This window comes from Xanthomonas hortorum (genome assembly GCF_024339125.1).
GTDB lineage: Bacteria > Pseudomonadota > Gammaproteobacteria > Xanthomonadales > Xanthomonadaceae > Xanthomonas > Xanthomonas hortorum.
Genome location: NZ_CP101417.1, coordinates 1,666,159 through 1,723,829, shown reverse-complemented (window position 1 = coordinate 1,723,829; position 57,671 = coordinate 1,666,159). Strand labels below are relative to the sequence as shown.

The 57,671-nt window shown below is 64.7% G+C and carries 41 protein-coding genes and 1 riboswitch (2 of these 42 only partly in view); of the genes, 19 read left to right on the top strand and 22 right to left on the bottom strand.

The features are described from left to right. Positions 1–116, bottom strand: the beginning of a protein-coding gene (locus NMB96_RS07195) for a phosphodiester glycosidase family protein (protein WP_255086576.1). It extends 1,141 nt beyond the left edge of the window; the window shows 116 of its 1,257 coding nt (coding positions 1–116); the start codon lies at positions 114–116; the stop codon falls past the left edge of the window. Beyond that, positions 106–2,736 (bottom strand): TonB-dependent receptor, encoded by a 2,631-nt coding sequence (locus tag NMB96_RS07190; RefSeq protein ID WP_255086575.1) that lies wholly within the window; start codon positions 2,734–2,736, stop codon positions 106–108. Before NMB96_RS07190 ends, NMB96_RS07195 begins: the two co-directional genes overlap by 11 nt. 157 nt (positions 2,737–2,893) lie before the next feature. Between NMB96_RS07190 and NMB96_RS07185 the strand changes: the two genes are divergently transcribed. Beyond that, positions 2,894–4,039 (top strand): ROK family transcriptional regulator, encoded by a 1,146-nt coding sequence (locus NMB96_RS07185; protein WP_023905650.1) that lies wholly within the window; start codon positions 2,894–2,896, stop codon positions 4,037–4,039. Between the two features lie 84 nt (positions 4,040–4,123). Here the strand turns inward: NMB96_RS07185 and NMB96_RS07180 are convergent, their stop codons facing one another. The 6 genes from NMB96_RS07180 to NMB96_RS07155 all read right to left on the bottom strand — a co-directional run bounded on the left by NMB96_RS07180 (position 4,124) and on the right by NMB96_RS07155 (position 10,922). Then, complete coding sequence (locus NMB96_RS07180; RefSeq protein WP_192824374.1) at positions 4,124–4,705, bottom strand: hypothetical protein; 582 nt, start codon at positions 4,703–4,705, stop codon at positions 4,124–4,126. Between the two features lie 209 nt (positions 4,706–4,914). Then, on the bottom strand, positions 4,915–5,787 hold the full coding sequence (locus tag NMB96_RS07175) for a peptidylprolyl isomerase (protein WP_255086574.1): 873 nt from the start codon (positions 5,785–5,787) through the stop codon (positions 4,915–4,917). 85 nt (positions 5,788–5,872) lie between these two features. Continuing rightward, the gene (locus NMB96_RS07170) at positions 5,873–6,982 is read right to left on the bottom strand and encodes a glycerophosphodiester phosphodiesterase family protein (RefSeq protein WP_425520910.1); all 1,110 of its coding nucleotides are present in this window, start codon (positions 6,980–6,982) and stop codon (positions 5,873–5,875) included. Between the two features lie 446 nt (positions 6,983–7,428). Next, positions 7,429–9,156 (bottom strand): cation acetate symporter, encoded by a 1,728-nt coding sequence (locus tag NMB96_RS07165; RefSeq protein ID WP_255086573.1) that lies wholly within the window; start codon positions 9,154–9,156, stop codon positions 7,429–7,431. Next, a complete protein-coding gene (locus NMB96_RS07160) occupies positions 9,153–9,470 on the bottom strand; it encodes a DUF485 domain-containing protein (protein ID WP_006451668.1) in 318 nt (105 codons plus the stop codon). The genes NMB96_RS07165 and NMB96_RS07160 overlap by 4 nt, the downstream gene beginning before the upstream one ends. 69 nt (positions 9,471–9,539) lie before the next feature. Further along, positions 9,540–10,922, bottom strand: a complete 1,383-nt coding sequence (locus NMB96_RS07155) for a DcaP family trimeric outer membrane transporter (protein WP_255086572.1) — start codon at positions 10,920–10,922, stop codon at positions 9,540–9,542. Positions 10,923–11,217: 295 nt separating this feature from the next. On the opposite strand from NMB96_RS07155, the gene acs reads away from it, so the two are divergent. Continuing rightward, complete coding sequence (gene acs / locus NMB96_RS07150; RefSeq protein ID WP_255086571.1) at positions 11,218–13,161, top strand: acetate--CoA ligase; 1,944 nt, start codon at positions 11,218–11,220, stop codon at positions 13,159–13,161. Positions 13,162–13,325: 164 nt separating this feature from the next. Then, a complete protein-coding gene (locus NMB96_RS07145; RefSeq protein ID WP_006451671.1) occupies positions 13,326–13,994 on the top strand; it encodes a response regulator transcription factor in 669 nt (222 codons plus the stop codon). A 62-nt stretch (positions 13,995–14,056) separates the two neighbouring features. Here the strand turns inward: NMB96_RS07145 and NMB96_RS07140 are convergent, their stop codons facing one another. Further along, complete coding sequence (locus tag NMB96_RS07140; protein WP_225970143.1) at positions 14,057–14,389, bottom strand: hypothetical protein; 333 nt, start codon at positions 14,387–14,389, stop codon at positions 14,057–14,059. Positions 14,390–14,826: 437 nt separating this feature from the next. On the opposite strand from NMB96_RS07140, the gene NMB96_RS07135 reads away from it, so the two are divergent. The 8 genes from NMB96_RS07135 (at position 14,827) to NMB96_RS07100 (ending at position 22,624) form a co-directional block, all read left to right on the top strand. After that, positions 14,827–15,747 (top strand): DUF4424 domain-containing protein, encoded by a 921-nt coding sequence (locus tag NMB96_RS07135; protein ID WP_255086570.1) that lies wholly within the window; start codon positions 14,827–14,829, stop codon positions 15,745–15,747. Positions 15,748–16,026: 279 nt separating this feature from the next. After that, entirely contained in the window at positions 16,027–16,590 is a 564-nt protein-coding gene (locus NMB96_RS07130) for a peroxiredoxin family protein (RefSeq protein ID WP_181110728.1), read from the top strand. Between the two features lie 3 nt (positions 16,591–16,593). Beyond that, positions 16,594–16,797 carry a hypothetical protein gene (locus tag NMB96_RS07125; protein ID WP_023905662.1) on the top strand — a complete coding sequence of 68 codons (204 nt, stop codon included), beginning with the start codon at positions 16,594–16,596 and terminating at the stop codon, positions 16,795–16,797. 317 nt (positions 16,798–17,114) lie between these two features. Next, on the top strand, positions 17,115–18,164 hold the full coding sequence (locus NMB96_RS07120) for an aldo/keto reductase (RefSeq protein ID WP_043889550.1): 1,050 nt from the start codon (positions 17,115–17,117) through the stop codon (positions 18,162–18,164). Next, on the top strand, positions 18,161–19,033 hold the full coding sequence (locus tag NMB96_RS07115) for an amidohydrolase family protein (RefSeq protein ID WP_023905664.1): 873 nt from the start codon (positions 18,161–18,163) through the stop codon (positions 19,031–19,033). Before NMB96_RS07120 ends, NMB96_RS07115 begins: the two co-directional genes overlap by 4 nt. Further along, positions 19,030–19,800, top strand: coding sequence for an SDR family oxidoreductase (locus NMB96_RS07110; protein WP_023905665.1), 771 nt, complete (start codon positions 19,030–19,032; stop codon positions 19,798–19,800). Before NMB96_RS07115 ends, NMB96_RS07110 begins: the two co-directional genes overlap by 4 nt. A 168-nt stretch (positions 19,801–19,968) precedes the next feature. Then, a complete protein-coding gene (locus NMB96_RS07105) occupies positions 19,969–20,826 on the top strand; it encodes a fumarylacetoacetate hydrolase family protein (protein ID WP_255086569.1) in 858 nt (285 codons plus the stop codon). 478 nt (positions 20,827–21,304) lie between these two features. Then, positions 21,305–22,624 (top strand): L-fuconate dehydratase, encoded by a 1,320-nt coding sequence (locus tag NMB96_RS07100; RefSeq protein ID WP_023905667.1) that lies wholly within the window; start codon positions 21,305–21,307, stop codon positions 22,622–22,624. Positions 22,625–23,542: 918 nt separating this feature from the next. Here the strand turns inward: NMB96_RS07100 and NMB96_RS07095 are convergent. Then, the gene (locus tag NMB96_RS07095) at positions 23,543–23,911 is read right to left on the bottom strand and encodes an L-fucose mutarotase (RefSeq protein WP_023905669.1); all 369 of its coding nucleotides are present in this window, start codon (positions 23,909–23,911) and stop codon (positions 23,543–23,545) included. Next, complete coding sequence (gene fucP, locus NMB96_RS07090) at positions 23,908–25,212, bottom strand: L-fucose:H+ symporter permease (protein WP_023905670.1); 1,305 nt, start codon at positions 25,210–25,212, stop codon at positions 23,908–23,910. The genes NMB96_RS07095 and fucP overlap by 4 nt, the downstream gene beginning before the upstream one ends. Before the next feature lie 180 nt (positions 25,213–25,392). Between fucP and NMB96_RS07085 the strand changes: the two genes are divergently transcribed. From NMB96_RS07085 to NMB96_RS07070, 4 genes are all read left to right on the top strand, one after another. Continuing rightward, entirely contained in the window at positions 25,393–26,142 is a 750-nt protein-coding gene (locus NMB96_RS07085) for an IclR family transcriptional regulator (protein WP_023905671.1), read from the top strand. A 114-nt stretch (positions 26,143–26,256) separates the two neighbouring features. After that, positions 26,257–27,372 carry a helix-turn-helix domain-containing protein gene (locus tag NMB96_RS07080; RefSeq protein WP_255086942.1) on the top strand — a complete coding sequence of 372 codons (1,116 nt, stop codon included), beginning with the start codon at positions 26,257–26,259 and terminating at the stop codon, positions 27,370–27,372. 82 nt (positions 27,373–27,454) lie between these two features. Further along, on the top strand, positions 27,455–28,963 hold the full coding sequence (locus NMB96_RS07075; RefSeq protein WP_023905674.1) for a S41 family peptidase: 1,509 nt from the start codon (positions 27,455–27,457) through the stop codon (positions 28,961–28,963). 115 nt (positions 28,964–29,078) lie between these two features. After that, a riboswitch (yybP-ykoY riboswitch) is annotated at positions 29,079–29,241 on the top strand. Between the two features lie 12 nt (positions 29,242–29,253). After that, positions 29,254–29,838 carry a manganese efflux pump MntP gene (locus NMB96_RS07070; protein WP_043889929.1) on the top strand — a complete coding sequence of 195 codons (585 nt, stop codon included), beginning with the start codon at positions 29,254–29,256 and terminating at the stop codon, positions 29,836–29,838. A gap of 181 nt (positions 29,839–30,019) precedes the next feature. Here the strand turns inward: NMB96_RS07070 and NMB96_RS07065 are convergent, their stop codons facing one another. The 3 genes from NMB96_RS07065 to NMB96_RS07055 all read right to left on the bottom strand — a co-directional run bounded on the left by NMB96_RS07065 (position 30,020) and on the right by NMB96_RS07055 (position 37,825). Beyond that, positions 30,020–33,469: a hybrid sensor histidine kinase/response regulator gene (locus NMB96_RS07065; RefSeq protein WP_255086568.1), complete on the bottom strand. Its 3,450-nt coding sequence runs from the start codon at positions 33,467–33,469 to the stop codon at positions 30,020–30,022. Between the two features lie 553 nt (positions 33,470–34,022). Further along, positions 34,023–36,440 carry a GH36-type glycosyl hydrolase domain-containing protein gene (locus NMB96_RS07060; RefSeq protein WP_023905678.1) on the bottom strand — a complete coding sequence of 806 codons (2,418 nt, stop codon included), beginning with the start codon at positions 36,438–36,440 and terminating at the stop codon, positions 34,023–34,025. A gap of 2 nt (positions 36,441–36,442) precedes the next feature. After that, positions 36,443–37,825 carry an MFS transporter gene (locus NMB96_RS07055; RefSeq protein ID WP_183086962.1) on the bottom strand — a complete coding sequence of 461 codons (1,383 nt, stop codon included), beginning with the start codon at positions 37,823–37,825 and terminating at the stop codon, positions 36,443–36,445. A gap of 158 nt (positions 37,826–37,983) precedes the next feature. On the opposite strand from NMB96_RS07055, the gene NMB96_RS07050 reads away from it, so the two are divergent. Together NMB96_RS07050 and NMB96_RS07045 are read left to right on the top strand one after the other, a co-directional pair. Beyond that, entirely contained in the window at positions 37,984–38,568 is a 585-nt protein-coding gene (locus NMB96_RS07050; protein WP_255086567.1) for a gluconokinase, read from the top strand. A 553-nt stretch (positions 38,569–39,121) separates the two neighbouring features. After that, positions 39,122–40,852: an outer membrane protein assembly factor BamB family protein gene (locus NMB96_RS07045; RefSeq protein WP_023905681.1), complete on the top strand. Its 1,731-nt coding sequence runs from the start codon at positions 39,122–39,124 to the stop codon at positions 40,850–40,852. A gap of 98 nt (positions 40,853–40,950) precedes the next feature. Here NMB96_RS07045 and NMB96_RS07040 read toward each other — a convergent pair whose 3' ends face one another. From NMB96_RS07040 to NMB96_RS07020, 5 genes are all read right to left on the bottom strand, one after another. Continuing rightward, complete coding sequence (locus NMB96_RS07040; RefSeq protein ID WP_006449106.1) at positions 40,951–41,178, bottom strand: hypothetical protein; 228 nt, start codon at positions 41,176–41,178, stop codon at positions 40,951–40,953. Beyond that, positions 41,159–41,608 (bottom strand): 3-dehydroquinate dehydratase, encoded by a 450-nt coding sequence (locus tag NMB96_RS07035; protein ID WP_023905683.1) that lies wholly within the window; start codon positions 41,606–41,608, stop codon positions 41,159–41,161. Before NMB96_RS07035 ends, NMB96_RS07040 begins: the two co-directional genes overlap by 20 nt. A 10-nt stretch (positions 41,609–41,618) precedes the next feature. Beyond that, positions 41,619–42,053 carry a hypothetical protein gene (locus NMB96_RS07030; RefSeq protein ID WP_023905684.1) on the bottom strand — a complete coding sequence of 145 codons (435 nt, stop codon included), beginning with the start codon at positions 42,051–42,053 and terminating at the stop codon, positions 41,619–41,621. A 311-nt stretch (positions 42,054–42,364) separates the two neighbouring features. Further along, positions 42,365–46,225: a translocation/assembly module TamB domain-containing protein gene (locus NMB96_RS07025; RefSeq protein ID WP_255086566.1), complete on the bottom strand. Its 3,861-nt coding sequence runs from the start codon at positions 46,223–46,225 to the stop codon at positions 42,365–42,367. Beyond that, the gene (locus NMB96_RS07020; protein WP_255086565.1) at positions 46,222–48,003 is read right to left on the bottom strand and encodes an autotransporter assembly complex protein TamA; all 1,782 of its coding nucleotides are present in this window, start codon (positions 48,001–48,003) and stop codon (positions 46,222–46,224) included. Before NMB96_RS07020 ends, NMB96_RS07025 begins: the two co-directional genes overlap by 4 nt. Positions 48,004–48,258: 255 nt before the next feature. On the opposite strand from NMB96_RS07020, the gene NMB96_RS07015 reads away from it, so the two are divergent. Continuing rightward, positions 48,259–50,949: a TonB-dependent receptor domain-containing protein gene (locus tag NMB96_RS07015; RefSeq protein WP_255086941.1), complete on the top strand. Its 2,691-nt coding sequence runs from the start codon at positions 48,259–48,261 to the stop codon at positions 50,947–50,949. Positions 50,950–51,217: 268 nt separating this feature from the next. Here NMB96_RS07015 and NMB96_RS07010 read toward each other — a convergent pair whose 3' ends face one another. The 3 genes from NMB96_RS07010 to glyQ form a co-directional block, all read right to left on the bottom strand. Next, positions 51,218–52,807, bottom strand: coding sequence for a tetratricopeptide repeat-containing sulfotransferase family protein (locus NMB96_RS07010; RefSeq protein WP_255086564.1), 1,590 nt, complete (start codon positions 52,805–52,807; stop codon positions 51,218–51,220). Then, on the bottom strand, positions 52,807–55,089 hold the full coding sequence (gene glyS / locus NMB96_RS07005) for a glycine--tRNA ligase subunit beta (protein ID WP_255086563.1): 2,283 nt from the start codon (positions 55,087–55,089) through the stop codon (positions 52,807–52,809). Before glyS ends, NMB96_RS07010 begins: the two co-directional genes overlap by 1 nt. Positions 55,090–55,386: 297 nt before the next feature. Further along, a complete protein-coding gene (gene glyQ, locus NMB96_RS07000; protein WP_023905691.1) occupies positions 55,387–56,295 on the bottom strand; it encodes a glycine--tRNA ligase subunit alpha in 909 nt (302 codons plus the stop codon). A 90-nt stretch (positions 56,296–56,385) separates the two neighbouring features. Here glyQ and NMB96_RS06995 point away from each other — a divergent pair, with 90 nt between their 5' ends. After that, positions 56,386–57,671: the 5' portion of a GspE/PulE family protein gene (locus NMB96_RS06995; protein WP_023905692.1), read on the top strand. The gene runs 529 nt beyond the window's last position; 1,286 of the gene's 1,815 nt are visible here — the first part of the coding sequence; it begins with the start codon at positions 56,386–56,388; its stop codon lies beyond the right edge, outside the window.

Below are 57,671 nucleotides of genomic sequence, written 5' to 3'. Positions count from 1 at the left end.
GCCACAAACTGCGCGCCTGCCGGCGGCATTGCGGCATCGTCAGCACTGGCGCTGCCGGCCAGCGTTGCCAGCAATGCCATCAACAGCGCCGATGCGCCGTATCGATCAGAACGCATAGTCCACTCCAAGGTAATACGCACGGCCGTTGTCGAGCTGCTCGCGCATCAATTGTTGGTCGGCGCCGATCACCCGCGTCAGCCGCGCATTGCTGAGATTGCGGCCCTGCACGGTCAGGCGCAGTTGCTTGCTGAAACTCCAGGCCAGCTGCGCGTCGTAACTGGTGATCGCAGCGTAATAGCGGTCGTTGACGCGGTTGTCGGTGGCGGCGGACAGCAGCTGTTGGCCGGTGTAGTTGGCACTGACGCGCGCACTGAACGGGCCGATGTCGTACAGCAGCGAGGCGTTGGCGCTGCGCTTGGGCGATTCCATCAGGCCGGGCAAGGCGCGGCAGCGGCCGTCGGCCATCTGCACATCGGCCGTGCGCGGGTCGAGCAGGGTTGCGTTGAACATCGCGCCCAGGTTCGACCACGCACCGGGCAGGAAGTCGAAGCGCGTATCGATGGCGGTGAATTCGATGCCCTGCACCTGCGCATCGCCGGTATTGATCGCCTGGGTGGTGGTGACCTGATAGGTGCCGACCAACCCGCCGGGATCGCGCTGGGTGTCGGTGCTGGTCAGGCGCACGATTTCATCGCCGATACGCTTGTGGAACAGCGCCACCGACAGCTGCGAATCGCTGTCCGGATACCATTCCAGCGACACATCCAGATTGTCCGCGCGACGCGGACGCAACAGCGGATTGGCGATGCTGCGATTGATGGTCAAGCCGGTGACATCCACCACCGGGCTGCTGTTCTGGCCGATGTCGGCATAGGTGGGCAAGCCAATGGTGCGGCTGCCGGCCATGCGCAGTTTCAACGCCGGGGTGATGTCCCAGGCGAGGTTCGCCGAGGGCAGCAGGAAGCGACGATCGCTGTCTGCCGATTGCTGCACGTAGTTTGTGGTGCTGCTTAGCGGCTGCGGCACCACGCTGAGCACCTCGCGCTGCAGGTATTCGTTGCGCAGGCCGAACGTCGCCAGCGTGCGCTCGCCATGCCAGGTGCCCATGAGATAGGCGGCGCCATTGCGCTCGTCGATGCGGAAATCACTGATCGCGCTGTTGCGCGCATTGGTGTTGGCCAGCACATAGGCGCCTGGCGAAGCAGCGGCGAAGGTGGCGACCTTGGCCGGGTCGATCAGCAACAGGCAGCTGAAATCGGCGTATGGGCAGATGCGAGCATCGGCGGTGCCAGTCGTTGCCAGAGTCACGCGGCCGGATGGATTGCGGCGCACTTCATCCAGGTTGTAGCGCTGCTGCAGATCGCGGTACTGCAGGCCGGTACGAACGCCCCAACCGCGCGCGTCGGCATCGGCGTTCTGGCTGTAGTCCACTTTGAACGTTGTCGTGTCGGTGCTGCTTTTTTCCACGCGGGTCAAAAAATACTGCTGCGTGTAGTTGACTGCATTGCCGTAATAGCCCGGGTCGTTCAAGACGATACTTGGGCGCGTATCGTCGCTGAGCGCATACCCGAAGCCCAGGCGCGAGGAAGCGGCTGCGCTGAACACGTCCTCGCGGGTGTCCTGCTGGTATTTGCCGGTGGCGCGGTTGAGCAGTACATCCACATGGCCTTCCGGGTTGAGCCGGAAGCTGCCGCCGAGCTGCGCGTAACGCAATGTGCGGGTCTGATCGAAACGGTTGGCATCCACCTGTGCGCTGCCTTGCGCATAGCGGCCAGTGTTGGTGTCGCTGATGGTTGCGTTGCCGACACGGTTGATCCATTGCGAGCGCCGTTGCTCGTCGTTGCTGTGCTCGAAAGCGCCGGCGCTGAAGGCAAGTTTCACGTCTTCGCCGTCGTCGTATTCGAGCTTGCCGAACACGCTGCGGCGCTGGCGCACGTTGTCGTAACTGAGCGGACGGAAACGATCCGGCGCGATCGCCAGCCCGTCCGGGTCCAGGCCGGGGGTGAGGTTTTGGCGTAGACCGTTGGCGTAATAGCTGTAGCTGTCGATGGCAGTATTCAACGAGGACGAATCGCGGCGAAAGTAATCGGCCGAGAGCACCACGCCGAAGCGGTTGTCCGGCCCGAAGGTGTCGCTGAAACTACCCTGCACCTGGCCGGAGGGCGTGCTGCCCTGCAGATGCCGGCGGTTTTCCCAATCGGCTACGTTGGCGCGCACGGTGGCGAAGCGGCCGTCGTGATCGAAGGCACTGCGCGTGCGCAGCGCGGCGATGCCGCCGATGGCATTGCTGTCCATGTCCGCGTTGAAGGTCTTGTAGATGTCCACCTGCTGCGCCAGCGAGGCGGGAATCACATCCAGCGATTGCACGCGCCGGCTGGTCTCGGTGGAGGGCAGCGCCACGCCATCGATCAACACATTGTTGTAGTCGGGGTTGAAGCCGCGCAGGCTCATGAATTGCGCTTCGCCGCGGCCGTTGTTGACCACCATCGACACGCCCGGCACGCGCTGCAGCGCCTCGCCCAGGCCGAAGTCCGGGATCGAGCCGATATCGTCGGCGGCCACGCCGTCGGAGACCACCGCCGCCTCGCGCTTGGCGCCGATCGCCTGGCGGATCGACAGGTGCTGGCCGGAAACCTGCACCGCATCCAGCTGCACCGGGGCGGTGTCGCTGGCAGTGTCGCCCGCGGGCGCGGCAGGAACGGTCTCGGCGGCGTAAGCACTCAGGCTGGCGCCCACACAAAGCGCCAACAGGCAAAAACGGGGACACGGACGGGTGCGGAAACGTGACATGGGATGACCGACGATGGCAGAGCTCGCCAATTTAATAACTTACTGTGAATTAATTATTTCAGCCACAGCGGTTAAGCTAGCTTCCCCCGTGACACCGCTCGCCATGTCGTCCATTGCCACTTCTGCCTTGCCGCTGCACTCGCCGCCCTTCCCAGGCCTGAGCCTCAACGAGCGCGACATGCTGGAGCGCTTGCGCCTGGCCGGCGTGCTCACCCGCGCCGACCTCAGCCGCGGCACCGGGCTGACCGTGCAGACCGCGGTGCGCCTGATCGAAGGCCTGCAGGCGCGCGGCATGGTGCACATGGGCAGCGGCGTGGCCCGCGCTGGGCGCGGCAAACCGGGCGTGGCGGTGTCGTTGAACCCAGGGCATGGCCACACCTTGGGTATCTCCATCGCCACCGATGCGCTGACCCTGGCACTGATGGATTTTTCCGGGACGGTGCTGGCCGTCACCGAGGTCGCGCTGACCGACACCACCTTGTACGGCGTGCTGACCCAGCTGCAGGCCGCCGATGCCGCCGTGCTGGCGAGCGTGGACCATGCAGGCCCACGGCTGGGCATCGGCGTGGCGATGAGCGGGTTCTTCACCGGCGTGGACAGCTTCATCAATCCGCCCGAGCCGCTGCGCGCGTTGGGCCAGGTCGCGCTGTGTCCGTGGCTGGCCGATGCCTTTGCGCAGCCGGTGTGGATGGATAACGACGGTAGCGTGGCAGCGGCCGGCGAAGCGATGCTGGGCGTGGGCCGTCGCCACCGCGACTTCGCCTATCTCTATCTCAGCTACGGGTTCGGCGGCGGCCTGGTCATCGACGGCCAGGTCATGCGCGGCGCGCGTGGCAATGCCGGTGAATTCGCCGGCATGTTGCCGGCGCAGAAACTCGAACGCGCCACGCTGGAGTTGCTGCGCGAACTGCTGGCCGACGACGGCGTGGTGTTTGCCGACGTGCGCAGCCTGCTGGCCGCCTACGACCCGGCATGGCCGGCGATCGAGCGCTGGATCGCGCGCAGCGCGCCGGGCGTGTCGCTGATCGTCTCGGCGATCACCGCGGTGTGCGACCCGGAAGCCATCGTGTTTGGCGGCCGCCTACCCGCGGATCTGGCGCAGCGGCTGATCGCCGCCGTGCAGATCGACAACCAGCCCCGCCGCGGCCAGGGCCGCCCGATGCCGCTGCTGCTGCCGGCCGAAGCACCGGCCGATGCCTGTGCGATCGGCGCGGCGACGCTGCCGTTGAAGGCGCGCTACTTCCGTTAGTGCCCGCCGGCAGCGACGTCGCCTGCCGTGCACGCCGTGCGTCAGTCGCCTTGCCGCTGGCGTGACGGCAGCCTGCCCGGCGCGTCAGCGAGCGCAGCAGCTTGCATGCAGCTCCCGTGCAAGCATCACCACCTGCTGCTCTGTGGCGACATCCATCTCCTCAAACATCTCCTCACCGCGCAACGGCGCTGCAGCCGGCAACGGATGTCCGAACGGCTGCTGGGACACCAGTCGCCAGGCGTCGCCGTACAGCGGCTCGGCGGTCGCCAGCAGCGGCGAGGACACGAACTGATCCAGCACCGGCATCGCCGCCCGGTTGCCCTGCATCGCCATCGCCTCAAGGTCGGCCAGCACTTGCTCGGCGTCGGCGCGATCGGAAGGGGAGAGCGGTTGCGGCCTGCCGTCTGCGGCGACGGCGGGTTGGCGCTCCAACAGCAGGCGTGCGCGTCGACCCAGCAATTCGAGCTGCGCGTCGGTATTGCCGCCGGCGGCGGCCTGACGCAGCAGTTGTTCCACCTGCGCGTACTCGCCTTCGCCAATGTGCCGGCAAGCCGCCAGCTGGGCAGCATGGTCGCGCGTGCTTTGCGACACCACGGCGCGCGCACCAGGCTCCGCCAGGTCCGCATCGCCAACGGACGTCGCGGACCGCGCCGCCTCGGCAAGCATGGCGCAGCGGCTATAGGTCTGCGCGCGCGCATAAGACACCGCGGCACGCTCGCCCGACGCGGCAGCGGCAGTGCTGTGCGTCGTCTCTGCACCACCGGCTTGCGTCTTCGCTTCGGTCTGAAAGGCCTGCGGCGATCCAGTGCCACAGGCTGACAAGGCGAGCGCGTGCGGCACGAGGATCAGCCATCGGGACAGCGCGCCGTTCCCTCTCACTGCCGGATCCGCTGCGCATCAGCATCGGCGCTGCGCTGGCTCTGGTCAGAGGACGCCAGACCCGCCGCTTGCGCAGAGCGTTCCTGCACCAGCTGGGCGATGGCGCGATCGCGCATTTCTTCGCGCAGCTGCGCTTCGATCATCCCGCCCACAGTGTCGAGCGTGGCGGTGTGCTTTTCCTCCAGACGGATCAGGTGATATCCGCCAGGGCCGCGCACGGGGCCAGACACGTCGCCCACCGCCAGCGCACGCACCGGCACCTCGAACGGCGTGTCCAGGTAAAGGCCGAACATCGACGACAGCTGGCCCCCGTCGGCGGCAGTGGCGCCATCGTCGGATTCCTCGGCGGCCAGTCGGGCGAAATCGCCTCCACGCTCGATGCGACGGCGCAGCATCTGCGCACGCTCCAGGGCCTGCGCCTGGCTCAACGGATGACTGCGCCGCGGCGCCGACTCGGGTTGTTCAGCGATGAAGACATGGCTGAGTCGGAATTCGTCGAAGTCGCCCGGCCGCTCGGCAAAGCGCTTTGCGATATCGGCCTGCGACACCGTCACGCTCTGCAGCAGGTGATCGCGCTCGGCCTGCGCGAGCACAGTGTCGGCAGCCTCGCGCAGCAGGGCAGCCGTTTGCGGATCATCGGCAAGGCCTTGGCTCCTTGCGCGTTCGGCCAGGATCGCGCGTTCGATGGAAGCAGCGGCGCTGTCCGCATTTTCGCGGCGTGCATGTTCTGCTGGCACAGCCTCTTCCCTCCCATCTGCGTCTGTCGGCGATGCAATGGCGGCCTGCGTGGTCATGTAGGCACCGAGCAGCAGCAACACGTAGCGTGTCGCGCGTGCAGGACCAACAGCAACGTTGAACAACTTGGACATGAGATCTCCCTCAGAAACAGCGGCGATTGACTATTTCCGGTCATCCGGTGCGACAACCTCGGCCGCACCGGATGCCGTCAAGGCGTTACGGTGCGTAATGCGAAATGCGCCGCCCGTTGATCTTCAGCGTACGCATGGTCGACTTCGGATCGTCGGTGGTAATCAGCCCGAACCGCTGCGACATCAGGAAGCCGATATCGCCGCGATGGTCTGCGGTATCGGATTTCCCCTGATACGAGGAATACAGTTGCGACAATCGGTAGCAACACGAACCGTTGTTGCTGATGAACTCGCCGGCACCCGGGCCATCGGGAATGGCCTGGAAGATGGCGATACGCTTGCCCTCGGCACGCGCTGCGTTCTTCTGGCCTTGCAACAGGCCATCATCCTGCTTGACGTTGATTTCCAGCGTGTGGGCATAGCGTTGCCATTCGACACGACTGGCCGGCACATCGATCTTCGCCAGCATGTTGGTGGTGTAGACCGGAATGGCATGCACATACTTCGCGTTACCGGCAAACGCGGCCGGGTGCGGGAACAACGTGGCGTTGACCTTCATCGCCACGACCTGCTCGGGATGATTGGGAAATGCCTTCAAGGCAGCGGTGTGTACCGCGCGCACGCCATCGGCGGTCTTAACGTCGAAGATCAGCGGCAGCTGCATGTTGTTGCGCTTCCAATACGCAAACAGCTCGTCCAGGCTGTACATCTCCCACCCGGTGACGGTGCCACGGTTCGGCGTGAGCAGGTGCAGTCGCTTGATGTTGGCCAACGACAGGCTGCTGACGAGCGGATTGGCGCCCAGGTTGGTGCTCGGGTTGTACTTGCCGCCCCCTACGACGGTGTACACGTCGGTGGTGCGCCCAAGATTGAAGTCGTGGCTCAGCACCGGCATGCCGTCCTGGGTCACCTTGACGTCCAGCTCCACGCCATCCATGCACTGCACGTCGGCATTGAGCACGGCGCGGCTGGAGTTTTCCGGAATCGATGGATCGCCCGAGTATTTGCCCCACAGGCCGCGGTGGGCCAGCACCAGGGTATCGGCGGTGAACTTGTCGTTGAGGATCTCCGCCATCTTGTTGGCGGTATTGCCGCACGATGCAGCAGCAAGTTGCGGCATGGCGGCCAGCACGGCCAGCGCGCCGAGCAGGCGGCAGGCACGGGCCAAGGGATGTGGAGCGAGGGTGGTAGGCATGGTCTCTGTGTCCCGGTTCGTAGGTGCATGAAGGGCAAGGGATGGACGAGAGCCGACGGGTCGACGCAATCGGCGAACTCGCTTGCAGCGCACTCGCCAGCCGGTCGATACCGGGAGTGAGGCCAAGCCGTGCGTGATCAGCGTTCGGCTTGTTCGCCAATTTAGTCACTTACCATGAATTAATTATTTCTGCGGCATGGCGATCTGTCGCGCATGCGCAGTGAGGCGCGGCGATGCGAAGCGATGCTTGAACTGGCAGGCGCGCATCACGATGCGTGAGGCGAGAAGCCACCAACGTGGTCGGCACCTGTCGGATCCACTGACTGATATAAACCCGCATGCCCAGGCAACAGCGCTGGTGGGACCTCGCGGCGCGCGTCACCCAAAACGCAAAACGCCGGCACAAGGCCGGCGTTCTGCGATACATCCAGCGATGGGCCGATACGTCAGTGACCCGACGGACCAGTGGCACCCAAACCGGTTTCAGCACGGATCTGCTGCGCCTTGAACGCGGAACGTTCGTTGGTCGCCTGCGGGCTGCGATCCAGGATCGAGAACAGCCAGATGCCGACAAAGCCAATCGTCATCGAGAACAGCGCCGGCGAGGTGTACGGGAACGGCGCCGAGCCAGTTGCATTGCCCAGCGTATCCACCCACACCGACGGCGACAGCACCGTCAGCACCAGCGAGGAGATCAGGCCCAGGAAGCCGCCGACCACCGCGCCGCGGGTGGTGCAGTTCTTCCACAACAAGGACAGGATCAGCACCGGGAAGTTGGCCGAAGCGGCGATGGCGAACGCCAGCGACACCATGAAGGCCACGTTCTGCTTCTCGAACACGATGCCCAGCAGCACCGCGATCACGCCCAGCACCAGGGTGGTGACGCGCGAGACCTTCAGCTCCGAACCCGGCGCCGGATTGCCCTTCTTGATCACCGTGGCGTACAGGTCGTGCGACACCGCCGAGGCGCCGGACAGGGTCAAACCTGCGACCACCGCCAGGATGGTGGCGAAGGCCACCGCCGAGATGAAGCCCATGAACACATTGCCGCCCACGGCATTGCCGACCAGCACCGCCGCCATGTTGGCCGCGCCCTTGCCGCCGTGGATGGTGCCGGTGGCAACATCGGCAAACTGCGGGTTGGTCAGCACCAGCGCGATCGCACCGAAGCCGATGATGAAGATCAGGATGTAGAAGTAGCCGATCCAGGTGGTCGCCCACAGCACCGACTTGCGCGCCTGCTTGGCATCGGGAACGGTGAAGAAGCGCATCAGGATGTGCGGCAGGCCGGCGGTGCCGAACATCAGCGCCATACCGAACGAGATCGCCGAGATCGGGTCCTTGACGAAGCCGCCCGGCCCCATGATCGACAGGCCTGCTTTGGCTGCGTCCTCCGGCGATGCACCACCGTTGGCCGCAATCGCGGTCTTGACCCGCACGCCCTCGGCAAACAGCGCCTCGAAGCTGAAGTTGAAGTGCCACATGATCGCCACGGCCATGAAGGTCACGCCGGTCAGCAGCAACACCGCCTTGATGATCTGCACCCAGGTCGTTGCGGTCATGCCGCCGAACAGCACGTAGACCATCATCAGCACGCCGACCAGCGTCACCGCCACCCAGTAGTCCAGGCCGAACAGCAACTTGATCAACGCACCGGCGCCGACCATCTGTGCGATCAGATAGAACAACACCACCACCAGCGTGCCCGATGCGGCAAAGCTGCGGATCGCGGTCGGTGCGAAGCGATAGCCGGCCACGTCGGCAAAGGTGTACTTGCCGAGGTTGCGCAGCCGTTCGGCCATCAGGAAGGTCAGGATCGGCCAGCCGACCAGAAAGCCGATCGCGTAGATCAGGCCGTCGTAGCCGTTGGCCATCACCGCCGCGGTAATGCCCAGGAACGAGGCCGCCGACATGAAGTCGCCCGCGATCGCCAGGCCGTTCTGGAAGCCGGTGATGCCACCGCCGGCGGTGTAGAAGTCAGAGGCCGATTTGGTCTTGGCCGCCGCCCATTTGGTGATCCACAAGGTGCCCAGCACAAAGAAGCCGAACATGCCGATCGCCACCCAGTTGGTGGGTTGCTTGTCGACCTGGCCCATGTCGCCGCCGGCGGCCAGTGCGAGGCCTGCCGGCAGCAGGCCGGCCAGAATCAGGAGAAGGCGCGAAGTCTTGCTCATTTGCGGGCTTCCTCCAGGATCTGCGCGGTCAGCTGGTCGTAGGTGTTGTTGGCACGACGCACGTAGATGGCGGTGATGATGATGGTGAACACCATCACTCCGATCGCGATCGGAATGCCGATCGAGGTCACCCCGGCGCCGATCGGTTTGGCGAGGAATTCCTTGTCGAAGGCGATCAGGCCGATGTAGCCGTAATAGGCGAGCAACATCAGCACGGTCAGCGTCCAGCCCAGCGTGTTGCGTTGGCGTTTGAGCGCGTGGTACTTCGGATTGGCATCGATCTTGGCGATCAGTGCTTCATTCGAGACGGTCATGGTCTGTCTCCTGGAGTGCGGGCGGCACGGCCCGCCCACATGCGTGGCGGGCCACCGGCGGGGTGAATCTTAGAAGCTGTACTTGGTGGTGAACTGCAGGCGCGAGATGTCGCCGGAATCGCCGTTTTCAGCTTCGCGGCGGCCGTACATCAGCTCTGCACCCACATCGACCTTGGGCAGCGGCGAATAGAAGACGTTGGCGCGGATGCTCTGCTGCGACTTGCTCGCCAGCCCGCCGGTATTGGCGATGTCGTGGTCGTAATCCACGCGCGAATACATGATGGTGCTGCGCAGCTTGGCGTTGTAGTCGTGGCGCCACGCCACCCAACCAGCCACGGTGCTGACGGTCTGGATGTTGCCGTCCATATCGATTTCCACGTCCGAGCCGTTGCCCAGACCCAGATAGCGCCCCAGGCCTTCGCCGTAGCTGAGCTGATAGCGCAGGTCGTTGTTGGAGTTGATGATCCAGCGGCCACCGCCGGCGATGGCGCCGCCGAAGTCGGTGTCGTTGGTCAGCGCGCTGCGCGTGCGGTACTGGCGCGCGATCGCCGACAGCCCGAACGTGCCCCAGGTGCCCTTCCAGTTGTAGCGCGCGGTCAGGTCCGGCATCGCGCCATGGTCCGAGGCCAGGATGGTGTTGCCACCCTGGTAGGGCGTGGTCAGCGTCTCGGGATTTTCTGCCGACACACTGAAGGCACCGCGGGTATAGCGAATCTGGGTCTGACGGCTGAACAGCGCACCGTCGGTCGGCCCGACGATGTCGGCGGCCTCGGGCAGGATCGTGGCATCGATGAAATTGGACCATGTCTGGCCGGCCAGCCAGTTGTTCCAGCTCATGTAGGCGTGCCGCAAGGTGCCGCCGTACAGATTGTTGACCTGGTTGGCCAGCGCGTTGCCGAAGAAATCCAGTTCGATGAAGCCGGTGAGCTTGTCGCCATTATCGGTGACGGTGTCCACGCCCAGATTGAAGCGCGAGAACTTGGCATGAAAGTCGGTGTCGGTGCTGGAGGCCTGGCCGCCGACCGGGGTCTGCGTCGGGATGTACAGGTACCGCCCCACTGCGCCTTCGGGCAATGCGCCGTCGCTGGTGCGGGTGGTCATGAAGTCGGCCTTGATGAAACCGCCAAAACGAAACGTTGTCCCCGGCAACGCGTTCGGCGTGATGCTGCTCAACTGGATCGGCTTCTTGCCGGCAGGCACTACAGGTGCGGCCGGCGTCTGCGCCTGCAAGGTGCGTACCTCGGTCACCTGCGTCTGCGTCTGGGCAATCTGGCCCTGCTGTTGCTGCTGTGCAGAGACCAGCAGTTGTACCTGACGCTCGAGCTCGGCAATGCGCGTTTCCAATGCCTTTTCCTTGGCCGTTTGCGCGAAGGCAACGCCCGGCAAAATGCTCGCCACAAACAACGCAGCCGCCAACGGATGGCGCACCAATGGTGCAGTACGGTGTTTCATAGACCCCTCTCCCCAATGAAGGCCTCGCGCTTGATGGCGATGCTGTGCGGAGCGTGAGGCAGTCCGCACTTGCGAGCCTATTCGCCTTTGGTCGTAGCTGCAACGCAGCATTCCACAAGGTGACCGATCGTCGCACTAGAACCGGGAACGGATTTGGGATAACGCGCTCTGGCGGTTAAGACCAAGGTCTAAGGCCCGGTTGAACGCCGGGACAGAATGGATACGGCACACTGATTGTCTACCGAGGGCGGCTGTCGCGCTCTCTTCCGACAAGTTCATCGCAAGTGAGGGTGCCATGGCTGATGTTTATCCCGTCGATCCCGCGTTCGCCGCTGATGCGCGCATTACGCGCGAGCAGTACGCAACGCTGTACCGCGAATCGATCGAACACCCCGAGCAGTTCTGGGGCAAGGCCGCGCAGCGGCTGGAGTGGTTCAAGCAACCCACCCAGGTAAAGGACGTCAGCTACGCGCTGGACGACTTCCATATTCGCTGGTTCGGCGATGGCGAGCTCAATGCCAGCGTCAACTGCCTGGATCGCCAGCTGGCCACGCGCGGCGACAAGACCGCGCTGTTGTTCGAACCCGACAGCCCGGACGCCGAATCCTATCCGGTCACCTACCGCCAGTTGTACGAGCGCGTGTGCAAGCTCGGCAATGCGCTGCGCAATCTCGGCGTCAACAAGGGCGACCGCGTCACCATCTACATGCCGATGATTCCCGATGCGGCCGTGGCCATGCTCGCCTGCGCACGCATCGGTGCGGTGCACTCGGTGGTGTTCGGCGGGTTTGCCGCCAACTCGATCGCCGACCGTGTGATCGATTGCCAGAGCAAGCTGATCATCACCGCCGATGAAGGCCTGCGCGGCGGCAAGAAGATTCCGCTCAAGGCCAATGTCGATGCGGCACTGAAACTGCCCGGCACCAACACCGTGGAAACGGTGCTGGTGGTGCGTCACACCGGTGGTGCGGTCGAGATGCAGGCGCCGCGCGATCGCTGGTTCCATGATGTGGTCGATGGCCAGCCGGCCGAATGCGAACCCGAGCGCATGAACGCGGAAGATCCGTTGTTCATCCTCTACACCTCCGGTTCCACCGGCAAGCCCAAGGGCGTGCTGCACACCACCGCCGGCTATCTGCTGTTTGCCAGCTACACGCACGAAGTGGTGTTCGACCTGCGCGAGGACGACATCTACTGGTGTACCGCCGATGTGGGCTGGGTCACCGGCCACAGCTACATCGTCTACGGCCCGCTCGCCAACGGCGCGACTGCGGTGATGTTCGAAGGCGTGCCGAATTACCCGAACGTCTCGCGCTTCTGGGATGTGATCGACAAGCACAAGGTCAGCATCTTCTACACCGCGCCCACCGCGATCCGCGCACTGATGCGCGATGGCGAGGAGCCGGTCAAGAAGACCTCGCGCAAGAGCCTGCGTCTGCTCGGCAGCGTCGGCGAGCCGATCAACCCGGAAGCCTGGCGCTGGTACTACGAAGTGGTCGGCGACAGCCGTTGCCCGATCGTGGACACCTGGTGGCAGACCGAAACCGGCGGCATCCTGATCTCGCCGCTGGCCGGCGTGGTCGATCTCAAGCCGGGCTCGGCGACCCTGCCGTTCTTTGGCGTGCAGCCGGCCCTGGTCGATGCCGAAGGCAAGATTCTGGAAGGCGCCACCGAAGGCAATCTGGTGCTGCTGGATTCGTGGCCGGGCCAGATGCGCTCGGTCTATGGCGATCATCAGCGTTTCATCGACACCTACTTCCGCACCTATCCGGGCAGCTACTTCACCGGCGACGGCTGCCGCCGCGATGCCGATGGCTATTACTGGATCACCGGCCGCGTGGACGATGTGATCAACGTGTCCGGCCACCGCATCGGCACCGCCGAAGTGGAAAGCGCACTGGTCTCGCACCCCAAGGTCGCCGAGGCGGCCGTGGTCGGCTTCCCGCACGACGTCAAGGGCCAGGGCATCTATGCCTATGTCACCTTGATCGCGGGCGAGACCCCGAGCGAAGAACTGCACAAGGAGTTGATCACTTGGGTGCGCAAGGAGATCGGCCCGATCGCCTCGCCGGATCACCTGCAATGGGCACCGGGCCTGCCGAAGACCCGCTCGGGCAAGATCATGCGCCGCATCCTGCGCAAGATCGCCGAGAACGCACCCGACCAACTCGGCGACACCTCGACCCTGGCCGATCCATCGGTGGTGGATTCGTTGGTGAGCGAACGGCTGACGCGCTGACGCGCGTTGGGAATGGGGAGTTGGGAATGGGGAATCGGCAGAGCGATTCCCTATCGCTGCCAATTCTCATCTTCAAAGTCACCACACCGCTGTTGTCGTTGCTTGCCTTGCTGCTCTTCGCTGTTGCCTTTGCGATTCCCCACTCCCGATTCACGGCCCCCTCAATGACCACCCTGCTGATCGCCGACGACCATCCCCTGTTCCGTGAGGCCTTGCGCGGGGCGGTGCAACGTGTGATGCCGGGGGTGCTGTTGTTCGAGGCCGACACGGTGGATGCGTTGTACACCCTGGCCGATGCGCAACCGGATGCCGATCTGTTGTTGATGGATCTCAACATGCCGGGCGCGCAGGGGTTCAGTGCGTTGGTGCATATGCGTTCGCTGCATCCGCAGTTGCCGGTGGTGGTGGTGTCCGCACGCGAGGAGCCCACCGTGATGCGTCGTGCGATCGACCATGGCGCGTTCGGTTTCATTCCCAAATCCGCCGACTCGGACACCATCGGGCGCGCGTTGGCCACGGTGCTCGATGGCGAGCGCTGGATCCCGGCCGAGGCGCAGAACCTGCCGCCCACCTGCAGCGAAGAACGTGAAGTGGGCCAGCGCCTGCGCGATCTCACCCCGCAACAATTCCGCGTGCTGCAGATGCTCGGCGCCGGGCGCCTCAACAAGCAGATCGCCTACGACTTTGGCGTGTCCGAAGCCACCATCAAAGCGCATGTCACCGCGATCCTGCGCAAGCTCGGCGTCACCAACCGCACCCAGGCGGTGCTGATGGCCGGCAAGCTTGCCATCGATGCCGACGGCATCGTGCTGCCGCCGCCCGAGGAAGACTGAGCGCGGCCGACACACTGCTGCGGCCATCAGTCACCACGTTTCGGTGCATCCTCACACCGCAATCAGCGCAAAGATCGGCCGGTGCAGACCTTTGACGTGCGTTGCGGCGCGGGCACGTGCCACACCTCGTTGTCGTGTTCGTCGCTGCCTTCGTAGAGGGCGTAGCGCCCATCGTCCTGGCGATGCATGGTCGGGCTGAAGGTGATGAAATCGACACGGCCGTCCGGGCCGATGAACTGCATCTCGCCTCCGCACACGAAATTGGACCCCGGTTGCTGACCAAGTGCAGCGCAGGTCACCTGCGAGGTCTCCGCACGCACGACGCGGCTCACTTTTGGCCTGATCAGGCCGCGGTCTGCGGCATCGCAGAAATAATCGGCGATGACCGTGTGCATCTCACGCTGCGACGGCATCCAGGGCGGGCAGCTGTAGGCATCGCCTGTGCAACTAGGGACGAGGCCTGCACCTTCAGGGTGACCCGGCGCAGCAGCGAACGCGGTTGGACATGACAGCAACAGGCATGCAGCCGCAGCCAGCAGGAAAATATGGGGAGGCATTGCGCTTGCGGGTTCGGCATGGGGAGGAGCAATCTACCTTATGACCTCGGCGCCCGTTCCGGCCGATGCGTGCACTGCATTGCGTTTGCCACGCAGTGCGCACGCATCGCAGCGTGCGATGCGTGCGGCACACCGCGACTGGTCCGGTGCCAGGCCTCGCCCTGGTAGACGCCAGCACCTGATGCTGCGCATACGCTCACTCTGCCAGCACTTTCAGGCGCATGGCATGCTGTACGCCCGCGGCGCGTCGGTGCGTGCCGGTCTCCAGGGGATCCATGCACACGTTTTCTTTATCGCGCAGCCCGCTTGTGCTGGCACTCGTGCTGGCTGTGCTCGGCTGCGGCAGTGCACAGGCCAACGACAGCAGCTTCGGCGACGACAACGGCACCATCCGCCTGTTGCATCAGCCCGATATCAGCATGGACAAGGAAGCCTTGCTGCTCAGCGAGGAGCGCGTGCAGGTGGACTATGTGTTCACCAACAACAGCGAGCGTGCGTTGACTGTGCCGATCGCCTTCCCGATGCCGCCGATGTACTTCGGCATGGCCGACCACAGCGAGCTGACCGATTTCAAACTGTGGGTGGACGGCAAACCGATCGCCACCACGCGCAAACTCGTCGTACTGCTGGACGATGGCAGCGACATCTCCAAGGCGTTCGCGGCGAGCGGCTGGAGTGCGGACGATGTTGCAACCTTCACCGAATCGGGCACCGTGCCAAAAGGACGCAAGCTCTTGCCGGCGCGCTGGATCGATCCCGACCAGCAACCACGCTTCACGCTCAGCGAGTATTTCGTCTGGCAGCAACTGTTTCCCGCGCGGCGCAGCGTGCAGATCCGGCATGCATACGCGCCCAGCGTGTCCACCGGCGTGCCGCAGAGCAGCGCGTTCCTGCTGGAGTCGTATGCGAAAGACACCTGTATTGATCCCGCGACCAGGACCAGCATGCAACGCCGTGAAGGTGAGCACGGCCTGGGCTGGGCCAACTTGCGCTATGTGCTGACCACCGGCAAGAACTGGAACGGCCCGATCAAGGATTTTCAGCTGACCATCCGCAAGCAGGCGGCGAGCGACATGCTCAGCCTGTGCTTCGACGGCGCGCTGAAAAAGATCGACCCGCTGACCTTCCAGTTCAAGCAAACCAACTTCGTGCCGATGCGCGATCTCAACCTGCTGTTCGTGCGTCGTCCCGAGTGACGCACGTGCGTGCCGACTCGCACATCGACAACGCATACATCCATCCGCAGAGCGCAATAACGATCGACACTCTATACCCACGCTGCGCAAACGCTGCACACACTCAGCCGCATTTCTAGCAAGCCCAAGCGCCCTGGCGTGATCGCATCCACACCCGTGTACCGCGCGCCATCTCAGTTGTCGATATCACCATTGACCATCAGCTGATGCCCGGGCAAGTCTCGGACTCCCAGGACGCTTTGCGGAGATGGCATGACACGACGTGTTCCCTGGCTCTGGATCGGCTTGCTGCTAGCGTGTGCACTGATTGCAGCATTGGCATGGCAGAACAAACAGCTGCGTGCGCAACAGCAGTTCCTGCAGACCCGCATCAGCACACCGTATGACGGCATGTACGTGCCGCGCATCGAAGTGACCGATACGCAGGGCCAACGTCATCTGCTTGGCGCGCCGCAGGGCCAGGCGCAGGTGCTGTTCTTTTTTACTACCACGTGTCCGTACTGCCAGCGTTCGGCACCCACTGTGCTGCGTACGGCGCGGCAATTACAGGCCAATTTGCCGGGCCGGCCGCAGTTGCTCGGCGTGTGCCAGTGCGATGCGGCGCAGGCCGCGCGCTATGCGCATGTGCATGGCTTCGATTTTCCGGTGGTCACGTTGACCGATCGTCGCGCGCTGATGTTGTTTCGTGCGCGCAACGTGCCGCTACTGATGGCCATCGATGGGCAGGGGCGCGTGCGCCATTCCCATCTGGGCGTCTTCGATACCACGGAGCGGGTGCAGGACCTGGTTGCCGCATTGCGCCGCACGGACGCGCCAGCGGCTTTTGCAACGGTGAAGGAGTAATGCATGAAGAAGCGTTGGGTAACTTTGCGGAGTGCGTTGATGGCGGCGACGTTTCTGGCCAGCACCGGTTTCGGTGCGTTCCAGGTGATGGCAGTCGATAACGCACAGCCGAAAACCGAATCGTGTAGTGCATGGGCCTGCAAGGCGGAGTGTCCGGAGTTTGGCGGCGATTTGGGACAAGGCAACGTCTGCTACTGCTGCGGTTAAGAGCGGCGATCAAGACCACTGAGTAGCGGCCAGGCGGTCGCGGCAGGTGCTCGCTACGTTTATTAGCCACTAGGTTCACGGCGGGGCCCCCCGGGCCCCGCCGTTTGCTTGCCAGCATCACTGCGTGCTGCAAACCGCGGTTGTGCCAGGCCAACTTGGGCCTTGGGGTAGGACCGACGCGCTGAACCAACGCCCGCCGTTATGCTGCACTGCAGCGTGATCTGTTCACTTATGATTGCGATATTCATATGCGAACAGCCCGGCACCGGCCGGCTGGTGGACGTTGCGATGCCCAGCTGCTGCTTTCCAGATTCCGTATGCGCTTGCCTGACCATCGCAAACCCTGCGGAGCGTTTCGCGTGAGCGTTGTGCGGAAGCGGTTAGGCAGCACCGACGTGCAGCTCTCGGCGCTGGGCTTTGGCGCCGCGCCGATCGGCAATCTGTACACCGAAGTCGACGAGGGCGAGGCACTGGCTGCAGTGGCGGGCGCGTTCGAGGCAGGTATCCGCCATTTCGACAGCGCGCCTTATTACGGCTATGGGCTAAGCGAGACGCGGCTGGGCCGCGGCCTGGCCGGTGTGCCGCGCGCTGCCTACACGCTGTCGACCAAGGTCGGGCGCTGCCTCTACGACGATGCGCAGGCCGCTGCCGGCCGCGACGGCTTTGCGGTGGCCGGCTGCCGTGCCGCGTTCGACTACAGCGGCGACGGCGTGCGGCGCGCGTTCGCCTCCAGCCTGGAGCGCCTGGGCACCGATTACATCGACGTGCTGCTGCTGCACGACATCGGTGCGCTGACCCACGGCGACAACCACGCCAACGTGCTGCGCCAGGCCTTGGAGGAGGCCTTGCCGGCGATGGCGGCGCTGAAGGCGGCCGGTGCTTGCGGGGCGATCGGGCTGGGCGTCAACGAGCAGGAGGTGGCACTGGAGGTGTTGCCACGCTTCCCGCTCGACTGCGTGATGCTGGCCGGCCGCTACACGCTGCTGGAACAGCATGGCGCGCGCGCGCTGCTCGACCAGGCGCAGCAACGCAACGTGGCGATCCTGTCGGCAGGCCCATACAGCTCGGGCCTGCTCAGCGACGCGCGCGGCCCCGGTGCGACCTACAACTACGCCCCGGTCGACACCGCCACCTTGCAGCACGCGCAACGTCTATACGGGGCCTGCGCGGCGTTCGATGTGGATACCGGTGCGGTGGCGCTGCAGTTCCCGCTGGCGCATCCGGCAGTCACCACCGTGGTGGCCGGCATGCGCACCGTGGCCGAGGTGCAATCGGCCGCCGCACGCCTGCATGCACCGATTCCGCCAGCGCTGTGGCAACGTCTGCGCGATGACGGCCTGCTCGCTGCGGACATGCCCACGCCATGAGCCGCGTCGACGCGCACCTGCATTTCTGGCAGCTGGCCCGTGGCGATTACCACTGGCTCACGCCCGAACTGGCGCCGCTGTATCGCGACTTCGGCCCAGCCGATATCGGCCAGGCGCTGGACGCTGCCGATATTGAGAGCGTGGTGGTGGTACAGGCCGCCGCGACCGAGGCCGAAACCCGTTACCTGTTCGAGCTGGCGCGCGCCGATGCGCGCATTGCCGGCGTGGTGGGCTGGGTCGATTTCGCAGCGCCCGATGCCGCCGCACGCATCGAGGCGCTGGTGCGCGACGGCGGCGGTGTGCTCAAGGGCCTGCGCCCGATGGTGCAGGACATCGCCGACGTGCAATGGCTGGCCCAGCCCGAACTGGATGCCGCCTTCGACGCACTGATCGCGCACGATCTGGCCTTCGACGCGCTGATCCGCAGCGTGCATGTGCCGGCATTGCAGACGCGCCTGAAGCGCCATCCGGACCTGCGCGTGGTCGTCGATCACGGCGGCAAGCCGCAGATCGCTGCGGGCGAATTCGTTGCCTGGGCGGCCGGCATGGCCGCGTTGGCGCAGCATCCCACTGTGCACTGCAAGCTCTCCGGGCTGCTCACCGAAGCGGCGCGCGGCGCCGGCGTGGAGGCGCTGGAGCCGTATGTCGGCCATCTGTTCGCACGCTTCGGCGCGCAACGCCTGCTATGGGGCAGCGACTGGCCGGTGCTGACCCAACGCGCCGATTACACGCAGTGGTTCGACATCGCACAGCACCTGGTCACTAAACACGCCGACGGCCACGCCGCAGCGGTGTTCGGCGACAACGCACGCACGTTCTATCGTCTGCCACGGCCGGCGGCCCCCACCCACGGAATCTCTTCGGTATGACTGTCTCGATCTCTACAACTCCCAACGACCGCCTGCATGGCAAGCGCTGCCTGATCACCGCCGCCGGCGCCGGCATCGGCCGCGAAAGCGCGCTGGCCTGCGCGCGCGCCGGTGCGCAGGTGATCGCCACCGATATCGATGCCGCGGCCTTGCAGGCGCTGGCGGCCGAATCGGAGGCCATCACCACCCAGCTGCTGGATGTCACCGATGCCTCGGCAATCGCCGCATTGGTCGCGGCCCACGGCCCGTTCGATGTGTTGTTCAACTGCGCCGGCTTCGTGCACCAGGGCAGCATTCTCGATTGCGACGAGCCGGCCTGGCGCCGCTCGTTTTCGATCAACGTCGATGCGATGTACTACACCTGCAAGGCGGTACTGCCGGGCATGCTCGAACGCGGCCGCGGCAGCATCATCAACATGTCCTCGGTCGCCTCCAGCATCAAGGGCGTGCCGAACCGCTTCGTCTACGGCGTGACCAAGGCCGCCGTGATCGGCCTGAGCAAGGCGATTGCCGCCGATTATGTGGCGCAGGGCGTGCGTTGCAACGCGATCTGCCCGGGCACCATCAAGACGCCGTCGCTGGGCCAGCGCGTGCAAGCGCTGGGCGGCGACGAACAGGCGGTGTGGAAGAGCTTCACCGACCGCCAGCCGATGGGCCGCCTGGGCGACCCGCGCGAGATCGCGCAGCTGTTGGTGTATCTGGCTTCGGACGAATCGTCGTTCACCACCGGCCAGACCCACATCATCGATGGCGGTTGGTCCAACTGAGCGCGACAACGCATCACGGTGCCACCCACCGCAATGTGGGCGCGGCCAGTGCCAGATGCGATCTGTATCGCTCGTCCGCTTTGATTTGAGCACGCCGTCCTTACCCACCCGATGCACGCGCGCTAGGTTTGCTAGCCGCTCCATTCCTCACCTGCAAAGGAAGACTGCATGAAACTCGTACGCGTTGGCGCCCCCGGCCAGGAACGTCCCGGCTTGATCGATAACGAAGGCCGCATCCGCGATTTGAGCGGTGTGATCGATGATGTAGCCGGCGAGCACATCAGCAATGCCGGCCTGGACAAACTGCGCGCGCTGGATGTGTCCACGCTGCCGCTGGTCGAAGGCGACGTGCGCTACGGCGCTGCAGTCGGGCAAATCGGCAAGTTCATCTGCATCGGTTTGAATTACGCCGACCATGCTGCCGAATCGGGCATGGACGTGCCCAAGATGCCGATCCTGTTCATGAAGGCCACCACCGCGGTGAGCGGACCCAACGACACCGTGATCATCCCGCGCGGCTCGGTCAAGAGCGACTGGGAAGTGGAGCTGGGCGTGGTGATCGGCGATGTGGCGCGCGATGTCTCGGTGGACGAAGCGCTGAATCACGTCGCCGGCTACGCGGTGATCAACGATCTGTCCGAGCGCGAATTCCAGCTCGAACACGGCGGCCAGTGGGTCAAGGGCAAGAGCGCCGATACCTTCGGCCCGATCGGCCCGTGGCTGGTCACCCGCGATGAAATCGCCGACCCGCAGAACCTGTCGATGTGGCTGGAGGTCAACGGCCACCGCTACCAGAACGGCAGCACCCGCACGATGGTGTTCGGCGTGGCCGAACTGGTCAGCCACATCAGCCGCTACATGACGCTGATGCCGGGCGATGTGATCAGCACCGGCACCCCGCCGGGCGTGGGGCTGGGCCAGAAACCACCGGTGTATCTGAAGCCGGGCGACCTGATGGAGCTGGAGATCGAAGGCCTGGGTCGTCAGCGCCAGCCGGTGGTGGCGCATCCGCGTGATGCGGCCTAAAGCCCCTCTCACTTTTCAGGATTTTGGTCGCATTGCGTGCCAAGTTGCGCTCAACGTACGTGGTAATGCCTCCGCACGACGCAACCTAAAGCCCCTCTCCCCTCGGGAGAGGGGTTGGGGTGAGGGTACGTAGCGACGTATCCAAGCAGTTCGTCGCGATGTGCCTTTGTCGTTAGGCGTGACATGTCGGCACGTGTGTTGATGTGTCATGCGCAAATTTTCTTAAGCGGCGTGCGAGGGCGTTGAACTTCCAAGCGTCGCAGCGCGTCGATACCGACGCGCAGTGAGTCAGGAAGTTGATTTACTGATTTGCGTTGCAAGCGCATGAGTCATTGCAGCGCTTCAATATCTCCGGCGCTTTGCGTCCGTACCCTCACCCCAACCCCTCTCCCGAGGGGAGAGGGGCTCAAGCGCACCGCTTCGCTTACATTTTTTCAACCCATTTTCCTATTCCCCGTTTCCATCGCCCAGGACCTCCATGAGCACCATCATCGCCCTCGATACCCACGACGTCCGTTTTCCCACCTCGCGCGAGCTCGATGGGTCGGATGCGATGAATCCGGATCCGGATTACTCGGCCGCGTATGTCGTGCTGCGCACCGATGCACCGGACGACCTGGCCGGCTACGGTCTGGTGTTCACCATCGGCCGCGGCAACGATGTGCAGACCGCCGCCGTGGCTGCACTGGCCGAGCATGTGGTCGGCCTGCGCGTGGAAGACGTCATCGCCGATCTGGGCGCGTTCGCCCGCCTGCTTACCAACGATTCGCAGCTGCGCTGGCTGGGCCCGGAAAAGGGCGTGATGCATATGGCGATCGGCGCGGTGATCAACGCCGCCTGGGATCTGGCCGCACGCGCGGCGAAAAAGCCGCTGTGGCGTTACATCGCCGAGCTCAGCCCGGAGCAGTTGGTCGACACCATCGACTTCCGTTACCTCACCGATGCGCTCACTCGCGACGAAGCGCTGGCGATCCTGCGCGAGGCACAACCGCAGCGCGCGCAACGCATCGCCACGCTGATCGAACAGGGCTATCCCGCCTACACCACCTCGCCCGGCTGGCTCGGCTACTCGGACGAAAAGCTGGTGCGGCTGGCCAAGGAAGCGGTGGCCGACGGCTTCCGCACCATCAAGCTCAAGGTCGGCGCCAACGTGCAGGACGATATCCGCCGCTGCCGCCTGGCGCGTGAGGCGATCGGCCCGGACATCGCAATGGCGGTAGACGCCAATCAGCGTTGGGACGTGGGCCCGGCGATCGACTGGATGCGCCAGCTGGCCGAATTCGACATCGCCTGGATCGAAGAACCCACCAGCCCGGACGACGTCCTCGGCCACGCCGCGATCCGCCAGGGCATCACCCCGGTGCCGGTCTCCACCGGCGAACACACCCAGAACCGGGTGGTGTTCAAGCAGCTGCTGCAGGCCGGGGCGGTGGACCTGATCCAGATCGACGCCGCGCGCGTGGGCGGCGTCAACGAAAACCTCGCCATCCTGCTGCTGGCCGCCAAGTTCAACATCCGAGTGTTCCCGCACGCCGGCGGCGTCGGCCTGTGCGAATTGGTGCAACACCTGGCGATGGCCGACTTCGTCGCCATCACCGGCAAGATGGAAGACCGCGCCATCGAATTCGTCGACCACCTGCACCAGCATTTCCTCGACCCGGTGCGCATCCAGCACGGCCGCTATCTGGCCCCGCAGGCCGCCGGCTTCTCGGCAGAAATGCACCCCGCCTCCATCGCAGAATTCCGCTACCCCGATGGCCGTTTCTGGGTCGAAGACCTGGCCGCGGCGAAGGCGTGATCCAATGCGCCGCGTAACTTGGTCGCACGATGCGTAGGAGCGGCTTCAGCCGCGATGGGCTTTCTCGAGTACCTGATCGCGACTGAAGCCGTTTTTTAGAGTGGCTGACAACACGTCGCGAGCAGCCGCCAGGGGCGTGCGGACGGCTGATCTGCTGCCTGGCTGCAGGGCCCTTACCCGCCCACCATCGCGGGACACGCTGCAAGTACGTCCCTGTAAGCTCTTACGCGGCATCCATGCCGCGTAAGGTCCCGCGACGGTGGGCGGGCAAGGACCAGTCGAGACGGTCGGTGCGCATGGTTGCAAGCGGGCATGAGGTGCGTTGTTCTGATAACCGCGCACCGATTCCCAACGAAGGCCGAGCAACGAGCAGGCTCTAAACAAAGCAACCTGCAAACTCTCTGGTGCGGTGTCCTCGCCGCTTGCGGGACCGTGTGGCGGCGTGGATGCCGCCACCGAGCCCCCATGGATGGGTTTACGGCGTGTCCCGCGAGCGGTGAGGACACCGCGCCCTCGACCACTCAGCGTTTGACCTGGGCTTCTGACGGCATCTATCAAAAGACGGCCGACAAAACCACTGCACTCACTGCCAGCCGAGCGCTCGCTAGGTTTTGTTAGCCGCTCTTAATTGGAGCGTTGGCGATACACGTGCGTAGCACCTGCCAGCCGCGCGGCACCAGCGTCAATGCATCACGCAGCGCAACTGCGCGGACCACGCGTGCGCAACAGGCAGTGGCGGGGCATTCTTCGTTGCTGGCTGCTGTCACGCTTTCGCTGCGTAGCAGGCACAACGCACGATGCGCCTGCAAGAAAACACCCTGTTTCGATGCGCCGCGCCAGCACAGCAGCGGCAAAGAGACGCAAGACCAACGCCCTATTGCGGAGTCAACACATCCGCAGAAACAGACTGGGCGAAACCTAACCCCGCCCCACACCAACCGCCTCACTCAACGCAAAAATCCGCCCGGCCTCACGCCACTTCTCCCCCGGCGCACTGCAAGACAACGGCTTTTGAAACCGCCACATCAGCTCTTCCCAGGCGTGAATCCGCGGATCAGCCGCATCCCGCGCCGCCTTGGCCGCCGGATCGTAATCGTCGCCAACTTCCATCAGCATCACCAAGCGATCGCCGCTGCGAAAGATCTCCAGCTCCAGGATGCCGGCCTGTTGCAACGACGCCACCACTTCCGGCCACACCTGGGTCGGTTGATGCCAGCGCTCGTACTCGGCGATCAGTTGCGGATCGTCGTGCAGATCCAGCACGTAGCACAGACGCCGCACACTCATGCGCCTGCCCCAGCAATCGCCGGCGCAGCGCGACGCGCGCGCAACGCGAACAACAGGATCACCGCAAAGCAGCCGCCCGGCACCACCATCGCCCAATGGATACCGGCCATGTCAGACACCGCGCCCATCACCGCAGTGAGCAGCGCGCCGCCGATGATCGACATCACCAACAGCGACGAACCCAGCTTGCGTGCATCGTCGTGCATGCCATCCAGACCCAGCGCAAAGATGGTCGGGAACATCACCGACATGAACACGCTGGCCGCGACCAAGGCGTACAGGCCGGTCCAACCGGGCAGCGCAATCGCCACCGCACACAAGACCAGATTGATCGTGGCAAAACTCGCCAGCAACTTCGCTGGCGCCAGATAGCGCAACAGCGCGGTGCCGATGAAGCGGCCAGCCATGAACAGCACCAGCGAGATGGTCAGATACGTGGCTGCGGTTTTTTCCGGCGTGCCCGGCACACCGTCCTGCAGATAGCGGATCAGATAGCTCCAGATGCCGACCTGCGCGCCCACGTAGAAGAACTGCGCCACTACCGAAAACACGAACAGCCGGTTACGCAGCAACTCGCCGAAGCGCGCGCGCTTGGGCGCCGCCTCGCCCACACCCGCATCGCCGGTGGGAAAGCGCACCAGCGCGATCAGGATCGCCCACAGCACCACCACCACGCCTATCACCAGATACGGCGTCTGCACCGCAGACGATTCGGTGGCGAAGAACGCCGCGCGCGCGGCCGGCGCCATCGCCGCCAGCTCGGCCGGGGTGTGCTCCACGCCGGAGAAGATGAAGTGCTGGCCCACCAGCACGCCGGTGATCGAGCCCAATGGATTGAACGCCTGGGCAAGATTCAGGCGCCGCGCCGCGCCCTCTGCCGGGCCGAGCACGGTCACCAGCGGGTTGGCGGTGGTTTCCAGAAACGCCAGGCCGCTGGCGATCACGAACAAGGCCAGCAGGAACAGCCAGTAGGTATGCACCTGCGCGGCCGGGTAGAACAGGAACGCCCCGCACGCATACAGCAGTAGGCCCAGCACCACCGCGGCCTTGTAGCTGTAGCGCCGCATGAACATCGCCGCCGGCATGGCGAACACGAAGTAGCCCAGATAGAACGCGCTCTGGACCAGCCCGGCCTGCAGGTCGGTCAGCTCGAAGGCCTTCTTGAACTGCTTGATCAGGATGTCGTTGAGGTTGTTGGCCATGCCCCACAAGAAGAACAGGCTGACGATCAACAACAGGGGAACCATGGCGGTACGCGCCAGGTTGCCGCGCGGTGACGCGGCAATGTCACTGTGATGCATGCGACCGATCCCCTCCCAAGGCTGTGGCGCTTGCGTTGCTGTGCGGCGAGCGTACTGCGCACGCCAGCGCCATGCAAATATAAAATCTTTGTTTATATTTGCACGCACGCGCCATACCTCACCCCTGCCTGCGATGCCTGTACCCTGGCGCGCCGCAGCCTTGCCTGGAGCCGCAAACGGATGAGCACCGAACCCGCCAAGTACCGCGCGCCCGCCCTGGACAAGGGGCTGGACATCCTGGAGCTGCTCGCCCGCCAGGCGCAGCCGATGAGCATGGGCGCGATCTCGCAGGGCATCGGCCGCTCGCGCGGGGAGATCTTCCGCATGCTGCAGGTGCTGGAGGAGCGCGGCTATCTCACCCGCGACGGCGAAGGCGACTATGTGTTGACCAACCGGCTCTTCATGCTCGGCATGCAGCAGCCGCAGGTGCAGAGCATCAGCGAAGCGGCGTTGCCGGTGATGCGCCGGCTGGCCGATGCGATCTATCAGCCTTGCCACCTGGTGGCGCCGTCTGGCGACCAGATCGTGGTGATCGCGCAGATGGACGTGCCCAGCGATCTGGGCCTGGTGGTGCGCCCGGGGCATCGTCGTCCGTTGACGCATTCCAGCTCCGGGCTGGTGCTGTACGCCTTCCAGCAGCCCGAGGTGCAGGCGCGCTGGCTGGAGATGCTCGATGCCAGCGAGGTGCCGTTCGAGCGCGCGCAGTTCCTGGCTGCCGCCGCGCAGGCGCGCAGCGATGGCTACGCCATGCAGCCCAGCGAAGCGGTGGTGGGCGTGGTCGATCTGACCGCGCCGATCCTGCAACGCGGCAGCGCCACCTACACGCTCACGGTGCCCTTCATCGAACGGCGCCCTGAGCTGGTTGGCCCGCAAGCGGCATTGCAGGCCTTGTGTGCGGCCACGGCCGAGATTTCCAGCGGGCTGCACTAGTCGCGCAGGCGCGGAGCGCCGCGCGTAACGCACCTGCGCCCGGGCCGCCGCCGATCGCCCCTATACTCGGCGCGATCGACCAAGCGGGATCGCATGTCCAGCATCAAGTTCGGGATGTGGAGCACCATCCTGCTGCTCGGCAGCGCGCATGGCGTGCTCGGCGCGAGCCTGTTGCTGCTGGCCCCGGTCAACCGCATTGCCAACCGCTGCCTGGCCGCACTGCTGCTGGTGGTGGTCGCCCTGATCACGCCCTACACGCTCGGCTATGCCGGCGCCTACGATGCCTACCCGGATCTGACCTACGCGCCATTGTTTTGGGAGCTGGCCATCGGGCCGCTGCTATGGCTCTACGTCCGCCAACTGGCGCGTCAGCACTTGCCGCCTCGTTGGGCGCTGCATCTGCTGCCGGCGCTGCTGCAGGGCGGTTACTACACGTGGCTGTTCACCTGGCCGCTGCAACGCAAATGGGCCTGGAACGCTGCCGTCCACGTGCCCTGGATCGCGCCGCTGCAGGACGCGCTGGTGCTGACCTCGCTGGCGTTCTATCTGCTGCTGGCCTGGCGCGAATACCTGGCCTATCAACGCTGGCTGGAACATCACAGCGGCGCGCGCGAGGAACTGCGGCTGCCGTGGCTGCGTGGCTTTCTGCTGGCCGCCGCGTTGCTGGTGCTGTTACGGCTGGGCTTCACCGCCAGCGACCGGCTGTGGCATCGGCTGTCCTACGTCGATGAGTTTCCGCACTATCTGGCCACCGCCGCGCTGATCTACTACCTGGGTCTGGAAGGCTGGCGCCACGCAAGGGTGCACTACCCGGCGCGCGATGCGGTGCTGCCACACGATGCGCCAGCAGACCGAGCAGGCGAACCAGCGCCCGCTCCCGTCCAGGACAAGGACTGGCACGCGCTGGGGCAACAGGTCGCAGCGCAAGTCACCGCGCACGGCTGGTGGCGCGAGCCGGACCTCAGCCTGCCCGAGCTGGCGCGGCGCATGGGCACCAACAGCAATTATCTGTCGCGCGCGCTCAACGAGGGGCTGGGACAGACCTTCAGCACGTTCCTCAACACGCTGCGCATCGCCGAAGCGCAGCGCCTGCTGGGCGGCGATCAGGATATCCTCGACATCGCACTGGCAGTCGGCTTCGGCTCCAAGGCCAGCTTCAACAGGGTGTTTCGCGCCTGTGCCGGCTGCACACCCAGCGACTACCGGCGCACGCAACGTCGCATCGCTTGAAAATCGCTCAGCGATTGCGTGTTTGAGTCGTCTGCCAAGGCACCCCTGACCATGCTGGCGGCTTCTCACACAAGGAGTCGCCATGTCACCGCGCCTGCGCCATCTCGTTATGTCGCTGATCCTGCTGTCGATCTGGTTACCGTGCGCCGGCGGGGCCGCAACGCCGCCATCAACGCTGCGCAGCGACAGCCCGCTCGCAGGCCCGGCGCTGCTCGCCGATATCGATGTATTGCAAAGCGCCTATGTGGCGCTGCATCCGGGTCTGTACCGCTACTCCACCGAACAGGAAATCACGCAGCGCTTCGATGCCTTGCGTGCCGAACTCGAAAACGGCGCAACGCTTGCGCAGACCTACCTGGCCATCTCTCGCCTGACCGCCAGCGTGCGCTGCGGCCATAGCTTTCCCAATTTCCTCAATCAACCCGAACCGGTCCGGCACGCCTTGTTCGACAACGACAGGCAGTTGCCCTTCCACTTCCGCTGGCTGCAGGGCCGGATGGTCATCAGTCGCAACGGCTCCGATCAGCCCACACTGGTACCCGGCACGGAAGTGCTGGCGATCGATGGCATTGCCTCGGCGCAGATCCTGGCCGCGCTGATGAGCGTGGCGCGCGCCGACGGCAGCAACGACGGCAAACGTATCGCGCAGATGGAGGTGCAAGGATTCGCACGCATCGAAGCCTTCGACGTTTACCTGCCGCTGCTGTTTCCGCAACTTTCGGCTGACCCGTTGCTGCGTGTGCGCGGGCCAGGTGCGGTAAAAGAACGCGAGCTGCGCGTCCACGGCATCAGCGCGGCGCAACGCCGCGCGATGATCCCCACGCGCAGCGACAACAGTGCAGCGCCGCCATGGCGTCTGGACCTGGCAACACCCGGCGTGGCGGTGCTGCAGATGCCGACCTGGGCGGTGTACGACAGTGAGTGGGACTGGCAGGCATTTCTGGCGCGCAGTTTCACCACATTGGCCGAGCGCGAGATTCCGGCGTTGGTGATCGATCTGCGCGACAACGAGGGCGGGATGGATGTGGGCAGCGTCTTGCTTGGGTATCTGTCCGCACGTGAGATAGCGGCGCCGCAAATGCGCACGCTGGTGCGCTACCGGCGCCTGCCCGACGCGCTGGCGGCGTACGTCACCACCTGGGACACGTCCTTTCGCGACTGGGGCACGCGTGCGGTTGCCTACGACGCGCGTTTTTACACGCTCAACCCTGCATCCGATGCAGATGCGCAAGCCCGCACGACACCGCATGCGCCGCCCTTCGACGGCAAGGTGTTTGTGCTGATCGGCCCGGGAAACAGCTCGGCCACATTCGCGTTCGCGCAGCGAGTGCAGCGCAGTGGGTTGGCCACCCTGGTCGGCCAGCCCACCGGCGGAAATCTGCGCGGCACCAATGGCAGCGCGTTCTTTTTCCTGCACTTGCCCAACTCGCAAATCGAAGTGGACCTACCGCTGGTCGGACAGTTTCCAACCAGCGCACAACCGGATCGCGGCGTGTTGCCCGACGTGCCGGTAACCATCACCGCGCAAGATCTGCAACACGGCAGGGATGTGGAAATGGACGCCGTCAGCACCTTGCTGCGCACGCCTTAAGCGCAGCCGCAGGTACAGCGCAGAGCTCTCGCATAGCCACGGCTATAAAGATCAGACCGACCTTCGCGTGCAGTGCAGGCGCACCGAACGCGGCCATGCGTTGGTACACTGCGCGCCCCTTGGGGAGTAGCCTGCTTCTGCATCGTCGGAAGCGCCTGCATCAACATACTCGGCCCTCGCGCCGTGGTGCAGGCAACCAATTTCGGTTTGGCGAGACCAGCGGCATGCGTGCACAACAACGGTTGGCGCGGGCGCATGTCGTTGCGATCGTGCCCAACCCGAGAATGTCGATGTCCCCTTTTTCCATTGTGTTGATCGGTTTCGCAATGTCGACCGATGCGTTTGCCGCAGCGATCGGCAAAGGCGCGGCGATGCGCAAGCCGCAGTGGCGCGATGCGCTACGCGCCGGGTTGATCTTCGGTTGCATCGAGGCGATCACCCCGGTGATCGGTTGGCTGCTGGGGCGTGCCGCCTCCAGCTATGTGTCTGCCTACGATCACTGGATCGCCTTCGTGCTGCTCGGCGCATTGGGCACGCACATGATCGTGGCCGGGCTGCGCCAGGAACCGGACGATGTGGACAAGGCGTCTTCCGATACGCCGAAACGGCATGGATTGCTGGCCTTGGCCACCACCGGTTTTGCCACCAGCATCGATGCGATGGCGGTCGGTGTAAGCCTGGCGTTTCTCGACGTGCATATCGGCGTGGTGGCGGTGGTGGTCGGGCTGTGCACCTTCAGTATGGTCACCGCAGGCGTCATGCTCGGCCGCGTGCTCGGCAACCTGATCGGCAAACGCGCCGAGATTCTCGGTGGTTTGATTCTGGTGATTGTCGGCAGTGTCATCCTGTACGAACACCTGAGCGGCGCGGCGTAAGCGCAAGGCTGTTCTCCGTAGGAGCGCGCTGGCGCGCGATGGGGCGTTATCGATCATGCTTCATCGCGCGCCAGCGCGCTCCTACGCTGCATGGCCTTGCTATCCGCCCGAGAGGCATGCCGCATTTTTACAATGCCGCGTGTATCCCTGCATCTCACGACGATGCACGCGATGCGCTGGCTCAGCGCTTTTTCGCATCGTGATGCGCGCTCAAGAACGCACGCAACGATGCCGGCTTCACCGGCTTGGTCAGCAACCGATAGCCACGCGCACGCGCGAGTTGCTTGAGTTCGTCGCGGCCGTCGGCAGTAAGCAGTGCGCCGGCGATCGGCGCGGTTGCGGCGGCCTGCACCGCGTCCAGCGTATCCAGGCCATCGAGCCGGTCGTGCAGGTGGTAATCCACCAGCATCAGGTCCGGTTGTTCGCGCGCGCGCTCCAGCGCCTGATCCACGGTGCTGGCGGTGATCACTTCCACCTGCCAGCGGCCGAGCAGTGCGCACATGCCGTCGAGAATTTCGCGGTCGTTGTCCACGCACAGCACGCGCAGACCCGCCAGCGAATCGCCGCTAGGCAACGGCCGCACCGCAATCACCGGCACCACGGGCGGCAGCGGCACCGCGGCCACGCGCGGCAACAGGATCGAAAACATGCTGCCGCGGCCGACCTGGCTGCGCGCACTCAGATCGTGATCGAGCAAACGCGAGATGCGTTGGCAGATCGACAGACCCAAGCCCAAGCCCTGCTCGCCCCAGTCGAACGGCTGCTGATAGCGGCGGAACTCTTCGAAGATCTGCCGCATATGGTGCTCAGGGATGCCCGGGCCGGTGTCCCACACCTGCAGTTCCACCTGCTCGCCGCGCCCGCGCATGCCCAGCACGATGCGGCCCTGGCGTGTGTAACGCAGCGCGTTGGCAAGGAAGTTCTGCATCACCCGGCGCAGCAGGCGGCGGTCGCTGCGCACCCACAATGCGCGGCTATGCACCTGCAACTGCAGGCCGCGGCTGGACGCCACCGGTGCGTACTGCGCGGCCAGCTCGTGCATCAGCGCACTGGCATCAAAGTCCTCGACGGTGGGCCGCAAGCCGCCGGCATCCAGCCGCGAGACGTCGAGCAGGCCATCGAGCAGTTCCTCGGCCGCGCGCAGCGAGGCATCCACACGCTCGGCCAGATGGCGTTGTTCTTCGTTGTTCTGATGGCTCTCGCGCAAGGCCGAGGCGAACAGGCGCGCGGCATTGAGCGGCTGCAACACGTCGTGGCTGATCGCGGCCAGAAAGCGCGTCTTGGATTGCTGCGCCAGCTCAGCCTCGCGCGAACGATCGGCCACGCGTTGTTCCAGGTTTTCGTTGGCGTCCAGCAGCGCGCGCTCGGCGCGTTTGTAGTCGGTGATGTCGTTGTAGCTGGTGACATAGCCGCCACCCGGCAGCGCCTGGCCGCGCATTTCGATCACCTTGCCGTCGCTGCGAGTACGCTCGAACACATGCGGGGAGCCGGCGCGCATATGGCGGATGCGGCGATCGATCTGGTCTTCGGTATCGCCCTCGCCCAACTCACCTCGCTCGGCGTTGTAGCGGATCAGATCGGCCACCGGGCGGCCGACGTACAACATGCCGTCCGGGTAACCGAACAGCTGCTGGTAGCGCCGATTCCACGCGGTCAGGCGCATTTCGGGGTCGACCACGCTGACCGCGGCACTGATGTTTTCCAGCGTGGTGGAGAGGATTTCGCGATTGAAACGCAGCTCCTGCCCGGCTTCGTCCAGCACCGCCACCACCTCGCCCAGCTCCATGCCCGAGCCGCGCAACAGACTGGTCAGCACCAGGCGCGCGGAGGCGGCGCCGATCGAGGCGGCGAGCAGGCGCTCGGTAAATTGCACCCAGGCGCGATCGGCCACCACGGTGGGTTGCAGCTCGCGTTCCAGCAGCACCGCCTGGTCGACGAAGGCGCGGTGCGCATGCCGCTCGCCCACCACACGCTCGGCCAGCGCCTGCAGGTCGGCAACGCGTACATGGCCTGGCCAATCGCCGGCCACCGCCGGACGCTGCGCATACGGGTCCAGGAACGGCGCCGCGCGCAAGCGTTCGTCCACACCCGGACGCCAGCGCGCCGACACCAGCATCATCGCGCCGACGTTGATCAGCAGCGACCAGAACGTGCCATGCGCCAGCGGGTCCCAGCCACGCATGCCGAACAGTTGCTGCGGCTGCAGCCAGGCGATGCCGAACGGGCCGTCCACCAGCCACTCCGGCTGCAGCCAGCCCGCACGCGTGGCGGCCGGCAGCAGCAGTGTGTAGATCCAGGTCGCAAAGCCCAGCACCATGCCGGTCTCCACGCCCTTGCGGCTGGCGCCGCGCCAGTACAGCCCGCCGATTACGCCCGGCGCGAACTGCGCCACCGCCGCGAAGGCCATCAAGCCGTAGGCCGCCAAGGTGGTGTCGTTGGCCACGCTGCGGTGATAGCCATAGGCAACCAGCGCCAACAGCAGGATGGCGACGCGACGGATCCACAGCACCCGCGAGGCAACCGCCGCGCGCGCATCGGCGCTGCCACGGCGGCGCAGCAGCACCGGCATCACCAGGTCGTTGCTGACCATGGTGGCCAGCGCGATACTGGCCACGATCACCATGCCGGTAGCCGCCGAAAACCCGCCCACGTACGCCACCAACGCCAGCACGGTATTGCCCTGGCTCAGCGGCAATGCCAGCACCATCGCATCGTCGGCCACCGCGCTGCCCTTGCCGAACAAGGCCACGCCGGCCGAGGCGATCGGCACCACCATCGCCGAGATGATCACCAGATAGGCGCCGAACAACCAGCGTGCGCGACGGATGTCGCCCACATCGCTGCATTCCACCACCGCCACATGGAACTGGCGCGGCAGGCAGATCACCGCCAGAAAGCTGAGCAAGGTTTGCGAAATGAACCCCACCGACGGCGTGTGTTCGAACAAGGTACGCGCCGAATCGGCGATGGGCACCTGGTGGTCGCTCAGCCACACCCAGGCGAACAACCCCACTGCGACGATGGCGATCAACTTGATCACCGACTCCAGCGCGATCGCCAGCATCATGCCGCGATGGTGCTCGGTGGCATCGACCTGGCGGGTGCCGAACAAGGTCGCAAACAACGCCATCAACAGCGCCACGTACAAGGCCGGGTCGGCGAAGATGCCGCGCCCGGCACTGCTATGCCCGGTCAGCACTTCCAGGCTCATCGCCACCGCTTTGTACTGCAGCGCCAGATACGGAACGATGCCAACCAGCGCGATCACTGCCACCAACGCGGCCAGCCGCCGCGAGCGGCCGTAGCGCGAGGAAATGAAATCGGCGATGGAGACGGTATTTTCAGCGCGGGCGATCAGCGCTAGCCGCTCAATGATGCGCCAGCCGAACAGCAGCAACAGCAGCGGACCCAGGTAGATCGGCAGGTAACCGATGCCGTTGCGCACCGCCGAACCCACCGCACCGTAGAAGGTCCACGACGAGCAGTACACCGCCAGCGCCAGGCTGTAGACCGCGGGACGCAGCCACGGCCGCTCCGGGTACAGCGGACGGCGGTCGCCCCACCACGCCACGCCAAACAGCAGCGCGGCATAGCCGACGGAGACCAGCAGCAGGATCCAGCTTGATACCAAGGGGCGTTCCTAGGCGGTGCGGTGCGAGCCTGGGAGTTTACGCAGTGGGGATTGGGGATTGGGGGTTTCGCTGCAGGGCGGCTGATCTGCGGCTTGGCTGTAGGGCCCTTGCCCGCCCACCATCGCGGGACACGCCGCAAGTACGTCCATGTAGGCTCTTACGCGGCATCCATGCCGCGTAAGGTCCCGCGACGGTAGGCGGGCAAGGACCAGTCGAGATGGTCGGTGTGCATGGGTGCAAGCAGTACGTGACGTGCGTTGTTTGGATTGAGGTGCGTCCGATCAGCTTTGCAACGCAGCGCGATCAACAAGCGGTTTTCAAAGAAGCAACCTGCAACCTTTCTGGTGCGGTGTCCTCACCGATTGCGGGACCGTGTGGCGGCATGGATGCCGCCACCGAGCCTACATGGACGTACTTGCGGCGTGTCCCGCGAGCGGTGAGGACACCGCGCCCTCGACTCCCCAGCCGTTTGACTGTATCCAACAAGATGCGGCTATTAAAACCACTGCGCTCATCCCCAAACGAGCGTTCGCTACGTTTTGCTAGCCGCTCCTAACCGGGCAGGCGCACCTGCACCTGATACGTACGCCCGGCGACGATGCCGTGCACGCGCTGATCCGGGCAGGGGGCGCCATCTACCGCCACTTCTACCTGCGTGCGCCCCGGCTCACGCGTCAGCGCCACCTCGAACTGCGCGCCACGGAACTGGCGCGTCACCTGCGCGTGCGGCCAATGCGAAGGCAGCTGCGGGCGGATTGCCAGTGCGTCACCCTCGCCGACCAGGCCAAACAAACCTTCCAGCACGCAGCGATACACCCAGGCCACCGTGCCGGTATTGAACAACTGGCTCGAACGTCCGGCTGTACGCGGGTACTGGTGCCAGGCGCCGCGGTAATAGTTGGGCAGCGACACCGGCAGGTGGCCGCGCTGCAGCGCGTCCTCGCGTGTAGGACCGGGCAACATCGCGCGCAGAATCTCCCAGGCGCGATCGGCCTCGCCGATCTGGTACAGGCTGTAGAGATAGAACGCCACTGCGTGGTTGTAGACCGCGCCGTTTTCCGCGGCTCCCGGCCACTTCTGTGTCAACCGGCCCACGTCGTCGCGCATATGCGTATAGGCAGGCGCCAGCATCATCGGCCCGTATGGCGTGTGCAGTTGTTCGCGCACCGCGTCCAACAGCGCCTCGCGCTGCGCCGTATCGGCAGTGCCGGCCAGCAGCGCAAAGCTTTGCGGATTGAGATAGATGCGCCCCTCTACATCCTCGGCGATACCGAAGCGCACACCATCGTCGGTGATGCCGCGTGCGTACCAGTTGCCGTCCCATAATTCGCGATTGGCATCGGCGTTGACCGTCTGCACTGCCTGCGAAAATGTCTCCGCCTGCGCAGTGCGGCCTTGCGCGGCGCAGATGCCCGACCACAACCGCAACGCATACGCGGTGGCCACCGTGAGCCAGCCGGACACACCCTTGCCGCGCCAGCCGACCATGTTCATCGGGTCGCACCAATCGCCCTGCGCGATGAAACTCAAACCCCGCCCATCGCGGGCATCCAGCAACCACTGCATCGCCGCATCCAGGCGCTCGGCCACGCTGAGCGAGTGTCCGTCGTGCGTGCGCACCACTTCATCAAGCACGCTGGCATCGCCAGTTTCGGCCAGATACGCGCTCAGGAAAATCGGCAACCACACGCAGTGATCGGTATGCGGCACCTGGTTGATGTATTTCAGCTCGGCACCTTCCACCAGCAGGATGCCGTCCGGCATCGCGCCACTGGGCTCCTGCTGCGAGAGGGCGTGCAACAACGCCGCACGCGCGGTGGCCGGCTGCAGATACGCCATGCCCATGTGGTCCTGCAGATAGTTGCGCGTCTGCGGATCGGTGGTCAGGCGGTTGACGTCGCCGTGATAGAACACCTGCCGCGGCAGCCAATGATTGACCAGGTTGTCCAACGCAGGATCGGGCGTGACGATCTGCGCGCATCCGCGCCCGCCTTGCAGATACTGCGCGTACTCGCGCGCGGCTGCAGCAAAGCCTGCCTCGGATAGATAACGCGCACGCAGCGTGGTGATTTCCGCATCGTCCTTGGCCGGCCCGAATGCGAAGCGATACACGCTCGCTTGATCGGCTTCCAGCGTGAGGCGATATTGCAACGCGGCTGCCGGGTTCTCGTAGTGCGCGTCGCTATTGCCCAGTTGCTCGGCCTGGATTGCCGAGGGCGCATGCAGACCGCCCTCGCCTTCGAATGCCATCTGCTGCGCATCCCATGCCACCGGGGGCTGCTCGTGCAGCAGGAAGGTGCAGTCCTTGAAATCGCGTTGGCGAAAATAGTCGTCCACCTTCTGATACGGCGCCACGCTGCGGCAGACGATGCCGCCCAGTGCCGGCTCATAAGTGCCGCTCTGATGCATCCACGACATGTAACCGATGGGGAAATACGGATACAGGCTTAGCCTGCGCGTGCGCCCGGACAGGTTGTGCACGCGGCATTCCCACAACTCCACCGCATCGTCGGTGGGCAACGCCACGCACAGCTCTACCACGATGCCATCGTGGCGCACGCGCCAACGCACATCGTGCTTGCCGGCAGAAAACTCGAACTGCTCCGGCGATGCGCGCACCGGTTCGTGCGGCACCGAATACAGCGCGCCGGTCTCTTCGTCCTTGAGGTAGAAGAAGCGCCCGGGGTGATGCGCGTAGTACGGTTGCTCGGGCATCATGAAATTGCGCGCTTCCAGCAGCGGCGCATGCGCATATTTGGCCGGCTCCGGTTGCATGAACTGCCCGGTGGCGTAACCACGGCAGGTCAGCTGCAACATCATGCGGCGGTTCCACAAAAATCCACCCGCGTTCGGCATCGCGGTGGGGCTGTAGAGCGCATAACGCGCGCCGTCGGCGCTGGGCGCCATCAACGTGGAAAGATCGTCGGCGTTAGAGGTTGTTTCGGAATCGGCCATGGACGTTGCAGACACGGTCAGCGATGCTCCTGTTCTTGGCGCTTGCGCGCGGCCAGTTCGTGCTGGATGCGACTCAACAAGCCATCATCGAGCGGATAGAAACGCATGGTCCAGGCCGCCAGCAACGCGACCGCGCCAGGGATCACCGTCAGCAGCAGCACGATGCCAGTCAAGGAGCCGGCAGACTGCGCGCTGTTGGCCACATAGCCCATGCCGGCCAGCACCCAGGCGATGCCGGCAGATGCCAGCGCCCCGCCGAGCTTCTGCGAAAACGTAGCTGCCGCGAATGTCATCGCGGTCGCACGGCGGCCGGTGCGCCATTCGGTGTAATCGGCGCTGTCGGCATACATCGAAAACGCCAGCGGCGATTTGGGCCCCAGCGCCAGACCGATCAACATGTTCAGCGCAAAGATCGCCCACACCGCATCGGCGGGAATGAAAAACATCAGGCAACTCAACACGCCAACGACCGCCATCAGCGTGGTCATCAGCCGGCGTTTGTCCCAGTGCCGGGTCAGCAACGGGGTGATGCCCGCACCCACCGCCAACGCCACCGAATACCCGCCCAGAAACAGCCCGGTCAACTCCGGCCGCTGCACGTAGTACTTGAGGTAATACACGCCGGCACCACCACGCATGACAATGGTGATCATGATGATCAGCGACAGCACGAACAGCACGCACCACGGCTTGTTCTGCAGCAAATCGGCAATGTCCTGGCGCACCGGCGTGCGTTGTTGCGGCGGCGGTTGCACGCGCTCGCGCGTGGTCAAGGCCACGGTGACGAACAAGGCCACCGCCACCGCGCCGTACAGCATCATCGTGCGTTGCCATCCCAGCGCATCGTTGCCGGCACCGAACCAGGCCACCAGATCCAGCGTGCAGTAATTGACCAAGGTGGTGCCGGCGAACGCGGCGATGAAGCGCAGGCTGATCAGACTGGTGCGCTGGCTGCTGTCGGCGGTGATCACGCCCGACAATGCCGAGTACGGAATGCTCACCACCGTATAGGCCAGCATCATCACCAGAAAGCTGATCATGGCCCACCACATGCGCCCGTTCTGATCCAGCGCAGGCGTGGTGTAGGCGAGCACGCCGGTCACCGCCATCGGCACTGCGCCCCACAACAGATACGGGCGGAATTTGCCCCAGCGGCTGCGCGTGCGGTCGGCCAATGCGCCCATCGCCGGATCGGCAATCGCATCGGCAATCTTGGTCAGCAAAATCATGGTGCCCACTGCCGCCGCCGGCAGATGCATTGTGTCTGTATAGAAAATCAGCAAGAACGCGGAGATGTTGGCCCAGTAAAGATTCAGGCCCAGATCGCCGCCGCCGTAGCCCAGTTTTTCGCGCCAGCGCAGGCGCGCCGATGCAGGAGACGTTGCAGGTGATGACGTCATCGGCTGGCCTTGGAGTGCGTTGAACCCGGCCGAGCGCGCCGTTACGCTGGGCGGCCCGCTCACCTGGCGAGGAGCGCCGACGCTACACCACGCATCGGCTGCCGCCAACGTGAAATCCGGCAACATGCCGAATCGATCCGGAGATATAACCTAACGTGATGGACGCCGCCGCAACCCCCACACCCGCGTCCGCTTCGCCCCTGGCCATCGTCGTGATGGGTGTTTCGGGCAGCGGCAAGACCACCATTGCGCAGGCCCTGGCAGCGCACTACGGCTACCGTTTTCTGGATGCCGACGACTATCACAGCGTGGCCGCACGCGCGCAGATGGCCACCGGCCAACCGCTCACCGATGCGATGCGTTTGCCGTGGGTAGAGTTGCTGTCGGCCACCTTGCGCGACTGTGTGCATGCCGGCGAATCGGTGGTGTTGGCGTTCTCGGGTTTGCGCGGTACCCACCGTCAATTGCTGCGCCGCAGCGGCGTGCCGATGCGCTTTGTGTTCCTGCATGCGGCCCCGCACGTCATCGCTGCGCGCCTGAGCGCACGCGCCGGCCACTTCATGCCGCCCAGTCTGCTGGAGAGTCAATTGCAGACCTTGGAATTGCCACTGGACGAAGCGGACGTGGTGTCGGTGGATGTGGACGCAACGGTACCGGAGGTGGTGCACGATGCGATCGCGCAGCTGGCGCTGATCGCTCCCGCGGCAGTGCACGCAGCGGCACACTCACCTCAAAGTGCGTGACGCGCTATGACAGTGTTTTCTTCTCCCTCCGGGAGAAGGTGCCCCGAAGGGGCGGATGAGGGTACGTGCGAAGCCACGCACTCTAACTCCTGTGTGCCTTCGCCACCGTACCCTCACCCCAACCCCCGCTCCGCGCCCCGGCCCGCGTTGGCGACGCGGGCGCTCCAAGGCACGCGCGCCAGTGGCGCGCAAACCGTGCCTTCTCGCCCCGAGGAGAGGGGCTTAGTTCAGCACAGTGATCCACCTCACAAGGTGGCGCAAAATTTCCTGGTTACTTTTTGCAGACCGCTGTTCTGTATGGAAATCCCAATCGCCTCGACGAATCATTTTCCCTATCGCAGCACACGCAAATAGTGATGAATCATCACCATTTGTGCGAATACCGAACACGGTGAACGCAATTTTTTCGAGCTGGTGACACCAGATGCAAACAGACCCGACCGTTGCGTGAATGCGGCGGCGCGCCTGTGTTGCACGGTCACCACAATCGGCCATCTTCAGTCGGCAGATCCGGGGGGATCCAGCGCTTCCTTCCATCTATGGACATGCCGTGATGACCAACTCTATTCGCCGCTTGCGATTTCGCAGTTTGACGCTCGTTCCCTGCCTGCTTGCCAGCGCAGTGGCTTTCGCCCAGTCCAGCCCCGCAACCGCACAACAGTCGGTGTCGTCCCTGGATGCCCAGGCGTTCGCGCGCTCCGGCCAGGTCTGGCGCAGCTTCGGCAACGACCTTCCGTTCGCAAGCCCCAGCAGCTGGCACAGCGCTGGTGGCGGCTACTTCAACTCGCGCTTCGCACCGGGCGAGTGGAAGATCAATCGCACCACCGCCAAGACACTCAAGCCCGCATGGACCTTGACCACCACCGGCGACATCTCGGCCACGCCGAGCGTGGAAGGTGGAACGCTCTACGTCCCCGACTGGGGCGGCACGCTGTATAGCGTCGACACCCAGACCGGCAAGCCGAACTGGCAGGCCAAACTGTCCGACTACACCGGCAATGCGAATTCGGTAACCCGCAATACACCGGCCATCAGCGCCAAGAGCATCATCGTCGGCGACCAGGCTGCCGGCACCGTGCTGGCGATCGACAAGAAGACCGGCAAGCTGTTGTGGTCGAGCACCGTCGAAGCCAACCCGCAGGCGCGCATCACCTCGTCGCCGGTCATCTACGGCAACCGCATTTACGTGCCCGTGTCCTCCGGCGACTGGGGCAATCTCGACGCGACCCACACCTTCAGCTTCCGCGGCAGCGTGGTGGCTCTGGATCTGAACACCGGCAAGAAGCTGTGGCAGTTCTACAACGTGCCCGAGGGCTATACCGGCGCATCGGTGTGGGGCCAGGTGGCGATCGATCCGATCAGCCGCCGCCTGTATTTCGGCACCGGCAACAACTACAACATTCCCGCCAGCGTGGGTAATTGCGTGTCCAACGCGCGCTCCTACCGCGGCAGCGAACTCACCGTGCAGGACGAGCTCGATTGCATGGCGCCGGACAACTACGTCGACTCGGTGATCTCGCTGAACCTGGACACCGGCAAGCTGGTCTGGGCCAATCGCGCGCAGGGCTACGACGCATGGAATCTGTCCTGCATCGTCGCGCCCACCAATGGCCTGTGCCCGAACACCCAGGCAACCAACCTCACCGGTCCCGATTACGACTTCGGCGGTGCCGGCGTGCAGCTGTTCACCGTGTGGCGCGACGGCAAGCCGCAGCAGTTGATCGGCGCCGGGCAGAAGAGCGGCATCTACTGGGCCTTCGACGCCAAGACCGGTGCCAAGGTGTGGTCCACCCAGGTCGGCCCGGGCGGCACCACCGGCGGCGTCGAATGGGGCACCGCGTTCGACCCGTACAAGTCGCAGGTCTATGTGGCCATCAACAACAGCTCCAATGCAAGCTACACGCTGGGGCCGGCCAATACCGAACGTCACAATGGCGGTTCTTGGGCGGCGCTGGATGCCGCGACCGGCAAGATCAAGTGGCAGGTCAAGGTGCCCGGCATCAACCGCGTGAATCCGACCGTGCCGGCCGGCGGCCAGGGCTCGCTGACCGTCTCGCCGAACCTGCTCTATGCCGGGTCGATGGCCGGCAACATGGTCGCGCTCGACACCGACACAGGCGCCACGCTGTGGAACTACGACGCTGCAGGCTCGGTGATCAGCTCACCCGCGATTGCGAACGGCGCGCTGTACTGGGGCGCCGGCTACGGCCGCTTCAACTTCGGCACGGCTGCAACCAGCAACCAGCTGATCAAGTTCGTGCCGGACAGCAGCGCGGCCAAGTAAGCGTCAACACACGTGAATTGCGTTGAATGACGCCTAGTCACGGCAGAACAACGGCGCCACCTTCGGGTGGCGTCGTTGTGTGTGGCGGGAACACGCCGCTACAGCCGCGTGACCTGACATAAGCGGATCTGCCCCGCTTCCAGCCCGTGCGCCTCGGCTGCACGACGGCGCAAGGCGCAGACCAACCCGGCGGCATCCAGCACGCCATCGGCAGGCACCTCCACGCTGTGGGCAAGTTGCCCCCACAGCACCGGCCGACCGTCGCAATAGCCTTCGTAGTCGGCGAAGTAATGCAGCTGGCGCAGCTCAGGTACCGACGTGGACATCGCCCTGGATCTCCGTGCAGCCCAGATGTTCGAGCGCGATTTCCAACCCCAGCAGATAGCTCTGCGCGCAGTAGCCGCGTACCGTCGCAATGCGTTGCCCGAATCCTTCCGGCAGGCATCGCTCCGGTCGGTCCACGCTATCGTCGTGGGCCTCCACGAACGGGTACGACAACGCGCTGAGCACGCGATGCAAGCGCGCGCTGTCCACGCAACTGCCCGGATCGATCAACGCGATTTCCATCCGCGCCTGCCCGGCCACACGCAAGGCATCCAGCAGCTCCTGCTCCGACCCGCAAGCACGCAGTGCCACCGTCTTGCCCGCATCCCCCGCGTACGCCACCAATTGCCGGATCACGGCACGCGGCAACCGCTGCGGACCACGCACCAGCGGCAACGATGCCTCGGGCCCACGCACGATCATGATCGACATGTCAGCCTCCTCAGGCAGCAGCGCGCAACGGCGCGCACAAAGGAGGCAGACAACGCGCGGCAATCCCCAGCGACATCGCATACGCACGCGATGCATCGTGCGGCGTGATCACCACCGCCAACGGTGCGTGCTGCGGATGCAGCCACGGCTCCAGTTCCTGATCGGCATCGGTATGCAGTTCGATATAGGGCGTGGGCAGCGCATCCAATGCCGCGCGCAATGCCTTTGCATGCACCTGCGCACGCTCGGATGGCGGCAGATCGCCCGAATCCAGCAACACCAGCTCCACCTCGGCATCGCCACCAGCCGCATGCAACCCAGCGATCAAACTATCTACATCGGCACATGCCAGCGTACGCAACGCACGGCCGGCACACTCGGGCAGCTGCAGCGGCGCCAATTGCGCCGGATCGGCCTGCGGACCACGCAAAATCAGGATACACATCGTGTTCGACTCAACGCACCACTGTGCGGGAGTGCCAAGGTAGATCTGCCGGGCATAAAGGCACTATCCGCGCCTTGGTGTCCCGGCATAAAGAGTGCGTAATGCCATGCCCAAGAACGGTAACGCGTAATAACTCGAGGCAGACCCGCTCACACATGAACTGTCGGGCATCACTTCCTAGCGACACCCGAACCGTGCAAACCAACACCTGGCATACCGCCTTTAGCCGGCTTCACGAGGTCAGCAGTTGCTGACTCCAACCGTCTCTACAAGCACGCCGGTGCACTTCATAATGGCAAAGCGGAGGCGCGCTACTTCTCCCGCCGCCAATTCACCGATCCCTTGGTCTCCACCGTGCTCGATTCGGCTTCCACGTCGAAGCCGCGGCTGAGCAGATATTTCAGCGTCAGGACCGAGCCGCTGCCGACCATCGAAACGCCGTAGCCGACGTAGAGTTTCGGCGAGAGGTATTTGCCGAAGCCCACCACCGAGCCGACGGTGCTGGATTCGCTCACCCCAGCTTCGTCCAGGCCGAGCTTGGCGCCGATCTGCGAGGCGATCAGGCTGCTGCCGGCCGACAGGGCCGCCGAGGCGGCGCTGACCTGCTGGGTTTCGTCGCTGCTGGCGGTGGACAGGCCGCGGCCTAGCACCAGGTACGACAGCGCTTCGGATTGCGACATCGCCGGGTCCGACCACACATCCGCACGTGGCGATTCGGCGCGTCCACTGACGTCGATGCCGGCGGTGACATCGCCGATCTTGCGTTCGGCGCGCAGGCTCACGCGCGGGTCGGAGACGATGTTGTTGTTCCAGGTCAGCTGGCCGCGGCTGATGGTCAGATCCTGGCCATAGGCCTTGTAACGGCCACGTACATCCAGCCCACCGTTGGCGGTCATTTCGCGGCCCGGGCGCGCGCGGATCTGCATCTGCCCGCTCAGCCCACCCTTCAGGCCGAAGCCGCTCATGTTGACCTTGTCGCCGAGCACGATGGCCAGATCCATATCCAAGGGCGAAGCCGGTGCGGCTTCCGGATCCACCGGGTCCAGCACCACCACGTCCTCGGACACCGAGGTGCCGCGATCCAGGCGTTCCAGGTCGATATCGGCCTCCGGCACGGTGACCTTGCCGCGCAGCTGCATGGTGTTGTCGGTGATGCCGAACTGCATGTCCGGGTTGGCGATGATGCGCAACTCGCTGGTGTTGTAGGCCAGCACATTCTCGCCGCGGATATTCAGCAGCAACGGCGTGGTGGTACCGAACCACGACAGGCCCCCGTCGATGTTGAGCGTGCCCTCGCCCGACTTGGCCGATGCGGTGATCTTGGCCGAGCCATCCGGCAAGGCGTCGAAGCGGCCCTTGCCCTCGCTCAGGGTCAAACCCATCGAGGGATATTCGGCAGTGAAGTTACTCAAGGTGGCATCGCCGCCCAGCAGCGGTTTGTCGCGGGTGCCGCGCAGGCTCACATGGCCTTCGACCAGGCCCTTGGGCTGCACCACATCGGCCACCACCAGCTCCAGCCAGTACAGCCGCGACATATTGAGATATAGCTCGCCGTTGAGCGGTGCGTAGGCATCCCAACCGGTGTTGAATTTGGCATCGACAAAGCCGGCGCCCTGGAAACCGATACCGAGCTTGGCCTGGATCTGCTGCGGATTGAAATCGGCCTGCATGCTGAATTGGTCGTAGCGCAGCAACTCACCGCGATTGGGGTTGCCGGCCACGGCCGCATAACGGGTTTCGCCCAGACGAATACCGCCCTCGGGCGAGGCGATGCGGAACGAGCCTTCCCACGCATTGCCGCGCGGCTTGAAGCTGCCATCGAGCGCGAGTTCGCCGCGCAGATAGATCTGTCGGCCTTGCTGCTTGGGCAACCACGGTTGCACCAGCGACAACGGCAATGCATCGCCGTGCACCACCATGCCTTCGCGCGGCCAGTTGGCACTGGCGCACAGCGCGCCGCCGGTGGCAGCGCCCAGGCAGGTATCGGACAAGGTAAATGCCGCGCCGTCGGTGCTGAACTGCGCCGGCTGCCGCAGCGCCCACGCAGCGCCCTTGGCCGGTGCGATCCGCAACGTGCCAACCTGCCCCTGCCAACGCTCGCCGTTACGGCGCACATCGCCCTGCAAGGCGACGCTGGCCATGCTGTTGGCGATGTCGGCATCCAGGCGCAAGGCTTCCACCGCGCCACGTGCCTGCACGCGCACACTGTCCAACACCACGCCGGCTTCGATGGCGGTGCCCTGCAATGCCAGTTGTCCATCGCTGCCGCGCCACGGCAACCGTCCACGCAAGCTGATGCTCTGCGCGCTGTAGTCGTTCCAACGCAAGCCATTGCCGACGATGTCGGCAGTGATGTCGGGCGCGTCGCGACGGCCGCTGACCTGCAATTGCCCGCGCACCGTGCCAGCGGCGCCGGGCAACACATCGTCCAGCTGCAGCGGCTGCAGTTGCGCGGCGATGTCGAGCTGGTCGCCGACCTTGCCCTTGGCGTTGATGCGGCTATTGCCCAGCGACAGCTGCAATTCGCCCTCGCCCTGTTCGCCACGCAGGGCGAACTTGCCATTGGCCGACAGCGCGCGTTGCCGCAGCTGGCCGGTCAGGGCCGGAATATCCGCAGTGGCTTCGAAGCCCGGCGATACGCCGCCGGCCGGTGCTGGCAACTGGCGACCCTTGGAGGCGACCTTGCCAGAGAGATTGCCGTTCCAACCCGGCGCGAAGTAACCCGGATCGAACTTGGCCAGTTGCGCGGTGACATCCCATTGCAGCTCCGGCGTCCAGCCCACTTCGCCGGTGAGATCCAGCGAGCCGCCCGGGGTTTTGGCCTGCACCTGCTTGAGCTGCGCGCGTTGATCGTTGCCGCGGCTGTCGAACACCAGCGCGGCCTGTTGCCCGTCGCGTTCCAGCGTGGCGCGGCCGATCGCCGCCCACGCCTTCAAGGTACCGGCCACGCCCAGGCGCGCATCGACCAGTTCTACCGGCACAGCGGGCGCATCGGGGGTGGCCGGGTCCGGCGTCGGGGTGAAGCGCAAGCCGCTGGCGTTGACCGCGAAACGGAAACTCGGATTCTGGGTGTCGCGGAAATCCGCAGTACCACGCAACTGCGTACGGCCTTCGAACGTGTCGATCACCAGCGGCTCGACCGTGATGACCTGGTCCAGCAGGCTGATATGCGAGGGCTGCAGCGTGGCGCTCAACTCGCCCTGCTTGACGCTGCCTTGCAGATCGGCGCTGCCGCCCTTGCCGGAGGCTTGCAGGTTCAGTGCGATCGGCGTGGCCGGGGCCGCGTACTGCCCGTTGCTGGCCGGCATCAGCAGCGAGGTATCCAGCGCGTCGGTGAGCGCCTTGAACGTCCAGGTGGGATTGTCGCGCCCGGTAAACACCAGGCTGGCCTGCAGCGGTGCCGGCGCGCGGCCGGCGATGGCCACTTCCATCTTGTCCAGATCGCCGCGTGCAACCAGCCCCAGGCTGGCCGGCGTGCGCCCGCGTGCGGCCGGCAACACGGCGGTGGCGGTGAGGTCGGCGCGGTAATCGTCGCTGGGCACGTAGTCGCCGTGCAGGCGAAAATCGCCCATGTCGGTATCGACCACCAGATTGCGCGTGCGCAACTCGCCGGTCGCCACTTCCAGCCCGCCCTGCACTTTGTGCAGGACGATCATCGGCTGCTGCAGCTGGGTGATGCGCAGGTTGTCCACCGCGATCTTGTCGGCCTGGATCGCCAGCGGCACGTTGATCTGCGGCAACGATTCGGGCCAGCTCGGTAGCGTGAACGGTTCGTCGCTCTTGCCCAGATTCAAGGTGGCATTGCTGACCTGCACCGCATCCAGTTGCAGCTTGCGGCCGAGCAGCGGGCGCAGATCCGGTTCCAGATACACGCGCTCGGCGGTGAAGTGGATGTCCTGATAACGAAAATCGACGTCGCGCAAGGTGAGCGGGCCGGCGACAGGGCCTTCGACCTTGCCGTAGGTAAACGTGGCGCCGACCGGCAAGCGCGCCACCACCTGCGCCAGCAGCACATCGCGCCCGGCCACGGTCTGCAGCAACCAGTACACCGCGATCAGGGCCAGCAGCACCAATCCCAGCACGGTCAGCCCGGAGCCCACCCAGAACCGGCGCCGGCGATAGAAACGCGCGCGGCGCGGTGCGGGCGGCGGCGTACGCGTCGGCGTGCTCACAGGTTGGCCCCGATATCGATATAGAGCTGAAACTGCGAGTCGGGGTCGTTCAGGCCATGCGCGATGTCCACGCGTACCGGTCCCACCGGCGAGCGCCAGCGCAGACCGAAGCCGATACCGGTATGCCAGTCGGGCGTGTCGTCGAAGGCGCTGCCGCTATCGACAAACACCGCCCCGCCCCACGGGCCGCCCTTGAGGTAATGCTCGTACTCGGCGCTGGCGGTGACCACGTTCTTGGCACCGAGCGCGAATTCGTCCGGCCTGGGCGTGCGTGGGCCGACTTCGCGGAACGCATAACCGCGGATGCTGTTGGCGCCACCGGCAAAGAAGCGCAGGCTCGGCGGCATCGCCACCAGATCGCTGGTCCAGGTGGTGCCGCCTTCGCCGCGCAGGATTACCCGGCCGTTGTCGCCGGCGCCCAGAAACCAGCGCAGCTGGCCGTAGACCTGGCCGAAGTTGGTGTCCGAGCCGGCGCCTTCGGCACCGCCGCGGATGAACGCCTGCCCGGACACACCACTGCGCGGAAACAGGCGGTCGTCGACGTTGACGTAGTTCACCTGCAACTGCGGATAGACCAGCGTGGAAGTCTCGTACACCGCACCTTCGAAATCGTCGCCACTGCTGAAACGCCAGCGCTCGCGCAAGGCGTTGATCGAGGCGATCGCGCTCCAGCGCTCGTTGATCTGGCCGCTGCGGCTGCCGGTGAGTTTGACGTTGCGCAGGTCGATGTACTCGGTCTGTTCGTCGTATAGCCGCGCCGAGGCGGTGTACCAGCCATCCAGCCAGCGGAACGCCGGCACGCGATAGCTGGTGGTCAGGCTCTTGCGGTTCTGCGCGTAGTCCAGCTGCGTGTCCATCTTGTGGCCGCGCGAATTCACGTAGCGCCGCTCCACGCCGCCACGCACACCGGCGCCGCTCTCGCCGCCGTAGCTCAAGCCGGAGGTGTAGACGGTGCGCTTAGCGCGAGTGAGCTTGACCTCGACCGGCACGCGGCCCTGGTCGTCGGCGTCTTCGGGCTTGGGCTGGATGTCGATGGTGCTGAAGTAATCGAGTTTGGTCAGCGACTCACGCAGGCGATCCAGCTTGCCTTCGTGGTAGTAGCTGCCTTCGTCCCAGTACACCAACGGGTCGAACAGGCCTTCGCGGAAGTAGTCGTAATCGAAGTGCACCTTGCCCATGTCGTAGCGGCGGCCGCTGTCCCAGTTCAAATCGATATCGGCGGCATGCTCGGCACGGGTGACGGCAACGCGGCGTTGAGTGAAGTCGGCATCGAAATAGCCACGCTCGGCCAGACGACGGGTGATGCGCACCTTGCTGGCTTCGTACTGCGGGTGGCTGAAGACCTGACCCTCGTGCGGCTCGAACTGCTTGAGGTCCTGGCCCAGGTAGCGGTCCTGCTCGGCCCAGCCGGTGATGGAGATATGCGACTGCCGCACCCGCACCGGCTCGCCACGCTCTACCGTGATCACCACCGTGACCTTGTCGCCTTCGCGCGGTGCGGCCAGTTCGATGGTCGGCGAGTAGTAGCCGAACGGCTCCAACGCCTCACGCGTCTGCCGCTCGGCCTGCGCCAGCAAATACTCGATGCGCGACTCGCCCTGCTCCTTGCCGACAGCCTCATAAAGAGACAGGGAGACCTCGATGTTCTCGATCATCTCGGCGTCGTCGTCGCCGTCCAAGCCTTTGATTTCGATCTTGTCGATGGTTCCGCGGGCAGCCGCTTGCAGCGGAACGAGCAGGGTGCACACCAGGGAGAGAGCAAACACGACTTTAAGCATCGGCAAAGGATACCCAGCCTTGGCGTGAAGGGACAAAAAATCTAAGCAATCTCGACTATACGGACGCGCATGCGCTGGTTAGAGTCGGGGTGTTGTTAACGTTTCGTTGACAGCATGCCAAGCGGCCCTCCCCCGGATTGCCGCGCGCCCTGTTCCACACCTTTGGAGAGAGAGGTTTTCATGAAGCGTCATCTATTGGTCAATGCCGTCTGCGCCGCCCTTGCATTCCCGTCGCTTGCCCTGCCGTCGCTTGCGATCGCACAGAACAAGGACGACGTGACCGAATTGAACAAGGTCACCGTGACAGGCTCGTTGATTCCCCGGTCGCAGGTCGAAACGGCCAGCCCGGTGTTCTCCATCACTGCCCAGGACATCCAACGCCGCGGCTTCAAGGATGTCTATGACGTGCTGCGCTCGCAGCCGATGGCCACCGGCTCGGTGCAGGACGGCCAGTTCAGTGGCGGCTTCACCGCCGGCGCCAAATCGCTGAGCCTGCTCGGGCTGGACCCCGGCTTCACCCTGGTGCTGATCGACGGCCGGCCGATGGCCGATTACCCGCTGCTCTACAACGGCCAGAGCAACTTCGTCGATCTGGCCAGCGTGCCGGTGGGCATGGTCGAACGCATCGATGTGGCGCCCGGCAACCAGTCCTCGATCTACGGCTCCAGCGCCATTGCCGGTGTGGTCAATATCATCCTGAAGAAGCACGTCGACGGCGTGCAGATGAATTACCGCATGGGCACCTACGACGGTGGTCGCGGCAACAATCAGCGCTTCCAGCTCACCGGCGGCAGCACCCTCGGCAAGGCAGATATCGTCTGGGGCCTGCAGCTCAACAATCAGGACCCGATCTACGGCTACCAGCGGCGCGATTTCGATTCCACCTCCGACAATCCGGACCCGACCCTGCGCTATGGCTCGCGCATCGCACTGCACAACACGCCAACCACTTACATTGACCCGGGCGCCGCAAACTGCGATGCACTGGGCCCGCTGTTCAACGGCTCGGTGCAATACGACAACCGCGCCAATCGCGGCAACTTCTGCAGCAGCCGCACCGAGCCCGGCTACGCCAGCATCCTCAACAAGGAACGCAGCGCCAGCGGCTATGCCAACCTGACCTACGCCTTCAACGACAACACCGAAGGCTACGCAACGCTACTGCTCAATCGCACCAAGGTGGAGGTCAACGGCGGCTCGCGCTTCTGGCAGACCTCGTCCGACACCGGTGGCTTGTTCTACAACCAGGACAGCCAGCAACTGGAAGGCTACCAGCGCATCTTCGCGCCCGAAGAAGCCGGTAGCCCGACCTTCAACAACGACCGCCAGACCGCCGATTCCTACAACATCGCAGCTGGCATCAAGGGCGGGCTGGGCGCCAGCAACTGGACCTACGATGCGTACTACGCGCGTGCCGAATACCGCATCGACAGCCGCCAGCAATGGCCATTGGCCGACCGCATCGAAGATTTCTTCCGCGAACAGTTCCTGGGCGCGCCGCAGGGCGACTTCTCCGGCTACCCGATCTATTCGCCCAACGATGCCAACTTCTATCGCGCGTTGACGCCGGCGCAGTACCGCAGCTTCAACGACGAGATCCGCACCAAGTCCAGGACCTGGACCCAGAACGTCAACCTGCAGCTCACCAACACCGAGTTGTTCAGTCTGCCGGCCGGCGCCGTGGGTGTGGCCGGCGTGCTGCAGGCCGGCAATCAGTACTGGGAAAACCCGACCGATCAACGCGTCATCGCTGGCGATTTCTACCAGCTGACCGGCACCCAGGGCAGCGGCAAGCGCGAGAACTGGGCGGCGGCGTTCGAAACGCGCGTGCCGATCCTGAGCACGCTCACCGCCAACCTGTCTGGCCGCTTCGACGACTACAAGAATCAGGGCGGTGGTAGCGATTCCAAGTTCACCTATAAGGCCGCGCTGGAATTCCGCCCGACCGATTCGCTGTTGTTCCGTGGCAACTACGCCACCGCGTTCAAGGCACCGGACATGGCGTTCACCTTTGCCGGCGATAGCGGCTTCTTCCAGGGTGTCAACGACTACTACCGTTGCGCGCTCGAAGAACCCGGCGTGCCGATCGCCGACTGCACTTACGCCGGCACCAGCATCCAGGGGCGCCGTGCCGGCAATCCCGAGCTGCAATCGATCACCGCCAAGTCCTTCGGCTATGGCGTGGTGTGGTCGCCCAGCGCGCGCTTCAGCGTCAATGCCGACTACTACAACATCAAGATCGACCAGAAAGTCAGCGACCTGAGCACCGACAATCTGTTGCAGACCGAATCGGCCTGCCGCCTGGGAAGCCTGGATATCGGCTCGCCCACCTGCGTGGATGCGTTGTCGCGCATCGATCGCACCGCAGCCAATGCCCCGGTCCCGAACCGCGTGAGCAATATCCGCATCAACCCGGTCAATATCTCCAACGAGGAAATCTCCGGCGTGCTCAGCAAGGCGACGTACAACCTGGCCACCGAATCCTGGGGCCTGTTTGTCTTCGACGCGCAATACAACTTGACGCTCAAGCACGAAAGCCAGCAGTTCCCGCAAGATCCGGTGCGCGACCTGCTCAGCGAACCCTTCTTCTCCTCCGAGTTCCGCAGCATCGTCAATGCCTCGGTGACGTGGCAGAAAGATGCATGGACCACCACGCTGTTCGGCCAGCGCAATGGCCGCACGCCCAACTTCGTCGCGCAACAAAGCACCGATGGGTATGCGGTAGAAGGCGCACGCAAGGTCGGCGCGTGGACAACGCTCAATGCAACGCTGGACTATGCGGTCAACGACGACATCTCGCTGACGGCGACGGTCAACAACCTGGCCGACACCCGGCCGCCGCGCGACCGCACCTACACCAGCTACCCGTACTACAACATCTTCAACTACACCGGTTACGGCCGTTCCTACATGCTGGAATTGAACTGGCGCTTCGGCGCGCACTGAGTCACCGCGTTGCAGTCGTCCAGCGGCAGCCACAAGGCTGCCGCTGGCGTCTTTGGCCCGGGCACGTTTGGGGCAGGCACGTTCGGAGCAGGCAGGACGCATCAGTCAGTTGTCTATCCGCTCCCAAGGCAAAGCGTCCAAGGCGTCGCACGCGTCGTCGCAGCCGGATTGCCTGCTACACACCTGGGGCAGGGTGCGTCGGACGTGCAGGCAGATTGAAGGCGCGCGCAGGTCTTCAGGCGTGGCGCCTCAGATCTGTTCGCCCCCGCTAACGCAAGCCCACGTCAATCAGGCCTGCCTGCAACAGCGTCTGCCGCAGCGGCTCCAGCTGTGTAGCATAGCGCCGCCATTCCTCCACGTTGCGCCCATGCACACCCTCGCGTACCTGCACGCTGCTGAGCGTTGCCGAGGCGGCCGCATTGCGGGTGATATCGATCTGCCCAGGCTCGATCTCCAACCCACAGCGCAGCATCAACTGCTCCAGCACCGTAGACGGATCACGCACCATCTGTGTGTAGTCCACATCGATCACCCGGCCCGGCAACGCCGCGCGCCATTGCGCCATCAACGCGTGATACGCCTGATAGTGAAGCGCCAGCGTGTGCAGGTCGTAGCTGTAGGCATAGGAGTCGCCGAACAGCGCGCGGTAATTGGAGAAACACACCGCCATCGGCTCGCGCACCAGATGCACGATCAACGCACCTGGCAAGGCACGCGCGATCGCGCCGATCGCCACCGCATTGGTTGGCAATTTGTCGATGTACCAGCGCGCCGATCCAGCACGCCACTGCGTCTGTTCCAGGTAGCGCGCGCCGATCTGCGCATAATCCAGCGTGGGAAGCGCCTGCAGCAGGCGCGCATCCAGCAGGCTGCGGCCGGCCTGGTCGGCGCCCCAGCGCAACTGATGGCCGAAGTCGTTCAATTCGCCGGCCGACATGATCTGCGCATGATTGCCCAGCATCCGCTCCAGCACCGTGGTGCCCGAGCGCGGCAAACCGAGCACGAAGATCGGTTGCGGGCCTTGTGCATTGGTAGATTCCTGCGCGGCGAACACGCCTTGTTCGGCCAATGCGCCCAACTGCGTGTACAACGCTACTTCTGCGTCGGCATCGTGGTGCAAGCGCGCATGCATCACCGCATTGCCATGCTGCAGGGCCTCCCAGGCGGCATCGGTCTGGCCGAGATCTTCCAGCTCCTTGTACAGCGCGAACGCCAGCCCGGCGCGATCTTCGCTGTCGGGCTTGGCGAGCCGCAGCTGCTGACGTAACTGATCGAGATGATTGCTGCTTGCAGTCTGACGGCGTAGCCGCGCACGCGTCAGCGCTGCACGGCCGTAGCCTGGCGACAGCGCCAACGCGCGATCCAATGCCTGCGCTGCATCGTCTAGGCGATTATTGAATTGCAGTTGCACCGCAAGAAAGAAGCGGAAGTCAGCACCATCGAAACCACAGGCCTGCGCGCGCTGCATCATCGCCAGTGCTTCGACATGTTCGCCGAGCGATTGATGCACATGCGCGAGCAGCGCCAGCGTGGCGCCGTCCTGGCACTGCATCACCGACGGATGCCGCAGCAACGCATGCAGTTCGCGATGCTCGCCAACGCGCAACAAGGCTTGCGCCACGCGGCAACGCATCGCCACGTCGTCGCCGAGGTCTCTGGCGGCCAGCCGTAACTGCGCCACCGCCTCGCGCATCTTGCCGTTGGCCAACACGGTGCCGGCCAATAGCACGCGTGCGGACACGTGGGTGGGGTCCACTGCCAGCAGCGCCTGCAATGCAGACGCCGCCACACCCAGGTCGCGACGTGCCAACGCCGCCTGGGCGGTCTGCCAGTGCACCGCGCCGGCGGACGCTGCCATCAGCTGGACAGATGCTCGATGGCGGCGACGCTGCCGAGGCGGTCGCCGAGCTTCTTCAACAAGGCGAGCCGATTGGCACGCAGCTGCGCGTCTTCGGCATTGACCATTACTCCATCGAAGAACGCATCGACCTGCGGGCGCAGGCGCGCCAGGCGCGCGAGCACCGCAACATAGTCGTGGCGGTGCAGCGCATCGCCGGTATCGCCGATGGCCGCTTCCACCGCTTCGGCCAAGGCTTCTTCGGCCGGCTCACGGAGCAGGCTGGTGTCGATATCGCCGGGAATCTCGCCCTCGACCTTGCGCAGGATATTGCGGATGCGCTTGTTGGCCGCAGCCAATGCTTCGGCCTCGGGCAGCGTGGCGAAGATGCCGATCGCATCGATGCGGCGGTCGAAATCGTAGAGGGATCCGTGGGTCGCGCCCAGGTGCGCTCCTACGCCAAGCGTTGTAGGAGCGCCCTCGGGCGCGACCGAGAACAAGACAGCGACCGCGTTGAAGTGCGTAGCAGGCACGCCTTTGTCTGCGTAGTAGCCGCGTAGGCGGTCTAGGATGAAGTCGAAAATCTCGTGGACTTGCCCTGGGCTAGGCATTCTTGCCTCGAGGTCCGCGTCTACCATGCTATCAGGACCGCGCGCATTTATTGGATCAGAGTTATAGCCGTGATGCTCAAAGGTGAACTCTGCAGATTCTTTGTCGAGTTGTAGAAGCTTTTTCTTCCACGCATTAACTCGCACGCAACGATCAGCGTGCAGATAGGCCTGAATAATCAGCTGCTCAAGATTAAGATCAAAACCCGACTCAATCACCGTCCGCGCCAACCCCAACGCATTGCGCCGTAGCGCAAACGGATCCTTGTTGCCGGTCGGCTTCAACCCGGCCGAAAAGCCACCGGCCAACGTATCCAGACGCTCGGCAATCGCCAACACCTTGCCCAACGGCGACAACGCAATATCGTCGCCGGCAAAACGGGGTTGGTACGCTTCATCGATCGCCAGCGAAATCTCGCCAGGCTCGCCAGCAGCCTTGGCGTAATGCCGGCCGGCAATGCCCTGCAATTCGGGGAATTCGTTGACCATGCGCGATTGCAGATCGTTCTTGGCCAATTCCGCGGCGCGACGCGCCTGCACCGGATCGGCACCCACCTGCGGAGCAATAATTTCGGCCAGCGCAGCCACACGCGCCACCTTGTCGGCCACCGTGCCCAGCTTGGCCTGATACGTGACGCTGGCCAGGCCCGCACCCATCGCCTCCAGCCCCTGCTTGAGGTCTTCGTCGAAGAAGAACTTGGCATCGGCAAAACGCGGACGGATTACCCGCTCGTAGCCCTTGGCGACTTCGGCCACATCCTTGGAGACGATGTTAGCGATGCCGATGAACTGCTCGGTCAACTTGCCGCCGGCATCCAGCACCGGGAAGAACTTCTGGTTGATTTCCATGGTTTCGATCAACGCTTCCTGTGGCACCGCCAGAAAATCGCGCTCGAAGCTGCACAGCACCGCCGACGGCCACTCGACCAGGTTGACCACCTGCTGCAGATTGTCCTCGCTGATGCGCGCACTGCCGCCGGCCTGCTTTGCGGCCGCTTCGACTTCTTCCACGATGCGCGCACGGCGTGCGTCCGCATCCACCAGCACGTGCGCGGCGCGCAGCGCTTCGACGTAATCGCCCGGTGCTGCAAGCGCTATCTCGCCCTGATGCATGAAGCGGTGCCCGCAGGTGATGCGATCGCCACGCACGCCCAGCAACTCGGTCGGAATCACCGCATCGCCGAACAACAGCACCAACCACTGCACCGGCCGCGCGAACGCGTATTCGTGCGCGCCCCAGCGCATCGGCTTGGGGATCGGCATGGCGGCAATGGCTTCGCGCAGGATCTCCGGCAACAAATCGGCGGTACGCGCGCCCGGCGTCACCGCGCGGTGCACGAAACGCTCGCCCTTGGCATCGCTGGTGCGCTCCAACGCGGTCCAGTCGATCCCGGCCTTGGCGGCGAAACCGGCCAGCGCCTTGGTCGGCTTGCCCTCGGCATCCAGCGCGATGTTGAGATACGGGCCCAGCACTTCGGAACGCTGTTCGGGCTGCTCGGTGGCCACGCCCGGCAGCAGCACCGCCAGACGGCGCGGTGTGGACAGCGGCTTGGCATCGCCGCGCGTGACCGCGACGCCGCGCTTTTCCAGACCGTGCAGCACGCCATCGAAGAAGGCCTGCGCCAGGCCCGGCAGCGCCTTGACCGGCAGCTCTTCGGTGCCCAGTTCGATCAGCAGGGGAAGTTGTTCGCTCATAAGACGTGGACCTTTACGTGTTCCCTTCTCCCGTCGGGAGAAGGTGCCTCGAAGAGGCGGATGAGGGTACGGGTGAAACTCTATGGAGTTTGGGTGCGCGAGGGCTACGCCTCCGTACCCTCACCCCAACCCCTCTCCCGGTGGGAGAGGGGCTTGCTGGTCCTTCTCCCGTCGGGAGAAGGTGCCCCGAAAGGGGCGGATGAGGGTACGGGCGAAGCTCTGTGGAGTCTGGGTGCATGAGGGCTACGCCTCGGACCCTCACCCCAACCCCTCTCCCGGCGGGAGAGGGGCTTTGAGTTACTTCTTTACCCCGGGAAAGCCCAGATTCTCGCGTTGTGCGTAATACGCCTGCGCCACGCCTTGCGACAACGTGCGCACGCGCAGGATGTAGCGCTGGCGTTCGGTCACGCTGATCGCGCGGCGCGCGTCCAGCAGATTGAAGGCGTGGCTGGCCTTGGTGACCTGCTCGTATGCGGGCAGCGGCAAGCCGACCTCGATCAAGTGCTTGGCCTCGGCTTCGCAGGCATCGAAGCGATGGAACAGCTCTTCCACATTGGCATGCTCGAAGTTGTAGGCGCTCTGCTCCACTTCGTTCTGGTGGTACACATCGCCGTAGCTCACCGGGGTGCCGTCCGGGCCGTAGGTCCACACCAGGTCGTAGACGTTGTCGCAGCTCTGCAGATACATGCATAGCCGTTCCAGCCCATAGGTGATCTCGCCCAACACCGGTTTGCACTCCAGTCCGCCAGCCTGCTGGAAGTAGGTGAACTGGGTCACTTCCATGCCGTTGAGCCAGACTTCCCAGCCCAGGCCCCAGGCGCCGAGCGTCGGCGATTCCCAGTTGTCTTCGACAAAGCGCAGATCGTGCACCAGCGGGTCGATGCCCAGCGCCTGCAACGAGCCCAGATACAGGTCCTGGATGTTGTCCGGGTTGGGCTTCATCGCCACCTGGTACTGGTAATAGCGCTGCAGGCGGTTGGGATTTTCGCCGTAGCGGCCGTCGGTGGGGCGACGCGAGGGCTGCACGTAGGCGGCATTCCACGGCTCCGGCCCCAGCGCGCGCAGGAAGGTGGCCGGATGGAACGTGCCCGCGCCCACTTCCAAGTCCAGCGGCTGGATCAGCACGCAGCCTTGCTCGGCCCAGTACTGGTTGAGGGTCTGGATCAGGCCCTGAAAAGTGATTGGAAGGCGCCGGGAATCGGACATGCAGCAAAGGCCGTGCGGAAGGGGTGCGCTAGTATACCGGCCGACCCGCAGCGCTTTGCCGCGGAGTACCGCGGCAGGGGAACATCGAGCATGGAACAGCGGCGTACGGCCGATCCGGACAGCGCAGTGGCACTGCTGCCACGCGGCCGGCTGATGTTCGACCCGGTCGCTGCCGCGCTGCTTGCCGATGGCATGGTGGTGCCGCACGAACACGAGCGCGTGCAGTTCTCTGCCGCCGGCGTACGCAACGCCAGCGAAGTGCATCCGCTGGTGCTGCTGGCCAACCTCAAGCTGCATGCCGCGCAACCGCCGGCCGGCGAACTCGGCCTGGAACGGCTGACCGAATGGATGGCCACCCGCACCGGGCTGCGTTATCTGCGTATCGACCCCACCCGCATCGATGTCGCCGCGGTCACCGGTGTGGTGTCGCATGCCTATGCACGCCGCCACCGCATCCTGCCGCTGGCGCTGGATGCCGAGCGCGTACTGATCGCCACCAGCGAGCCATTGGCGCTGGAATGGCTGGCCGACGTGCAGCATCTGAGCCGGCGTCGCATCGAGCTGGCGCTGATCAACCCGCTGGACCTGCATCGCTACACGATGGAGTTCTTCGGCGTCACCCAGTCGGTGCGCGGCGCGCGTGGCGATGTGCGCAGCGCCGAGCCGGGCGCGGGCCTGCCCAGCTTCGAGCAACTGGTGGAACTGGGCCGCGCCGGCGACGTCAATGCCGACGACCACCACATCGTGCATATCGTCGACTGGCTGCTGCAATACGCCTACGAACAGCGGGCAAGCGACATCCATCTGGAGCCGCGCCGCGAAGCCGGGCGCATGCGCTTTCGCATCGATGGCGTGCTGCACAAGGTGCTGGAAGTGCCGCCCTCGGTGATGACCGCGGTGGTCAGCCGTATCAAGGTGCTCGGCCGCATGGACCTGGCCGAACGCCGCCGCCCGCAGGATGGCCGCATCAAGACCCGTTCGCCGGGCGGGCGCGAGGTGGAAATGCGCCTGTCCACGATGCCCACCGCCTTCGGCGAAAAATGCGTGATGCGCATCTTCGACCCGGATTCGGCGTTCAAGAGCATCGAGCAGCTCGGTTTCAGCCCCGAAGAGGCCGCCGGCTGGAGCGCGCTGGTCGAGCGCCCGCACGGCATCGTGCTGGTCACCGGCCCCACCGGCTCGGGCAAGACCACCACGCTGTACTCCACGCTCAAGCGCCTGGCCACGCCGGATGTGAACGTGTGCAGCGTGGAAGACCCGATCGAAATGATCGCGCCGGAATTCAACCAGATGCAGGTGCAGCAGAACATCGACCTGGATTTCGCCAGCGGCGTGCGCACGCTGCTGCGGCAGGACCCGGACATCATCATGATCGG

What these genes read in the sequence shown, in the direction of transcription:
- NMB96_RS07185 (WP_023905650.1), top strand. Translation starts at nt 2,894, where the DNA reads ATGTCGTCCATTGCCACTTCTGCCTTGCCGCTGCACTCGCCGCCCTTC.
- NMB96_RS07180 (WP_192824374.1), bottom strand. Translation starts at nt 4,705, where the DNA reads ATGCTTGCCGAGGCGGCGCGGTCCGCGACGTCCGTTGGCGATGCGGAC.
- NMB96_RS07175 (WP_255086574.1), bottom strand. Translation starts at nt 5,787, where the DNA reads ATGTCCAAGTTGTTCAACGTTGCTGTTGGTCCTGCACGCGCGACACGC.
- NMB96_RS07170 (WP_425520910.1), bottom strand. Translation starts at nt 6,982, where the DNA reads ATGCCTACCACCCTCGCTCCACATCCCTTGGCCCGTGCCTGCCGCCTG.
- NMB96_RS07165 (WP_255086573.1), bottom strand. Translation starts at nt 9,156, where the DNA reads ATGAGCAAGACTTCGCGCCTTCTCCTGATTCTGGCCGGCCTGCTGCCG.
- NMB96_RS07160 (WP_006451668.1), bottom strand. Translation starts at nt 9,470, where the DNA reads ATGACCGTCTCGAATGAAGCACTGATCGCCAAGATCGATGCCAATCCG.
- NMB96_RS07155 (WP_255086572.1), bottom strand. Translation starts at nt 10,922, where the DNA reads ATGAAACACCGTACTGCACCATTGGTGCGCCATCCGTTGGCGGCTGCG.
- acs (WP_255086571.1), top strand. Translation starts at nt 11,218, where the DNA reads ATGGCTGATGTTTATCCCGTCGATCCCGCGTTCGCCGCTGATGCGCGC.
- NMB96_RS07145 (WP_006451671.1), top strand. Translation starts at nt 13,326, where the DNA reads ATGACCACCCTGCTGATCGCCGACGACCATCCCCTGTTCCGTGAGGCC.
- NMB96_RS07140 (WP_225970143.1), bottom strand. Translation starts at nt 14,389, where the DNA reads ATGCACACGGTCATCGCCGATTATTTCTGCGATGCCGCAGACCGCGGC.
- NMB96_RS07135 (WP_255086570.1), top strand. Translation starts at nt 14,827, where the DNA reads ATGCACACGTTTTCTTTATCGCGCAGCCCGCTTGTGCTGGCACTCGTG.
- NMB96_RS07125 (WP_023905662.1), top strand. Translation starts at nt 16,594, where the DNA reads ATGAAGAAGCGTTGGGTAACTTTGCGGAGTGCGTTGATGGCGGCGACG.
- NMB96_RS07120 (WP_043889550.1), top strand. Translation starts at nt 17,115, where the DNA reads ATGCGCTTGCCTGACCATCGCAAACCCTGCGGAGCGTTTCGCGTGAGC.
- NMB96_RS07115 (WP_023905664.1), top strand. Translation starts at nt 18,161, where the DNA reads ATGAGCCGCGTCGACGCGCACCTGCATTTCTGGCAGCTGGCCCGTGGC.
- NMB96_RS07110 (WP_023905665.1), top strand. Translation starts at nt 19,030, where the DNA reads ATGACTGTCTCGATCTCTACAACTCCCAACGACCGCCTGCATGGCAAG.
- NMB96_RS07105 (WP_255086569.1), top strand. Translation starts at nt 19,969, where the DNA reads ATGAAACTCGTACGCGTTGGCGCCCCCGGCCAGGAACGTCCCGGCTTG.
- NMB96_RS07100 (WP_023905667.1), top strand. Translation starts at nt 21,305, where the DNA reads ATGAGCACCATCATCGCCCTCGATACCCACGACGTCCGTTTTCCCACC.
- NMB96_RS07095 (WP_023905669.1), bottom strand. Translation starts at nt 23,911, where the DNA reads ATGAGTGTGCGGCGTCTGTGCTACGTGCTGGATCTGCACGACGATCCG.
- fucP (WP_023905670.1), bottom strand. Translation starts at nt 25,212, where the DNA reads ATGCATCACAGTGACATTGCCGCGTCACCGCGCGGCAACCTGGCGCGT.
- NMB96_RS07085 (WP_023905671.1), top strand. Translation starts at nt 25,393, where the DNA reads ATGAGCACCGAACCCGCCAAGTACCGCGCGCCCGCCCTGGACAAGGGG.
- NMB96_RS07080 (WP_255086942.1), top strand. Translation starts at nt 26,257, where the DNA reads ATGTGGAGCACCATCCTGCTGCTCGGCAGCGCGCATGGCGTGCTCGGC.
- NMB96_RS07075 (WP_023905674.1), top strand. Translation starts at nt 27,455, where the DNA reads ATGTCACCGCGCCTGCGCCATCTCGTTATGTCGCTGATCCTGCTGTCG.
- NMB96_RS07070 (WP_043889929.1), top strand. Translation starts at nt 29,254, where the DNA reads ATGTCCCCTTTTTCCATTGTGTTGATCGGTTTCGCAATGTCGACCGAT.
- NMB96_RS07055 (WP_183086962.1), bottom strand. Translation starts at nt 37,825, where the DNA reads ATGACGTCATCACCTGCAACGTCTCCTGCATCGGCGCGCCTGCGCTGG.
- NMB96_RS07050 (WP_255086567.1), top strand. Translation starts at nt 37,984, where the DNA reads ATGGACGCCGCCGCAACCCCCACACCCGCGTCCGCTTCGCCCCTGGCC.
- NMB96_RS07045 (WP_023905681.1), top strand. Translation starts at nt 39,122, where the DNA reads ATGACCAACTCTATTCGCCGCTTGCGATTTCGCAGTTTGACGCTCGTT.
- NMB96_RS07040 (WP_006449106.1), bottom strand. Translation starts at nt 41,178, where the DNA reads ATGTCCACGTCGGTACCTGAGCTGCGCCAGCTGCATTACTTCGCCGAC.
- NMB96_RS07035 (WP_023905683.1), bottom strand. Translation starts at nt 41,608, where the DNA reads ATGTCGATCATGATCGTGCGTGGGCCCGAGGCATCGTTGCCGCTGGTG.
- NMB96_RS07030 (WP_023905684.1), bottom strand. Translation starts at nt 42,053, where the DNA reads ATGTGTATCCTGATTTTGCGTGGTCCGCAGGCCGATCCGGCGCAATTG.
- NMB96_RS07020 (WP_255086565.1), bottom strand. Translation starts at nt 48,003, where the DNA reads ATGCTTAAAGTCGTGTTTGCTCTCTCCCTGGTGTGCACCCTGCTCGTT.
- NMB96_RS07010 (WP_255086564.1), bottom strand. Translation starts at nt 52,807, where the DNA reads ATGGCAGCGTCCGCCGGCGCGGTGCACTGGCAGACCGCCCAGGCGGCG.
- glyS (WP_255086563.1), bottom strand. Translation starts at nt 55,089, where the DNA reads ATGAGCGAACAACTTCCCCTGCTGATCGAACTGGGCACCGAAGAGCTG.
- glyQ (WP_023905691.1), bottom strand. Translation starts at nt 56,295, where the DNA reads ATGTCCGATTCCCGGCGCCTTCCAATCACTTTTCAGGGCCTGATCCAG.